The 54690-nt window shown below is 67.6% G+C and carries 57 protein-coding genes and 1 riboswitch (1 of these 58 only partly in view); of the genes, 28 read left to right on the top strand and 29 right to left on the bottom strand.

Annotation, left to right across the window (positions count from 1 at the left end; genetic code table 11):
* From scpC to C8N38_RS02970, 12 genes are all read right to left on the bottom strand, one after another.
* Positions 1-1050: the 5' portion of a succinyl-CoA:acetate CoA-transferase ScpC gene (scpC, locus tag C8N38_RS03025; RefSeq protein ID WP_108023828.1), read on the bottom strand. 483 nt of this gene lie to the left of the window's left edge; the window shows 1050 of its 1533 coding nt (coding positions 1-1050); the start codon lies at positions 1048-1050; its stop codon lies beyond the left edge, outside the window.
* Between the two features lie 509 nt (positions 1051-1559).
* Positions 1560-4640: an efflux RND transporter permease subunit gene (locus C8N38_RS03020; protein ID WP_108023826.1), complete on the bottom strand. Its 3081-nt coding sequence runs from the start codon at positions 4638-4640 to the stop codon at positions 1560-1562.
* Entirely contained in the window at positions 4637-5707 is a 1071-nt protein-coding gene (locus tag C8N38_RS03015; RefSeq protein WP_108023824.1) for an efflux RND transporter periplasmic adaptor subunit, read from the bottom strand. Before C8N38_RS03015 ends, C8N38_RS03020 begins: the two co-directional genes overlap by 4 nt.
* Positions 5704-6765, bottom strand: coding sequence for an efflux RND transporter periplasmic adaptor subunit (locus C8N38_RS03010; RefSeq protein WP_158272291.1), 1062 nt, complete (start codon positions 6763-6765; stop codon positions 5704-5706). The genes C8N38_RS03015 and C8N38_RS03010 overlap by 4 nt, the downstream gene beginning before the upstream one ends.
* 122 nt (positions 6766-6887) lie before the next feature.
* Positions 6888-8117 carry a TCR/Tet family MFS transporter gene (locus C8N38_RS03005; RefSeq protein ID WP_108023820.1) on the bottom strand — a complete coding sequence of 410 codons (1230 nt, stop codon included), beginning with the start codon at positions 8115-8117 and terminating at the stop codon, positions 6888-6890.
* Positions 8118-8172: 55 nt separating this feature from the next.
* A complete protein-coding gene (locus C8N38_RS03000) occupies positions 8173-9018 on the bottom strand; it encodes a 3-oxoadipate:acetyl-CoA acetyltransferase (RefSeq protein ID WP_108023818.1) in 846 nt (281 codons plus the stop codon).
* Entirely contained in the window at positions 9015-9722 is a 708-nt protein-coding gene (locus C8N38_RS02995) for an alpha/beta fold hydrolase (protein ID WP_108023816.1), read from the bottom strand. The genes C8N38_RS03000 and C8N38_RS02995 overlap by 4 nt, the downstream gene beginning before the upstream one ends.
* A 115-nt stretch (positions 9723-9837) precedes the next feature.
* Positions 9838-10632, bottom strand: coding sequence for a 3-oxoadipate enol-lactonase (pcaD, locus tag C8N38_RS02990; protein WP_108023814.1), 795 nt, complete (start codon positions 10630-10632; stop codon positions 9838-9840).
* A 59-nt stretch (positions 10633-10691) separates the two neighbouring features.
* Positions 10692-11873: an endonuclease/exonuclease/phosphatase family protein gene (locus tag C8N38_RS02985; RefSeq protein WP_108023812.1), complete on the bottom strand. Its 1182-nt coding sequence runs from the start codon at positions 11871-11873 to the stop codon at positions 10692-10694.
* Positions 11870-12850, bottom strand: coding sequence for a threonine ammonia-lyase (locus C8N38_RS02980; protein WP_108023810.1), 981 nt, complete (start codon positions 12848-12850; stop codon positions 11870-11872). Before C8N38_RS02980 ends, C8N38_RS02985 begins: the two co-directional genes overlap by 4 nt.
* The gene (locus C8N38_RS02975) at positions 12835-13683 is read right to left on the bottom strand and encodes an alpha/beta fold hydrolase (protein WP_108023808.1); all 849 of its coding nucleotides are present in this window, start codon (positions 13681-13683) and stop codon (positions 12835-12837) included. Before C8N38_RS02975 ends, C8N38_RS02980 begins: the two co-directional genes overlap by 16 nt.
* Positions 13680-14372 carry a haloacid dehalogenase type II gene (locus tag C8N38_RS02970; protein ID WP_108023806.1) on the bottom strand — a complete coding sequence of 231 codons (693 nt, stop codon included), beginning with the start codon at positions 14370-14372 and terminating at the stop codon, positions 13680-13682. The genes C8N38_RS02975 and C8N38_RS02970 overlap by 4 nt, the downstream gene beginning before the upstream one ends.
* Positions 14373-14487: 115 nt before the next feature.
* Here C8N38_RS02970 and C8N38_RS02965 point away from each other — a divergent pair, with 115 nt between their 5' ends.
* A complete protein-coding gene (locus tag C8N38_RS02965) occupies positions 14488-14868 on the top strand; it encodes a VOC family protein (protein WP_108023804.1) in 381 nt (126 codons plus the stop codon).
* 132 nt (positions 14869-15000) lie between these two features.
* The gene (locus C8N38_RS02960) at positions 15001-15429 is read left to right on the top strand and encodes an FKBP-type peptidyl-prolyl cis-trans isomerase (RefSeq protein WP_108023802.1); all 429 of its coding nucleotides are present in this window, start codon (positions 15001-15003) and stop codon (positions 15427-15429) included.
* 76 nt (positions 15430-15505) lie between these two features.
* Here the strand turns inward: C8N38_RS02960 and C8N38_RS02955 are convergent, their stop codons facing one another.
* Genes C8N38_RS02955 through fabA form a run of 3 tightly spaced genes read right to left on the bottom strand, consistent with a single transcriptional unit; the run spans position 15506 to position 18063 of the window.
* Positions 15506-16294: an enoyl-ACP reductase FabI gene (locus C8N38_RS02955; RefSeq protein WP_108023800.1), complete on the bottom strand. Its 789-nt coding sequence runs from the start codon at positions 16292-16294 to the stop codon at positions 15506-15508.
* A 6-nt stretch (positions 16295-16300) separates the two neighbouring features.
* Positions 16301-17530: a beta-ketoacyl-ACP synthase I gene (gene fabB, locus C8N38_RS02950; RefSeq protein WP_108023798.1), complete on the bottom strand. Its 1230-nt coding sequence runs from the start codon at positions 17528-17530 to the stop codon at positions 16301-16303.
* Positions 17531-17553: 23 nt separating this feature from the next.
* Positions 17554-18063: a bifunctional 3-hydroxydecanoyl-ACP dehydratase/trans-2-decenoyl-ACP isomerase gene (gene fabA / locus C8N38_RS02945; RefSeq protein WP_108023796.1), complete on the bottom strand. Its 510-nt coding sequence runs from the start codon at positions 18061-18063 to the stop codon at positions 17554-17556.
* Positions 18064-18221: 158 nt separating this feature from the next.
* On the opposite strand from fabA, the gene irr reads away from it, so the two are divergent.
* Positions 18222-18662: a Fur family transcriptional regulator Irr gene (gene irr, locus C8N38_RS02940; protein WP_108023795.1), complete on the top strand. Its 441-nt coding sequence runs from the start codon at positions 18222-18224 to the stop codon at positions 18660-18662.
* Between the two features lie 115 nt (positions 18663-18777).
* On the opposite strand, the gene C8N38_RS02935 is transcribed toward irr, so the two are convergent.
* Positions 18778-19650 carry a hypothetical protein gene (locus C8N38_RS02935; protein WP_245895493.1) on the bottom strand — a complete coding sequence of 291 codons (873 nt, stop codon included), beginning with the start codon at positions 19648-19650 and terminating at the stop codon, positions 18778-18780.
* Positions 19651-19798: 148 nt separating this feature from the next.
* Between C8N38_RS02935 and miaB the strand changes: the two genes are divergently transcribed.
* From miaB to trpB, 18 genes are all read left to right on the top strand, one after another.
* Positions 19799-21133, top strand: a complete 1335-nt coding sequence (gene miaB, locus C8N38_RS02930) for a tRNA (N6-isopentenyl adenosine(37)-C2)-methylthiotransferase MiaB (protein WP_108023793.1) — start codon at positions 19799-19801, stop codon at positions 21131-21133.
* Between the two features lie 245 nt (positions 21134-21378).
* A complete protein-coding gene (locus C8N38_RS02925) occupies positions 21379-22395 on the top strand; it encodes a PhoH family protein (RefSeq protein WP_425440009.1) in 1017 nt (338 codons plus the stop codon).
* A 54-nt stretch (positions 22396-22449) separates the two neighbouring features.
* Positions 22450-22950 carry an rRNA maturation RNase YbeY gene (gene ybeY, locus C8N38_RS02920; protein ID WP_108023789.1) on the top strand — a complete coding sequence of 167 codons (501 nt, stop codon included), beginning with the start codon at positions 22450-22452 and terminating at the stop codon, positions 22948-22950.
* 37 nt (positions 22951-22987) lie between these two features.
* Positions 22988-23893, top strand: a complete 906-nt coding sequence (locus tag C8N38_RS02915) for a hemolysin family protein (protein WP_108023786.1) — start codon at positions 22988-22990, stop codon at positions 23891-23893.
* 5 nt (positions 23894-23898) lie between these two features.
* Positions 23899-25407, top strand: a complete 1509-nt coding sequence (lnt, locus tag C8N38_RS02910; RefSeq protein WP_108023784.1) for an apolipoprotein N-acyltransferase — start codon at positions 23899-23901, stop codon at positions 25405-25407.
* 41 nt (positions 25408-25448) lie between these two features.
* Positions 25449-25498, top strand: a riboswitch (SAM-SAH riboswitch).
* Between the two features lie 7 nt (positions 25499-25505).
* Entirely contained in the window at positions 25506-26672 is a 1167-nt protein-coding gene (metK, locus tag C8N38_RS02905) for a methionine adenosyltransferase (protein WP_108023782.1), read from the top strand.
* Positions 26673-26812: 140 nt separating this feature from the next.
* Positions 26813-27562 (top strand): tRNA (guanosine(46)-N7)-methyltransferase TrmB, encoded by a 750-nt coding sequence (gene trmB, locus C8N38_RS02900; RefSeq protein WP_108024428.1) that lies wholly within the window; start codon positions 26813-26815, stop codon positions 27560-27562.
* 143 nt (positions 27563-27705) lie between these two features.
* Positions 27706-28764, top strand: a complete 1059-nt coding sequence (locus C8N38_RS02895) for an amidohydrolase family protein (protein ID WP_108023780.1) — start codon at positions 27706-27708, stop codon at positions 28762-28764.
* Between the two features lie 113 nt (positions 28765-28877).
* Positions 28878-30230, top strand: coding sequence for a 3-phosphoshikimate 1-carboxyvinyltransferase (gene aroA / locus C8N38_RS02890; RefSeq protein WP_108023778.1), 1353 nt, complete (start codon positions 28878-28880; stop codon positions 30228-30230).
* Positions 30227-30631, top strand: a complete 405-nt coding sequence (locus C8N38_RS02885) for a GFA family protein (protein ID WP_108023776.1) — start codon at positions 30227-30229, stop codon at positions 30629-30631. The genes aroA and C8N38_RS02885 overlap by 4 nt, the downstream gene beginning before the upstream one ends.
* On the top strand, positions 30628-31239 hold the full coding sequence (locus tag C8N38_RS02880; RefSeq protein ID WP_108023774.1) for a (d)CMP kinase: 612 nt from the start codon (positions 30628-30630) through the stop codon (positions 31237-31239). Before C8N38_RS02885 ends, C8N38_RS02880 begins: the two co-directional genes overlap by 4 nt.
* A gap of 412 nt (positions 31240-31651) precedes the next feature.
* Positions 31652-31885, top strand: a complete 234-nt coding sequence (locus C8N38_RS02875) for a hypothetical protein (protein WP_108023772.1) — start codon at positions 31652-31654, stop codon at positions 31883-31885.
* A 258-nt stretch (positions 31886-32143) separates the two neighbouring features.
* The gene (gene rpsA / locus C8N38_RS02870; RefSeq protein ID WP_108023770.1) at positions 32144-33826 is read left to right on the top strand and encodes a 30S ribosomal protein S1; all 1683 of its coding nucleotides are present in this window, start codon (positions 32144-32146) and stop codon (positions 33824-33826) included.
* Between the two features lie 283 nt (positions 33827-34109).
* On the top strand, positions 34110-34391 hold the full coding sequence (ihfB, locus tag C8N38_RS02865) for an integration host factor subunit beta (protein ID WP_075786777.1): 282 nt from the start codon (positions 34110-34112) through the stop codon (positions 34389-34391).
* A gap of 16 nt (positions 34392-34407) precedes the next feature.
* Positions 34408-34770, top strand: a complete 363-nt coding sequence (locus C8N38_RS02860; protein WP_108023769.1) for a lipopolysaccharide assembly protein LapA domain-containing protein — start codon at positions 34408-34410, stop codon at positions 34768-34770.
* 9 nt (positions 34771-34779) lie between these two features.
* Complete coding sequence (locus tag C8N38_RS02855) at positions 34780-35436, top strand: phosphoribosylanthranilate isomerase (RefSeq protein ID WP_108023767.1); 657 nt, start codon at positions 34780-34782, stop codon at positions 35434-35436.
* A complete protein-coding gene (locus C8N38_RS02850; RefSeq protein ID WP_108023765.1) occupies positions 35433-35795 on the top strand; it encodes a hypothetical protein in 363 nt (120 codons plus the stop codon). Before C8N38_RS02855 ends, C8N38_RS02850 begins: the two co-directional genes overlap by 4 nt.
* 62 nt (positions 35796-35857) lie before the next feature.
* A complete protein-coding gene (gene trpB / locus C8N38_RS02845; protein ID WP_108023762.1) occupies positions 35858-37087 on the top strand; it encodes a tryptophan synthase subunit beta in 1230 nt (409 codons plus the stop codon).
* 66 nt (positions 37088-37153) lie between these two features.
* Here trpB and C8N38_RS02840 read toward each other — a convergent pair whose 3' ends face one another.
* Genes C8N38_RS02840 through pth form a run of 3 tightly spaced genes read right to left on the bottom strand, consistent with a single transcriptional unit; the run spans position 37154 to position 39274 of the window.
* Positions 37154-37534: a DUF2237 family protein gene (locus C8N38_RS02840; protein WP_108023760.1), complete on the bottom strand. Its 381-nt coding sequence runs from the start codon at positions 37532-37534 to the stop codon at positions 37154-37156.
* The gene (locus tag C8N38_RS02835) at positions 37531-38586 is read right to left on the bottom strand and encodes a DUF2332 domain-containing protein (protein WP_108023758.1); all 1056 of its coding nucleotides are present in this window, start codon (positions 38584-38586) and stop codon (positions 37531-37533) included. Before C8N38_RS02835 ends, C8N38_RS02840 begins: the two co-directional genes overlap by 4 nt.
* A gap of 1 nt (position 38587) precedes the next feature.
* Positions 38588-39274, bottom strand: a complete 687-nt coding sequence (gene pth / locus C8N38_RS02830; protein WP_108023756.1) for an aminoacyl-tRNA hydrolase — start codon at positions 39272-39274, stop codon at positions 38588-38590.
* A 93-nt stretch (positions 39275-39367) separates the two neighbouring features.
* Here pth and hmuQ point away from each other — a divergent pair, with 93 nt between their 5' ends.
* Both hmuQ and C8N38_RS02820 read left to right on the top strand, forming a co-directional pair.
* The gene (gene hmuQ, locus C8N38_RS02825) at positions 39368-39679 is read left to right on the top strand and encodes a heme-degrading protein HmuQ (RefSeq protein ID WP_108023755.1); all 312 of its coding nucleotides are present in this window, start codon (positions 39368-39370) and stop codon (positions 39677-39679) included.
* 220 nt (positions 39680-39899) lie between these two features.
* Positions 39900-40433: a hypothetical protein gene (locus C8N38_RS02820; protein ID WP_108023753.1), complete on the top strand. Its 534-nt coding sequence runs from the start codon at positions 39900-39902 to the stop codon at positions 40431-40433.
* A gap of 72 nt (positions 40434-40505) precedes the next feature.
* Here the strand turns inward: C8N38_RS02820 and C8N38_RS02815 are convergent, their stop codons facing one another.
* From C8N38_RS02815 to C8N38_RS02800, 4 genes are all read right to left on the bottom strand, one after another.
* Positions 40506-41120 carry a 50S ribosomal protein L25/general stress protein Ctc gene (locus C8N38_RS02815; RefSeq protein WP_108023751.1) on the bottom strand — a complete coding sequence of 205 codons (615 nt, stop codon included), beginning with the start codon at positions 41118-41120 and terminating at the stop codon, positions 40506-40508.
* A 138-nt stretch (positions 41121-41258) separates the two neighbouring features.
* Positions 41259-42422 carry an alpha-hydroxy acid oxidase gene (locus C8N38_RS02810; protein ID WP_108023749.1) on the bottom strand — a complete coding sequence of 388 codons (1164 nt, stop codon included), beginning with the start codon at positions 42420-42422 and terminating at the stop codon, positions 41259-41261.
* A 70-nt stretch (positions 42423-42492) separates the two neighbouring features.
* Complete coding sequence (locus C8N38_RS02805) at positions 42493-43197, bottom strand: EI24 domain-containing protein (protein ID WP_108023747.1); 705 nt, start codon at positions 43195-43197, stop codon at positions 42493-42495.
* A complete protein-coding gene (locus C8N38_RS02800) occupies positions 43194-43772 on the bottom strand; it encodes a nitroreductase family protein (RefSeq protein ID WP_108023745.1) in 579 nt (192 codons plus the stop codon). Before C8N38_RS02800 ends, C8N38_RS02805 begins: the two co-directional genes overlap by 4 nt.
* A gap of 94 nt (positions 43773-43866) precedes the next feature.
* On the opposite strand from C8N38_RS02800, the gene C8N38_RS02795 reads away from it, so the two are divergent.
* Complete coding sequence (locus C8N38_RS02795; protein WP_108024427.1) at positions 43867-44115, top strand: DUF167 domain-containing protein; 249 nt, start codon at positions 43867-43869, stop codon at positions 44113-44115.
* Between the two features lie 268 nt (positions 44116-44383).
* Here the strand turns inward: C8N38_RS02795 and C8N38_RS02790 are convergent, their stop codons facing one another.
* Both C8N38_RS02790 and C8N38_RS02785 read right to left on the bottom strand, forming a co-directional pair.
* The gene (locus tag C8N38_RS02790; RefSeq protein ID WP_108023743.1) at positions 44384-45742 is read right to left on the bottom strand and encodes a methyl-accepting chemotaxis protein; all 1359 of its coding nucleotides are present in this window, start codon (positions 45740-45742) and stop codon (positions 44384-44386) included.
* A 234-nt stretch (positions 45743-45976) separates the two neighbouring features.
* The gene (locus C8N38_RS02785; protein ID WP_108023741.1) at positions 45977-46567 is read right to left on the bottom strand and encodes a hypothetical protein; all 591 of its coding nucleotides are present in this window, start codon (positions 46565-46567) and stop codon (positions 45977-45979) included.
* A gap of 351 nt (positions 46568-46918) precedes the next feature.
* On the opposite strand from C8N38_RS02785, the gene C8N38_RS02780 reads away from it, so the two are divergent.
* Together C8N38_RS02780 and C8N38_RS02775 are read left to right on the top strand one after the other, a co-directional pair.
* Positions 46919-48253: a putative bifunctional lysylphosphatidylglycerol flippase/synthetase gene (locus tag C8N38_RS02780; protein ID WP_146176216.1), complete on the top strand. Its 1335-nt coding sequence runs from the start codon at positions 46919-46921 to the stop codon at positions 48251-48253.
* A gap of 227 nt (positions 48254-48480) precedes the next feature.
* Entirely contained in the window at positions 48481-49083 is a 603-nt protein-coding gene (locus C8N38_RS02775; RefSeq protein WP_108023737.1) for a nitroreductase family protein, read from the top strand.
* An 83-nt stretch (positions 49084-49166) separates the two neighbouring features.
* Here the strand turns inward: C8N38_RS02775 and C8N38_RS02770 are convergent, their stop codons facing one another.
* Complete coding sequence (locus C8N38_RS02770) at positions 49167-49742, bottom strand: helix-turn-helix domain-containing protein (RefSeq protein WP_108023735.1); 576 nt, start codon at positions 49740-49742, stop codon at positions 49167-49169.
* Positions 49743-49849: 107 nt separating this feature from the next.
* Here C8N38_RS02770 and C8N38_RS02765 point away from each other — a divergent pair, with 107 nt between their 5' ends.
* Complete coding sequence (locus tag C8N38_RS02765) at positions 49850-51043, top strand: benzoate/H(+) symporter BenE family transporter (protein ID WP_108023733.1); 1194 nt, start codon at positions 49850-49852, stop codon at positions 51041-51043.
* An 8-nt stretch (positions 51044-51051) separates the two neighbouring features.
* Here C8N38_RS02765 and C8N38_RS02760 read toward each other — a convergent pair whose 3' ends face one another.
* Entirely contained in the window at positions 51052-52017 is a 966-nt protein-coding gene (locus C8N38_RS02760) for a pirin family protein (protein ID WP_108023731.1), read from the bottom strand.
* A 199-nt stretch (positions 52018-52216) separates the two neighbouring features.
* On the opposite strand from C8N38_RS02760, the gene C8N38_RS02755 reads away from it, so the two are divergent.
* The gene (locus C8N38_RS02755) at positions 52217-52411 is read left to right on the top strand and encodes a heavy-metal-associated domain-containing protein (RefSeq protein WP_108023729.1); all 195 of its coding nucleotides are present in this window, start codon (positions 52217-52219) and stop codon (positions 52409-52411) included.
* A gap of 18 nt (positions 52412-52429) precedes the next feature.
* On the opposite strand, the gene C8N38_RS02750 is transcribed toward C8N38_RS02755, so the two are convergent.
* Both C8N38_RS02750 and C8N38_RS22250 read right to left on the bottom strand, forming a co-directional pair.
* Positions 52430-53062 (bottom strand): Hint domain-containing protein, encoded by a 633-nt coding sequence (locus C8N38_RS02750; RefSeq protein WP_158272290.1) that lies wholly within the window; start codon positions 53060-53062, stop codon positions 52430-52432.
* 186 nt (positions 53063-53248) lie between these two features.
* The gene (locus tag C8N38_RS22250; protein ID WP_425440018.1) at positions 53249-53635 is read right to left on the bottom strand and encodes a calcium-binding protein; all 387 of its coding nucleotides are present in this window, start codon (positions 53633-53635) and stop codon (positions 53249-53251) included.
* Positions 53636-54690: the final 1055 nt, after the last annotated feature.

Below are 54690 nucleotides of genomic sequence, written 5' to 3'. Positions count from 1 at the left end.
GATTTCCTGCGGCCGCAGGATCAGCTTGTCGCGGAACCGGTAGGCATGGTCGTTGAACCATTCCGCAGCGGTGGGGCTCAGCGACAGCGAGGTGGCCGAGGCGCTGCGCAGCTTGCCCGCGTCGAGCAGTTCCAGCATGCCGTCCTGAATGACCTCGGTATAGGCAGTCATGTTCTCGAAGGGCGAATTCATCAGCCCGGTCAGCACCGCGTTGGCGACGTTGCCCACGCCCGACTGCAGCGGCAGAAGCTGCGGCGGCAGGCGGCCCTTCGAGACCTCGTGCAGGAAGAAGTCGAGCAGATGCCCGGCAATCGACTGCGCCACCTCGTCGGGGGCCTTGAAGGGCGCGTTGCGGTCCGGCGCGTCGGTTTCGACGATGGCGACGATCTTCTTCGGATCGCAGCGGAAATAGGGCTGGCCGATGCGGTCGTTGGGGCTCGACAGCGGGATCGGGCGGCGATGCGGCGGCAGCGCGGTGCCGTAGTAGATGTCATGCATCCCGCGCAGCGCTTCGCTTTGCCAGTGGTTGACCTCGAGGATGACCTTCTCGGCCTGGTCGAGCCAGGTCTTGTTGTTGCCGATCGACGAGGACGGAATGAGCTGGCCGTCCGAGGTGATGCCCGAAACCTCGACGATGGCGGTGTCGAGCTTGCCGAGGAACCCCTGCCACGCCATCGGCGCGACCTGGCTGAGATGCATGTCGAAATAGTTCATCTCGCCCGCGTTGATCTTTTCGCGGGCGATGGGGTCCGAGTTGTAGGGCAGGCGGAACTCGATCCCCCCGGCCTTGGCCAGAGCGCCGTCAAGCTCGGGTCCGGTCGAGGCGCCGGTCCAGACCTTGACCTGGAACGGGTTGCCGGCGGCATGTTCGGCTTCGATCCGGGCGGCCAGCGCCAGCGGCACCGACTTGGGGTAGCCCGACCCTGTGAAGCCACTCATCCCGATGGTCGATCCGGGCGCGATCAGGGCCGCGGCGTCCTCCGCGCTCATCACGCGGTTGCGCAGCGTCGGGTCGCCGATCCTCGATGCAATGGTCTGGGCGATGGTCATGGGCTCCTCCTCCTCGAGCTCCCCGTCCCGGACGTCCGGTGCGGAGCGGGGAAGTGCTGGCGTTCAGGCGGGAGTTCCGGCCCTGGGCGGTCGGAGGATCCCACGGTTCCGATCTCTTGGACAGACTGCCGCGCCCGACGGCAAGGGTGGATGCTGGCATGGCCGCCATGCGCTGAGTGCAATTCCCGTGTTTCGGATGTGTGATTTGCGGGATTTGTGCGCCTGCGGTATAAAATTGCCGTCAGGTGCGATTGTTATCCCGCACTGTAAAATTGTTTTCAGATGTTCCGGTCTGCTGCGGCAGAGGGGCGATTTGATGCGCCTTGGCCGGCCTGACGACATAGGCCGGATTGGTCCCGCCATCGATGCCAATCGGCCGTCCCGCAGCCGTTCCGGCGCAGCAGCGCGCTTCGTGGACGAGGGTATACCCACCGGAAAGCCCGGGTCTGGCGGTCTTCCGGTCCGTTGCGAATCATACGTGAGGGCGGTTTGCCCGGGCCGTCGCGAGCTCAGTCGCCGGTCCCGGCCTTCGGGGCAGAGGTGGTGGGGGCCGGCGGGCGAACCCGGAAGACCACGCAATACAGTGCCGGGGCGAACAGCAGGGTGATGCCGGTCCCGGCGATGATGCCGCCCATCATCGCGAAGGCCATCGGCCCCCAGAACACCTCGCGCGCGATCGGGATCAGCGCGAGGCTGGCCGCGGCGGCGGTCAGCAGGATCGGCCGGGCGCGGCTGTCCGAGGCGCCATAGACAGCCTCCCAGGGGCTTTGCCCGGCCCGGATCAGCACCTCTACCTCATGGATCAGGATCACCGCATTGCGGATCAGGATGCCGACGAGGGCCAGAACCCCCAGCAGCGCGACAAAGCCCAGCGGCGCGCCTGAGGGCAGAAGCGCCGCGACCACCCCGATCAGCCCCAGCGGGGCCACCGCCAGCACCACGAACAGCAGCCGGAAGCTTTGCATCTGGATCATGACCAGCGTCAGGATGCTCAGCACCATCACCGGCACCACATCGAGGATCGGGGCCTGGCTTTCGGCGCTGGATTCCTCGGACCCGCCCAGCGCGACGCGATACTCGGGCGGCAGGCCGTCCGCGAAGGCCGCGATCCGGGGCGTGAGGTCGGCCACGATGGTGGCGGGTTGCTCGGCGCCGCGGATCGCCGCGCCCACGGTGATCGTCGGCACCCGGTCGCGTTGATGGATCTCGGGCTGTTCGGTGGTCCATTCCAGGCGCGCGATCGACAAAAGCGGGATCGGGTCGCCCGCGGCATTGCCGAATTGCAGGGTCTCGAGCGCGGCGATGGTGGAGCGGTCGGCTGCCACGCCGCGTGCCAGCACATCGACCAGCTTACGGCCGTCGCGCAGTTCGGTCACGCCCGCGCCCTCGAACAGACCGTACAGCGTCTGGGCCACGTCGGACTGGGTCAGCCCGAGCTGGCGCAGCCGGGCCTGATCGAGGATCACCCGCACCACGCGGGCCGGTTCCGACCAGTTCAGGCTGATCGAGGTCAGTCGCGGATCAGCATCCAGCAGCGCCGCAAGATCGCGGGCCCGGTCGCGCAGGGGCTCGATCTCGGGGCCGGACAGGCGGTATTGCACCGGCTTGCCGACGGGCGGTCCCAGCGCGATCAGGCGGGTGTAGAAATCGGCCTCGGGATGGGCCCGGTCATAGGCCGCGATCTTGTCGCGCAGCCGGTCGCGGGCCTCGAGCCCCGGCGTCATCACCATCAACTGGCCGATATTCTCGCTGGCGGTCGGCTGGTCGAGGGTCAGCACGAAGCGCGGGACGCCGCGGCCGACATAGGCGGTCGAATAGCTCGCCTCGTCCTGCTGGCCGAGCCAGGCCTCGAATTCGGCCATTGCGGCATCTGTGGCGGCGAAGGCGCCGTTCTGGCGCAGCGTGACCTCGACGATGATCTCGGGCCGCTCGGAGGTTGGAAAGAACTGCTTTTCGACATGCCCGAGCCCGACGACCGAGGCCGCGAAAAGCGCTGAGGTCAGCAGGATCGTCGTCCAGCGGAACCGCATGGCCTTCAGCAGGACCTTGCGGAAGGCCCGGCGCACGCGGCCCGCCGCGCGATGGGCATGGCGCAGCTTCTTTGGCAGGAAGGTCACGCCTAGGATCGGCGCGAACAGAACGGCGACGATCCAGCTGAGCAAGAGCGAGATCGCGATGACGTAGAACAGCGACCGGGTGTATTCGCCCGCCTGGCTGGAATTGAAGGCGATGGGGATGAAGCCCGCGGCGGTGACCAGCGTGCCGGTCAGCATCGGAAAGGCGATCGAGGTCCAGGCATAGGAGGCGGCCTTCGTCAGGCTCTCGCCGATTTCGAGCCGCGAGATCATCGTCTCGATGGCGATCATCGCGTCATCGACCAGCAGACCCAGCGCGATGATCAGCGCGCCAAGCGACACCCGTTGCAGCGTGATGCCCATCACGTCGAGCAGCACGAAGGTCATGGCCAGCACCAGCGGGATCGACAGCGTCACCACCATCCCCGCCCGAAGCCCGAGCGAGATGAAGCTGACGGCCAGCACGATCAGCACCGCTTCGGCCAGTGCCCGGGTGAAATGGCCAACCGACTCCTCGACGACCTTGGGCTGGTCGGCGACCTTGTGAACCTCGATCCCGACCGGAAGCCGCTGGGCGACCCCGTCCATCAACGCTTCGAGCTCGGTGCCGAACTGCAGGATGTTGCCGCCCTCGCGCATGCCCACCAGAAGCGCGATGCCCTCGTGCCCGTTAAAGCGGAAAAGCTCGGTCGGCGGGTCGGCATAGCCCGCGGTCACGTCGGCGACATCGGCCAGCGAATAGAAGACATCGCCGGTCCTGAGCGGGGTCGCCGCCAGATCCTCGGCCGAGGCGTATTGGCCGGTGACCCGGATCAGGATCCGTTCGGCCTCGGTACGGATCGTGCCCGAGGGCACGATGGCGTTTTCCTGCGCCAGCGTGTCCAGCACCGCCTCGCGGTCGAGCCCGAGCGCGGCCAGGCGGCGGTTGGAAAACTCGATATGGATTTCGGGGGCGCGCACGCCCACCAGCTCGACCTTGCCGGTCTGGTCGAGCCGCAGGATCTCGGACCGGATGTCCTCGACCCGGTCTTCCAGCTCGCGGGGGGTGAAGCCGTCGGCGACGAAGGCATAGATGCTGCCGAACACGTCGCCGAAATCGTCGTTGAAGGAAAAGCCCGCGAATTCCGAGGGAAACTCGCCCCGGATGTCCGACATCATGTTGCGGACCCGGAGCCAGGTCGCATCGACCTCCTCGGCGCGGGTGGCGTCGCGCAGTTCGACATAGACGACAGACCGGCCGGGATAGGTGACCGAACGGGTGAACTTGAGCGCGTCGATTTCCTGCAGCTTCTTCTCGATCCGGTCGGTGACCTGGGTCACCGTTTCCTCGGCGGTGGCGCCGGGCAGGGCGGCCGAGACCACCATGACCTTGATCGCGAAGGACGGGTCCTCTTCGCGGCCCATCGACAGATAGGCCAGTGTGCCCGCAACCAGCGAGACCAGCATCAGGAACCAGACCAGCGAGCGGTGCCCGAGCGCCCAGTCCGACAGGTTGAAGCGCGGGCGCAGGCTCATGGCGCCACCCGGGGGCCGACGGCCAGCCCGTCCCGCAGGCAGGCCGCGCCCCTGATCACGATCTCGTCCCCGACCGACAGGCCTTCGGTGATCTCGATCCGGTCCGCAAGCCGCCGCCCGGTTTTGATGCCCACGCGTTCGACACGGCGGTCGGGGGGCAGCACGCGCCAGACGGCCGGGTCGGTCTCGGTCCCGGTCAGCGCGGTCGCGGGCAGGGTCATAACCGGCAAATCAAGGCGGGCCAGCGTGGCGGACACGAGGCTGCCGATGCGGAAATCGGAATCGCCTTCGGTGATCGTCAGGCGCAGCCGCCGGGTGCGAATATTGTCGCCGATGACCGGTTCGACCAGCCGCAGCCGTGCCTTGCGGGGATTGGCGAATTCGGCATGGACCACGACCTCGAACTGCGCATCTTGCGGCAGAACCTGCAGGAATTCGGTCGGCACGTCGATCACCGCCTCGCGGCCCTTCAGATCGGCAAGGGTAAGGATCGGGGTGCCGGCGGCGACCACCGTACCTTCCTCGACCTCGGTCGAGAGCACGATCCCGTCATTCGGGGCGACCAGCGTGCCATGGCCCAGCGCGTCGCGCGCCCGCGCCAGATCGGCCTGGGCGGCCTCGGCCTGGGCCTGGGTCGCATCGCGCGCGGCCTCGGCCTCTTCCAGCTGGGCGCGGGGCGCGATCCCGCGCTCGGCCAGGGTGTTCACGCGCTCGTAGCTTTGACGGGCAAAGGCGGCTTCGGCAAGGGCCGCGCTCAGTGCCGCGCGGGCCGAGGCGACGTCTTCCTGCAGGCTGACCCGATCCAGCGTCGCCAGCACGTCACCGCCCGCGACCCGGTCGCCGGGATCGACCTCGATCCGGGCGACGCGACCGATGGTCTGGAAGGCCAGATCGGTGCTGTGGGTGGCGGCGACGACACCGGCGAAGACCCGCTTTCGGGTCGGATCGGCGCTGACCGTCTCCGAGACCACAGGGCGCCCGGCGGCCGGATTGCCGCCGCAGGCCGGGCTGGCCGAGTGGGCGGTCGCGGGCAGCGTCGCCAGGGCAAGGGCAAGCAGGCGGATCATTCGTCCCCCCCAAGCGGGCGAACCTCGCGCCCGGGGAAAAGGTATTGGGACCCCGCGCCGACCACGGCGTCGCCCTCGGCCAGCCCCGCGGCAATGCGGATGCCGCGGTCGGTATAGGCGCCGATCTCGACCGGGGCGAGCCGGACCCGGCTGTCGGCGGCGTCGACGGTCCAGACGGCGGGGCCGTCGGCCGTCGCGGTCAGCGCCGTCCAGGGCACCGTGATCGCCGTCTGGCGGGCCAGGGTGACGATGCCCACGACAGGCTGGCCGATGGCAAAGAGGCGCGCGGCCTCGCCGTCGATGCGGACCTTGGTCTCGACCGTTCCATTGCTGCCCACGACCGGCGCAAGCTCGCTGACCGGGGCGCTGGTGCCGGGGCCGCCCTCCAGCGGGACCAGCCGCACGGGGCTGCCCAGAAAGGCGCCGAGTTCGGGGATGTCTGGGACCTGGAACACCGCCTCGCGCGGGCCGCGATTGGCCAGCGTCACCACCGCCTGCCCGGCGGCCATGACCTGACCCGGCTCGGCCGAGCGGTGGGTCACGATCGCGGGCTCGATGGCGCGCAGCACGGTGTCTTCGGCGGCGCGGGTCGCCACGGCGCGTCGGGCCCTGGCCGCGTCCCGGTCGGACCGGGCCGAAAGATAGTCCTGCACCGCGGCATCGAGGTCGGATTGCGTGGTATTGCCCTCGTCCAGCAGGCGCGTCGCCCGGTCGCGGGCCTGCCGGGCCTGCACCAGCGCCGCCTCGGCCGAACGCAGCGCCGCTGCGGCCGAACGCAGCCGGGCTTCGGCTGCAGTGGCGTCTACCCGCGCGATCACGTCGTTCCGGTCCAGCTCGTCGCCCGCTTCGACCGCCACTTCGACGATGCGTCCGCCATCCCGGAACGAGGCCGGGTAGTCGTCCACGGCCTCGATGGTGCCGGTAAGGGTGTAGGTGGTTTCGGCGGATTCAGCGCCGACGCGGAGGATCTCCACCGGCAGAGGCTGGTCGGCCCCGGCCGGAGCCGCGGCCAGAAGAAGGGCGCCCAGGGCGCAGATCCCTTGCCGAATTCGTCTCAAATTGCACTCCGGTCGCCGTCGGGCGCGTTTCTCCCGCCGGTCCGGGATACCTTTCGCATGGTTTCGACCCTGTCAATACGCGCAGACCCGACCCTGGACCGGGCCGTAGCGGAAGCGACGGGTCAGGCCTCGGCCCCGCGGGCGGCGCCGCGCCGTGCCGCGAAGACGATGGCGCAGACGATCATCACGCCGGCCGCCAGCACGAAGGGCGCGCCGGGCAGGTGCAGCGGCGCATCGGGGCGGCTGAACAGGAAGAAGGTCTGGGTCATGACAAGCGGCGAGGCGATCATCGAGACCGACCGGAGCGAACTGACCATGCCCTGCAATTCGCCCTGCTGGTTGTCGTCGGCCGCCTTCGACATCATCCCCAGCAGCGCGGGCGTCACCACCGCACCCAGCGCGATCATCGGGGTCAGGATCAGGACGGCGGTGCCGTTGCCGATCAGGCCGATCGCGAGGAAGGCCACGAAATTGTAGCCAAGCCCGTACCAGACCGCGATCCTCTCGCCCATCACGCGCAGCACGACGCGGATCAGGCCGCCCTGCACGATGGCAACCCCGATCCCGAACATCGCTAGCGAGATGCCGATGGTGCCCGCGCTCCAGCCAAAGCGGTACTGGGTGAAATAGGCCCAGATCGCGGGATAGATGAACATCGCGAATTCATAGAGGAAAAACAGCAGCAAAAGCGGCCGGACCCCGGGCAGGCGGCCGACGGCGCGGAAGGCTCCCAGCGGGTTGGCTCGGCGCCAGTCGAAGGGGCGGCGGATGCGGTCGGTGACGGTTTCGGGCAGCACCAGCGCGCCGAAGATCAGGTTCAGCGTGGCCAGCCCCGCCGCAGCCCAGAACGGCGCGCGCGGGCCCAGCTCGCCCAGGTACCCGCCAATGAGCGGGCCGATCACGAAGCCGATCCCGAAAGAAGCGCCGACCATGCCGAAGCGCGCGGCCTTCTCCTCGGGTTTCGAGATGTCGGCCAGAAAGGCGCTGGCGGTGGCCTGGGTCGAGGCGGTGACGCCGCCCACGACCCGCGCGGCCAGCAACAGCCAGATCGAGCCCGCGACTGCCATCACCACGTAGTCGAGCGCCATCGTCGCCAGCGAGATCAGCAGCACCGGGCGGCGTCCGAACCGGTCCGAGAGACTGCCGACGGTCGGGCCGCAGAGGAACTGCATGACCGCAAAGGCGGTGGACAGGACCCCGCCCCAGACCGCCGCCTGCCCGAGGCTCGTGGCGCCCTCGACGTCGCGGATCAGATCCGGCATCACCGGCAGGATCAGCCCGATCCCGATGGCGTCCAGCACCAGCGTCACCAGGATGAAGACGATCGGAAGACGAGGCGAGGGCTGGGTCATGGCGGGCCTTCCGCAGGACAGAACCCCCTTCGCATATCCCGGCCGCCGGTCCGGTTCAAACCCCGTTCGCGGGGGCGGGTGCCAGTGTGAGGATCGCGCGGGCTTCGGCGGGGCTGGCCACCGGGCGTTCGTACCGCGCGCAAAGCTCGGCCGCGCGCCGCACCAAGGCGGCGTTCGAGGGCGCCAGCCTGTCGCGGTCGAGCCGGACATTGTCCTCGAGCCCGGTGCGGGTATGGCCGCCGAGCGCCATGGACCACTCATTGACCTCGATCTGGTGCCGTCCGATCCCCGCGCCGCACCATTCGGCATCGGGGGCGATGCGCTTCAGCGTCTGGACATAGAATTCGAAACTCGGCCGGTCGGCGGGCATCGCGTTCTTCACGCCCATCACGAACTGTACGTAAAGCGGTGCCTTCAGGCGGCCGTCCCGGGCCATCGTCACCGCCTGAAAGATATGGCTGAGGTCGAAGGCCTCGATTTCGGGCTTCACATCGTATTTCTGCATTTCCGAGGCCAGCCAGTCGACCAGATCGGGCGGATTCTCGTAAACCCGTGTCGGAAAATTGTTGGACCCGACCGCCAGCGAAGCCATGTCGGGGCAGAGCGGCAGCATTCCGCCCCGGACCGCGCCGACGCCCGACCGGCCACCGGTCGAGACTTGTACGATCATGCCGGGACAGTGCTTGCGGATGCCCTCCATCAGGCGGGCGAATGTCTCGGGGTCGGCGCTTGGGCTCTGGTCGTCGTTCCGGACATGGCAATGGGCGATGGCGGCCCCGGCCTCGAAGCAGTCCTGCAGGCTTTCGACCTGCTCGGCCACGGTGATCGGCACCGCCGGATTGTCTTCCTTCCGCGCGACCGAGCCCGTGATCGCTGCGCAGAGGATACAGGGACGGGTCATCCGGCGGCGCGCAACAGAAGGCCCGCCAGAGCCTCGGGGGCCGCCAGGAAGGGCGAATGCGAACAGTCCAGCGTATCGATCCGGTCCGCAGGCCAGTCCGCGGTCATGGTCGCCTGATATTCGGCGGGAATGGCGCGGTCCTGCAGGCAACGGATATAGCGTTTGGGAACAGAGCGATAGCGGTTGCCAAGCGTGATTGGCGTGGCCTGGGGCAGGATCGGCTGAGGCCCGAGCCGGGCCTTGGCGAAGGCCACGGCCTCGTCCGAGCAATCGTGAAAGAGCTTGTCGCGCACCTTCTCTGGATCGAAGCTGAACGAAACCCCGTCCTTGGATTTGACGATAGCGTCGAGCAGCGGCTGACGCGGCGCGGCGCGGCGCATGTCGACCAGCGAGAGGCCCGCGACCGGGGCATAGGCGCAGACATAGACCAGCGCCCTGATCTTCCCGGGCGCCTTCTCGGCGGCGGCCGAAATCGGGAAACCCGCCATCGAATGGCCGACAAGGATCACCGGTTCGTCGATGGCACCAAGGATCGCTTCGGCATAAAGATCGAGCGTGACATCGGCCAGCGGCGTCGGGTCGGTGCCATGCGAGGGCAGGTCGATGGCCCGGGCCTTTGCCCCCGCATGGTGAAGCGCGGGCAGCACGTCGCGCCAGCACCAGGCCCCGTGGCAGGAGCCGTGGATCAGTAGAAACTCAGTCATGCGGGCCGGTCTGCGCCAGGTGTGCGAATTTGATACTTCCGGGCTCTCCAGGCGCGAGAATTTGGCCTGTTTCGAGTGCGCGAGGTTCGAATTTTACCATTGTTTCTGTGCCGATTCAGTCCGGAACATGGCCGATGTCTTTCAGGAAGGTGGTCAGGACATCGGCATAATCGCCGGGTTTATCGACGCAGGGCAGATGGCCTGCGCCGCGGATCAGATGAAACCGGGCGCCCTTGATCAGGGCTGCCGTTTCTCGCACCAGATCGGGCGGGGTCGAGCCGTCCTCGCTGCCGGCGATGGCAAGGGTCGGCAGGGTCAGGCTGGCCGTCGGCGTGTAGAAATCGGTGCCCGAGATTGCGGCGCAGCAGCCCAGATAGCCTTCGACCGGCTGGCGGGTCAGCATGTTGCGCCAGATCGCGCAGTCAGGGCTTTGGCGGAAGGGGCGCGAGAACCATCGCTCCATCGTGCCATCGGCCAGCGCCTCGATCCCGCCCGCGCGCACCGTCGCCATGCGGTCCTGCCAGATCGCGGGCGTCCCGATCTTGGCGGCGGTGTTCGACAGCACCATCGCGCGGACCAGATCGAGCCGCTTGACCGCCAGTCCCTGGGCAATCATCCCGCCGATCGACAGGCCGACGAAGACGCAATCGCGGACCCCCAGAAATTCGAGCAGCCGTTCGGCGTCGCGCACCAGGGCGCCCATCGCATAGGGGCCCGGCGGACAGGAGGACAGGCCGTGGCCGCGCATGTCGTAGCGGATCGCGCGCAGCCCGGGCGGCAGCAGCGCCACCACCGCGTCCCAGACCCGCAGGTCGCAGCCCAGCGGATTGGAAAAGACCACGGGCAGGCCGTCGGGATCGCCATCTTCGCGGAAATGCAGCGCCACGTCGCCCAGATCGGCGATCTTCATACGGGGTGTCCTCCCTGATCTTCGCGGCGCAGGATGGCCGAGCGCGCCAGACGCGTCAATCAGCGCAGCCGGATATGGGCCATCACCTGGCCATGGTCCGAAACGATGCGGGCGGCGGGCGACTGGGGGTCGGCGCCGTCGGTGATATGGTCGTTATAGGCGCCGAAATGGATCATCTCGCCAATCCGGTCGACCCGGTCCGGGTCGAAATGGCGCGACAGCAGGATCGCGTCGAGCGCCTGATAGACTCCGGCGAAGGAGGCGGTATAGACCATGTCACGCAGGCTCTGGCGCATGAAAAGCTGCGCCGCGGCCTGCAGGCGGACGCGGTCGATGGCCTCGCGGATCTGGTCGGACTCGGCTTTCGTATAGCGGTCGTCGGGGCCGTGCGGGTTTGGCCGTCGCATCCAGCTGTAATCGGGCAGGGGCCGTTCGCCGCAGATGATTTCATGGGTGGCCGACCGGTCGTCGTCGTTCAGATCGCCCATAACGATCACCGGCCGGTCGAGCGCAAGTTCGTCCAGCACGAGGCGCCGCAGCACCCAGGCCTCGGACATCCGCCGCAGACCCGAGCGGAGCGCGCCCATCGCCCGGCCCGCCGGGTCGTAGTTCAAGAGGTCGATTTCGGGCGAGAAGCGCGCGCCATGGGGGCGCACGAATTCCCCGAGCCGCGATTTCAGGTGGGCGTTGAAGACGGTTACGACATGATCGCCGACCGGGATGCGGGCCTTGAGGATCGGACGGGTCAGCCGCCGGATCTGATAGCTGCCCGCGTCGCCTCCGCCCAGATGATGGAACGGCACGTCGACGGGCGGATCGAGCAGCTGGATCGACTGCGGCTGGTCGGCAAAGCCGAAGCGCGACAGGATCGCGACGCCGGGCCGCCGTTCGCCGGGGCCGGAATCGGCGATGTTGGGGGCGAAGGCCAGCGCGGTCTCGCCGTAGCTGTCATAGCGCTCCTTGCGGTGGATCGCCTTCCGTCCCGGTGCGGCCCCCGGCTGCCCGGCCGCGTTCGACTGGTCTCCGCGCGCATCGGCCATTGCGATCACCTGTTGCAGCGGCTCGGGCTCGAAGATCTCCTGAAAGCCCACGATGTCGGGATTCATCCGGGTCAGCTGATCAGCCAGCCAGTCCTGCTTCCAGGCATGTTCGGCCGAACTGTATTTTTCAAAATGATAATATTCCCGGTCCGGGCCGATCAGGTTCTGGACGTTGAATGTTGCAATCGTGAAAGTCGTCATGGCGCATCCCCGTAGCGGTCGAGCGCCATGCGGAAGGTTTCTGCCGAGACATTGCCGCCCGAGGCGATGGCGATGACCGCGTCGCCCGCGACGTGCTCGGGATGATAGAGCGCGGCCGCCAGAGCCACCGCGCCGCCCGGTTCCAGCACGATCTTCAGCCGCTCGAAAGCGGCGGCCATCGCGCGCAGAGCCTCGTCCTCGCTGACGACGATCCCGGGGCCGCAAAGCCGGGACATTACGGGAAAGGTCAGGTCCCCCGGCGAGGGCGTCTGGATCGCGTCGCACAGCGAGCCCGCGCGGCGGGTGTTGGTCTCGATCCGTCCGGAGACCAGCGAGCGGGTGGCATCGTCGAAGCCCTCGGGCTCGACCGGGCGGACGCGCAGCCCCGGCGCCCGGGCCTCGAGCGCGAGCGCGACGCCCGAGGTCAGCCCGCCGCCACCGCAGGGCACCAGCACCTCGGCGGTGTCGATCCCGGCCTCGGCGGCCTGGGCCGCGATCTCGAGCCCGCAGGTGCCCTGGCCCGCGATCACCTGGGCGTCGTCGAAGGGGCGGACCAGCGTCAGGCCGCGTGCCTCTGCGATCTCGGCGCCGATGGCGTCGCGATCGCCCGTGGCGCGGTCATAGGTCACGACCTCGGCCCCGAGCGCGCGGGTATTGGCGATCTTGGGGCCGGGCGCGTCCGAAGGCATCACGATGACGGCGGCCGCGCCAAGCATCCGCGCGGCCAGCGCCACGCCCTGGGCATGGTTGCCCGAGGAAAAGGCGATCACGCCGCGCGCGCGGGCCTCTGGTGTCAGTGCCGAGAGCGCCGACCAGCCGCCCCGGAACTTGAAGCTGCCGGTGTGCTGCAGGCACTCGGCCTTGACCAGAACGCGCCGCCCCGCGAGGTCGTCGAGAAAGGGCGAGGACAGAAGCGGTGTCTGCCGCGCCCTGCCGGCCAGGCGGGCGGCTGCGGCGTCGATCAGGTCGATGGACATTTCGAAATGCGCTCCAGGAGGATCGCGATGGCGGCCACCGCGTCGGGTTCGTCAAGAAAGGGCGTATGCCCGCGGTCGGGGATCTCGGCATAGATCATGTCGGGGCGGCGGCGGCGCATCTCGGCTGCGGTCTCGGGCGACAGGATGTCGGAATGCACGCCGCGGATCAGCGCCAGCGGCAGGCCCTGAAGCGCGTCGAAGAGCGGCCAGAGATCTGGCAGCGCGTCGGTTGCCGATTGTTCCATCACCGCATGGCGGAGCGCTGGGTCGTAGCGCAGCGCCAGCCCGTGGTCGGATTGCCGCCAGAGCCGCCGGGCATAGCTCCGCCACTGGTTGCGGGTCACGCCGGGAAAGCGGTCGCTCATGCTGGCCTCAAGCCGCCGGGCGGCATCGTCATAGTCGGAATAGTCCGGCGGAATACCGAGATAGGTCATGATATGGGCCAGACCCCGCGGTTCGACCAGGGGGCCGATATCGTTCAGGCAGATGCCCGTCAGGCGGTCCTTGTGCCCGGCCGCCAGCATCATCGCGATCAGCCCGCCGCGCGAGGTGCCGAGGATCGCGGCCTTCGGCAGCCCCAGATGGTCCAGCAGGTTCAGCGCGTCGCGGCCCTCGCGGATCAGGTTGTAATTCATGAAATCCGGGTCGTGGTCGGACCCGCCGCGGCCGCGGGTGTCCAGCCGGATGACCCGGGCGCGGTCGGCGAAGGCGTCGACCACCGGTTCGAAATCGTCCATGTTGCGGGTGAGCCCCGCGAGGCAAAGCAGCGCGGTGCCTTTGCCGCAATCGTCATAGGCCAGCATTCGGCCGTCATCGGCCGCGAACCGGATCATGCCAGCATCTCCGCCAGATGCGGAATTCCGGCAAGATCGGTCAGCACATGGGCTGGACGCCAGGGCAGGCGGTCGACCGGGTCGCCCGCGCGGTTGACCCAGGCGGAGACGAAGCCGTAGCCCGCAGCTGCGCCCGCGTCCCAGCCGTTCGACGAGACAAACAGAACCTCGGAGCGGTCGCAGCCGAAGCGCCGGCCCACGAGGTCGTAGACCGAGGGATGGGGCTTGTAGACGCCGACGCTTTCGACAGAAAGCAGGTCGTCGAGCAGGGCGCCGATACCGGCCGCCTCGACCGCGTCGGTCAGCATGTCGGGCGAGCCGTTCGACAGAATCGCCGTCGCCTTGCCCGCGCGCTTGAGCGCCTCGAGCATGGCGGGGACCTCGGGATAGGCGTCAAGCTCGCGATACAGCGCCATCAGCCGGGCGCGCAGCCCCGCATCGCCCGCCAGCCCCTGCGCCTCGAGCGCCCAGTCGAGCGCCTCGCCGGTGACCTGCCCGAAATTGGCATGGGCCCCGGTGATTGCCCGGAGCCAGGTATATTGCAGCTGCCTGGCGCGCCAGGCGGCGGCCAGGGCCGGCCACCTCTCGGCCAGAGCGGCATGGTCGGGCTCTGCCGCGGCCCGGCGGGCGGCGGCGGCCACGTCGAAAAGCGTCCCGTAGGCGTCGAAAATACAGGTGGTGATCGGCATCTTGTCCTCCCTCGCGGGGCGAGATTGGCACAGCGATGTGACGGGTGGAAGGTTACGCCATGCCGCTGTTGCACGAATCCGGCTAGGTTGGGGGCGGCAGTCGCAGGAGGGGACGATGTCGCAAAATCACGGCAAGGTCTGGTGGACCGAATTGCTGACCCATGACGTTCCGGGCGCGCTGAAATACTACAAGGCGGTCTGCGGCTGGCATTTCCAGCCGATGCCGATGGGGGCGGGGGTCTACCATGTCGCCCATTGCGGCGCTAAGCCGGTGGCGGGGGTCATGGACATGGCTATGCTGCCGGGCATGGAGACCGCGCCCGCGGACTGGTTCAGCTATTTCGCGGTCGACCGTCTGGACAAGGCGCTGGAGGAAACCCGCAGCCGGGGCGGCTCGGTCCTGCGCGAACCTTTCGACGTGCCCGGGATCGGACGCATCGCCATCGTTCTGGACCCGACCGGCGCGGCGACCGGGCTGATCATGCCGACGCGCTGAGCCGGGAGGGGATTGTCCGGGCGACAGGGTTTACATCTGGGACCGAATGTCTAGGCTTATGCCACGTCGGGAGTACCCGCGCGATGCGCGCGGCCTCTGCAAATCCACCCGCCTCACTGAAAGGAACCGTGCATGACCCAGGTTCAAACGGGTGACAAGGTCCGTATCCATTACACCGGCACCCTGGCCGATGGTTCTACCTTTGACAGCTCCGAGGGCCGCGACCCTCTCGAATTCACCGTCGGATCGGGGCAGATCATCCCCGGCCTCGACGCCGCGCTGCCGGGCATGTCCGAGGGCGACAGGAAAACCGTCGAGATACCCTGCGCCGAGGCCTATGGCGCACATAATCCCGATGCCACCCAGGCGATCCCGCGCGCGCAGGTGCCGGACACGGTGCCGCTGGAGGTTGGCACCCGGCTGAACGTGCAGACCTCCGAGGGCGAGGTGCTGCCGGTGACCGTGGCCGAAGTGACCGAAGAGGCCGTGGTGCTGGACGGCAACCACCCGCTGGCGGGCAAGGACCTGACCTTCGAGATCGAACTGGTCTCGATCGGCTGAACGGCCCCTGAAAAGCGAAGACCCGGGCCTGGCCCGGGTCCGTGCCCCCGAAGGCGGGGGAGAGGGCTATGCGTCGTTAGATGTTCTCGAACCGCGGCATGCCGAGGACGTGATAGCCGCCGTCGACGGTGACGATCTCGCCGGTCGTGCAGGCCCCCATGTCCGAGGCCAGATAGACGGCGGTGCCGCCGATGCAGTCCAGCGTCGCGTTCCGGCCGAGCGGCGCGTTCATTTCGGTATGGCGGAAAGTCTTGCGCCCGCCCGAGATCGCGGCCCCGGCGAGGGTCTTCATCGGGCCCGGAGAGATCGCGTTCACGCGGATGCCTTCGGGGCCGAGGTCGTTGGCCAGATAGCGCACGGTCGATTCCAGCGCCGCCTTGGCGACGCCCATGACGTTGTAGAAGGGCGTGACCCGGTTCGAGCCCTGATAGGTCAGCGTCAGGATGGTGCCGCCCTCGGGCATCAGCGGCCGGGCGCGCCGCGCCACCTCGATCAGCGAATAGCAAGAGATCGTCAGCGAGTTCCTGAAGTTCTCGCGCGAGGTGTTGATGAACCGGCCGGTCAGCTCGGTCTTGTCGGAATAGGCGATGGCATGGACCAGAAAGTCGAGGCTGCCCCATTCCTCGGCGATCCGGCCGAAGGCGGCATCGAGCGAGGCGTCGTCGTTGACGTCGACATCGACCAGAAAGCTCGACCCCACGCTTTCGGCCAGCGGCTCGACCCGCTTGCCGAAAGCCTCGCCCTGATGCGAGAAGGCCAGTTCCGCCCCCTCGTCGGCCATCGCCTTGGCAATGCCCCAGGCAATCGACCGGTCATTGGCGACGCCCATGACGAGGCCGCGCTTTCCTTTCATCAACTCAGGCATTGAAGATCATCCGTGATATTTGCTCATCACCAGGGTCGCGTTGGTGCCGCCGAACCCGAAACTGTTCGACAGCACGCTGTCGATCTCGATACCGTCGCGCAGCTCGGTCACGATCTCGCCCGGCCGGATTTCGGGGTCGAGTTCGGTGACATTCGCCGAAGCCGCCATGAACCCTTTCTGCATCATGATCAGCGAATAGATCGCCTCATGGACGCCGGTCGCGCCCAGGCTGTGCCCGGTCAGCGACTTGGTCGAGCCGATAGGCGGCGCGCCGCTTTCGCCGAAGACCTCGCGCACGCCCTTGACCTCGACGATGTCGCCCGCGACGGTCGAGGTGCCGTGGGCGTTGATGTAGTCGATCCTGCGGCCTTCGGGCAGAGTTTCCAGGGCCAGCTTCATCGAGCGCACACCGCCCTCGCCCGAGGGGGCGACCATGTCGTAGCCGTCCGAGGTCGCGCCGTAGCCGGTCACTTCGGCATAGATCGTGGCGCCCCGGGCCTTGGCGTGTTCCAGCTCTTCCAGCACCACGACCCCGCCGCCGCCGGCGATCACGAAGCCGTCGCGGGTCGCGTCGAACGGGCGCGAGGCGGTTTCTGGGGTGTCGTTGTATTTCGACGACATCGCGTTCATCGCGTCGAAGAGGCAGGACAGCGTCCAGTCGACCTCTTCGCCGCCGCCCGCGAAGACCACGTCCTGCTTGCCCATCTGGATCAGCTCGGTGCCATTGCCGATGCAATGCGCCGAGGTCGAGCAGGCCGAGGTGATCGAGTAGTTCACGCCCTTGATCTTGAAGGGCGTGGCGAGACAGGCCGAGTTGGTAGAGGACATGCAGCGGGTGACCATGAACGGGCCCATCCGCTTGGGGCTGCCCTTTTCCTTGACGGTCTTGTGGGCCACGAAGAAATTCGCGGTCGACGGCCCGCCCGAGCCCATGATCAGCCCGGTGCGCGGGTTCGACACCTCGTCCGGTTCAAGCCCGGCATCGGCGATGGCCTGTTCCATGGCAAGGAAGTTGTAGGCCGCGCCCGCGCCCATGAAGCGCAACTGACGCTTGTCGACCGAGGCTTCCAGATCGATCTGCGGGATGCCCGCGACCTGGCTGCGGAAGCCGTTTTCGGCATAGACGGGTTCGAAGCGGATGCCAGAGCGGCCGGCGCGCAGGGACGCCTCGACCTCGGCGGTGGAATTGCCGATGGGCGAGATGATGCCCATGCCCGTGATGACGACGCGGCGCATGGCGGTCTCCTTTCTAAGATGGATCAGCTTTCAGACAGAGCGACCTTCATGTCCTTGACATGATAAATCGTTTCGCCATCGGCCTCGACCCTGCCATCGGCCACACCCATCGTCAGCCGACGGGTCTGGATGGCCTTTGTGAAATCGACGAAATAGCGGATCAGCTTGCGCTCGGGGCGGACCATGCCGGTCAGCTTGACCTCGCCCACGCCCAGCGCATAGCCGCGGCCTTTCCAGCCGCGCCAGCCGAGATTGAAGCCGGTCAGCTGCCAGAGCCCGTCGAGCCCGAGGCAGCCCGGCATGATCGGGTTGCCGGGGAAATGGCACGAAAAGAACCACAGGTCCGGATGGATATCGAACTCTGCCACGACATGCCCCTTGCCGTGCTCGCCGCCTTCGGCGCTGATGTCGGTGATGCGGTCCATCATCAGCATGGGCGGTTCCGGCAGCTGCGCGTTGCCGGGGCCGAACAGCTCTCCCCGCGCGCATTTCAGGAGCTCGTCCTTGTCGAAGCTCGTCGGAAAATCGGTCATACGGGACCCGTCCCCCCCTTTGGATTGGCCTGTTTCGCGTCCCGCCCCCTCTATCACCGCGCCTTGCGAAGTGGCAATAGTGCCCCGATGCCGCGCCAAAGCGTCGCTGCAGATCAGAATCATTTGAATTACAGGGTTGATCGCACCATATATCGCCCATGGCACAGCTGAATGAAAACCCCAATAATCCCGACGCCATCGAGCGCGGCAGCCGCTGGCTTTCCAAGGCCGGTCTGCGCCCGACCCGTCAGCGGGTGAGCCTTGCCTCGCTGCTGATCGGCGACGGCAACAACCGCCACGTCACGGCGGAAACGCTGTACGCGGCGTCCTGCGCGACCGGCGAGAAGGTGTCGCTGGCGACGGTTTACAACACGCTTCGGGCCTTCTGCGATGCAGGCCTGATGCAGGAAGTCATGGTCGACGGGACGAAAAGCTATTTCGATACCCGGGTCGACGACCATCCGCACTTCTTCTGGGAAGACGAGCACCGGCTGAGCGATGCCCCGGCGGGCGAGCTGGAAATCGCCAAGCTTCCCAAGGCCCCCGAAGGCGCCGAGATCTCGAAGATCGACGTCGTGATCCGGTTGCGGCGGATCTGACCCCGAAGCCGCTTCCGCAAGGGAGCGGCGACGAAAAGGACATATGGTGTCCGGGAAAGGGGTCTTTCCCGGGCTCTTTGTTTTGCGGCTGCCCGGGGGGCGCGCCCACCGGGTCTCAGAACCACTGCCCGGGTTCCATCAGCCCCAGATCCATCAGTTGCTGGGACTCCCAGCGAAACGCGTCCGACATCGGCCAGCGGAATCGCTCGATCTCGAACCGCGAGCCGGGATTGGTGCGCAGCGCCTTGGCGGCCCGGAACGAACAGATCGCTGCCGTCAGGTTGTTGTGCCAGGGGCAGGCATAGGTGTTCATCTCGGGCTCGCTCAGAAGATGCCCGTCAAGCAGCCGCAGCCCCGGCCGCGCGCGAAACAGGCCGATCCGGTCGATTCGCCGCCGGTCCTCTGGGATGTGTTCCTCGAACCGCCAGCGCAGCCCGCCGAAGAAGTCGAGTTGCCGCTCGAGCACCCGGCCGGTCGCAGGATCGGTCCGGGGCTGGGCGAAATAGCCCGTGCGGTCCAGCATGGCGCCGTCGCGCGAGACCCCGTTGGGGCACTGCTCGAGATCGGCGGCATAGAGATCGACCACATAGGTCAGCATCGCCTCGCGGCGCTCTTCGGTATGGAAGGCCAGCATCTCGCCGATGCTGCGGTTTTCGCAGAAGGGGAAGAACAGGTATTCGGCATTATAGCAGTAATGCAGCCAGGCCCCGGGTGCTGCGGCGATCACCGCATTGACTGCCCGGGGCAGGGCACCCTCGGCCAGGGTGTCGTAGGTCACGCGGTGCACCCGCTCTGCCGCACCGGGCGCCAGATCCAGCCCCGCGGGCGTGAACAGGATCAGCGTGCCGAAGCCCAGTGCATCGAGATGGTCGACGGTGCTTTCGACCTCGATCTCGTCCTCGACGAAGATCAGCGCGACCGGGCGCGGGCCGAGCGCGCCGCGCGCCCGTCCCAGGAACTGTGCCAGCCCCGCATATTGCCCCGCCATGGCGGTCCTCCTCGGCCTTGGGCGCAGGGTCGGGCAGGGCGCGCCCATATGCAAGCGGGATGCAAGCGTTGCGGCCCGAGCCCGGTTTCGTGTAGGACAGCGCGCAACCGACCCGGCAGACCGGTCCGCAGACCGGAAGGACGCGCGCATGACCTCCCCCACTCCTCCGACCCGCAAGCTGTTCATCCGGACCTATGGCTGTCAGATGAACGTCTATGACAGCGAACGGATGGCCGAGGCGCTGGGCCCGTCGGGATATGAACTGACGGACAGCGCCGAGGGCGCCGACCTGATCCTGCTGAACACCTGCCATATCCGCGAAAAGGCGGCCGAGAAGGTCTATTCCGAACTCGGGCGGCTTCGGGCGCTGAAGGCGGAAAACCCGGACCTGAAGATCGGCGTGGCGGGCTGCGTCGCCCAGGCCGAGGGCGAGGAGATCCTGCGCCGCCAGCCGCTGGTCGATCTGGTGGTGGGGCCGCAAAGCTATCACCGCCTGCCCGAGCTCGAGGCGCGGGCGCGCCAGGGGGCGAAGGCGCTCGACACCGATTTCCCCGAGGAGGACAAGTTCGTCCGGCTGGGCGGGCGGCCGAAGGCGCAGCGCGGCCCGACCGCCTTCCTGACCGTGCAGGAGGGCTGCGACAAGTTCTGCGCCTTCTGCGTGGTGCCGTACACGCGCGGCGCCGAGGCCTCGCGCCCGGCGGCGCAGGTGCTGGCCGAGGCCCGCGATCTGGCGGAACGGGGCGTGCGCGAGATCACCCTGCTGGGCCAGAACGTCAATGCCTATCACGGCGCCGGTCCCGACGGGGACTGGGGGCTGGCCCGGCTGATCCGCGAGCTGGCCGCGATCGACGGGATCGACCGCCTGCGCTATACCACCTCGCATCCGAACGACATGTCGGACGACCTGATCGCCGCCCATGGCGAGGTGCCCGAACTGATGCCCTATCTGCATCTGCCGGTGCAGTCGGGGTCCGACCGGATGCTGAAGGCGATGAACCGCAAGCACACGGCCGAGGACTACCTGCGCCTGGTCGAGCGCGTCCGCGCGGCCCGTCCCGACATCCTGATGTCGGGCGATTTCATCGTCGGTTTCCCGGGCGAGACCGAGGCCGATTTCGAGGACACGCTGGCGCTGGTGCGCGCGGTGAATTACGGCCAGTGCTATTCCTTCAAGTATTCGCCCCGCCCCGGCACCCCTGCGGCCGAGCGCGATCAGATCGACGAGGACGTCAAGACCGACCGGCTGCTGCGGCTGCAGGCGCTGTTGACCGACCAGCAGGTGGCGGCGCAGGCGGCGATGGTCGGGCGCCGGGTCGGCGTGCTGTTCGAAAAGACCGGGCGGATGCCGGGCCAGCTTGTCGGCAAGTCCGATCACCTGCAGGCGGTTCATGTCGAGGCGCCCGAGGCGCTTCTGGGCCGGATCGCCGAGGTGGCGATTACCGGAACCGCGCCGAACTCGCTGGCGGGCGTCCTGGCCGGGTGAGGCGCGCGAGGTCCGAGCACGCCGGAAAAGACCGCCGGGAACCGATCCGGCCAGTCGCCGGTTCAATCAGTGCGAAGCCAAGTCCGGGCAAGGCGCGCAGGCGCGTTCTGCACAAGCCCTGGTCGCCGCGCACGCGGGGTTAGGTCTTTTTTGTTTCAACGAGGTGAAACATCGCAGCTATCGCTTGCGCCATGACCGGGGCGTTGGCACCATATATGCACGGGATTCAACCGACGGAGTCTTTATTGGGCATCAGCGCTCTGACCCCCCCGCCGAAGGTCGAAGACGTCCACGAGACGTTTCTCGAGTTTCCGGACAACCGCCTTCTGATCGACCTTTGCGGTGAATTCGACCGCAATCTCGCGCAGATCGAGCACAAGCTCGGCGTTCATATCCTCCGACGGGGCAACCGGCTGGCGATCGTTGGCGAAGGCGCGGCGCGCGGGCAGGCGGCGATGGTGCTGCAACAGCTTTACGCCAGGCTCGAGGGCGGCAAGCCGCTTGAGGCGGGCGATATCGACGGGGCGCTCCGGCTGGGCGATTCCGCTGCGGGCACGGGTTCGCGGGCGGGCGACCAGCTTGAGATGTTCCATGGCGGGCGGACCGAGGTCCATACCCGCAAGAAGATGGTCGAGCCGCGGACCGAGGCGCAGAAGGCCTATGTGAAGGCGCTGTTCGAGAACGAGCTTTGCTTCGGGATCGGACCGGCCGGGACCGGCAAGACCTATATCGCGGTCGCGGTCGCGGTGAACATGTTCATCGGCGGCCATGTCGACCGCATCATCCTCAGCCGTCCCGCGGTCGAGGCGGGCGAGAGGCTGGGCTTTCTGCCCGGCGACATGAAGGAGAAGGTCGACCCCTACATGCAGCCGCTTTACGACGCGCTGCACGATTTCCTGCCGGGGCGCCAACTGGCCAAGCTGATCGAGGAGAAGCGGATCGAGATCGCGCCGCTTGCCTTCATGCGTGGCCGCACGCTGGCCAATGCCTTCGTGGTGCTCGACGAGGCGCAGAACGCGACCACCATGCAGATGAAGATGTTCCTGACCCGTCTGGGCGAGGGCAGCCGCATGGTCATCACCGGCGACCGCAGCCAGGTCGACCTGCCGCGGGGCGTGTCGAGCGGGCTCGCCGATGCGGAACGGCTGTTGAAGGACATCGACAACATCTCGTTCAATTATTTCACCGCAAAGGATGTGGTGCGGCATCCGCTGGTGGCCCGGATCATCGAAGCCTACGACGCCGACGACGCGAAAGCCTGATACGGTCGCGAACGCCCTGTAACGCCGCCCGGTTTCGCTGTAGACGACGCGTCCATGAGCATCGAGATTCTCTTCGAGGACGACCGCTGGGCCGCCGCCGGGCTGGCGCGACTGGCCGAGAGTGCCTGCCGCGAGACACTGACGCATCTGGGGTTCGATCCCGAGATCCACGAGATCAGCGTGCTGGCCTGCGACGATGCGCGCATCGCCACCCTGAACGCCGAGTTCCGCGACAAGTCCGCGCCGACCAACGTGCTGTCCTGGCCCGCCGAGGATCTGGCGGCCGAGGAGGACGGCGAGGCGCCGCTGCCGCCCGAGCCGGATCTTGAGGGCGAGCCTGTGGAGCTTGGCGATATCGCCATCGCCTGGGAGACCTGCGCCCGCGAGGCCCGCGAGCAGGGCAAGGCGTTTCATGATCATGTAACGCATCTGATGGTACACGGATGCCTGCATCTGTTGGGATACGACCACATCCGTCCGCGGGATGCCGCCCGGATGGAGGGGATCGAGGTGGAAATACTTGCCAAACTCGGTCTGGCGGACCCATATGATTGAGGCGGGCCAAAATGCCCGGGAGTTTCGGTAAGGATTGATGGGCGACGAGACGGACGGGTCGTCTAGGGCCGCGCAAGGCGCGCTAGACACCGACAATCTGGACAGCCGGGGCCTTCTGGGCCGGCTGGTGGCGGCGATCCTGCCTGCAGGCGCCGAAGAGTCCGAAGAGGGCGCAGACCACGCCGTGGCCAACGGGACCGCGCGACCGGCCTTGACCCATGGCATCGGCAACCTCGCCAAGATGCGGGTCGAGGACGTGGCGATTCCCAAGGCCGAGATCGACGCCGTGCCGCTCGACATCTCGATGGAGGATCTCGTGCAGGTCTTCCGCGAGTCCGGGCTGACCCGGCTGCCGGTCTATGACGGCACGCTGGATTCGCCCATCGGCATGGTACACCTCAAGGATTTCGCCCTGCGCCACGGGTTCAACGGCAAGGACACGCCCTTCGTTCTGAAGGACATGATCCGCCCGCTGCTGTATGCGCCGCCCTCTATGCCGATCGGGGTGCTCTTGCAGAAGATGCAGAGCCAGCGGATGCACATGGCGCTGGTGATCGACGAATATGGCGGGGTCGACGGTCTGGTGACCATCGAGGATCTGATCGAGCAGGTCGTCGGCGAGATCGAGGACGAGCACGACATCGACGAAGGCACGCTCTGGACCGTCGAGAAGCCCGGGATCTATCTGGTGCAGGCCCGCGCGCCGCTCGATGCCTTCGAGGACGAGATCGGCCTGCGGCTGCTCGATGCCGAGGAAGAGGAAGAGGTCGATTCGCTGGGGGGGCTGATCTTCATGATGATCGGCCGGGTGCCGACGCGCGGCGAGGTAATCCGCCATGCCTCGGGCGCCGAGTTCGAGGTGGTCGATGCCGATCCGCGCCGGATCAAGCGGCTGCGGGTGCGTCTGCCTGCGGTGACCGCCGCCGCCGCGGCTTCTGCCTGACCCGAATGCGGGCCGGTCCGTTCCGCCGGGTGCTGGCCCGGCCTGCCTGGGCGGCCTTCGGGCTGGGGTTGGGCCTTGCTCTGGGCCAGGCGCCCTGGTCGCTTTGGCCGCTCGCGCTTTGCGCGCTGGCTGCGCTGATCTGGCTGGTGGCCCGTGCGGAAACGCCCGGCCGTGCGGCGCGGATCGCCTGGGCGGGCGGTGCGGGCCAGTTCGCGCTGGCACTGTCCTGGATCGTCGATCCCTTCCTTGTCGATATCCGCCATGACGGCTGGATGGCGCCCTTTGCGCTGATCTTGATGGCCGGGGGGCTCGCGCTCTTCTGGGGCGCGGCCGGGGCTTTTGCCGGATGGGCGGGGCGCGGCACGCGCGGCCGGGCGATGGCTTTGGTGCTTGCGCTGTCGGCGGCGGAACTGGCGCGCGGCTATGTGCTGACCGGCTTTCCCTGGGCGCTTCCCGGCCATGTCTGGATCGGGGCGCCGCAGATGCAGCTGGCAGCACTCACCGGGCAATACGGGCTGACCCTCGTCACGCTTTTCATCGCGGCCCTGCCGGTCCTGCTGCCGGTCGGGCCGGGCCGGAGCCTGGGCGCAGGGCTCGCCGTGGCAGCGGTGGCGGGGCTCGGGCTGTGGGGCGCGGCGCGCGAGGCGGCGCCGGTGCCGACAGAGGCCGATCCGCCGCAGGTGCGGCTGATCCAGCCCAATGCGGCGCAGCATCTGAAGTGGCGCCGCGACATGATCCCGGTCTTCTGGGAGCGCCAGCTGGCCTATACTGCCGAACCGGGCGACCCGCCGCCCGATCTGATCGTCTGGCCCGAAACCGCCGTGCCTTTCTGGCTCGAGACCGCCGGGGACGGACTGGAGACCATCGCAGAGGCGTCGGGCGGCGTGCCGGTCGCGGCGGGCATCCAGCGGGCAGACGGGCCACGGGCCTATAACAGCCTCGCGGTGATCGGCGCGGGCGGCCGGCTTCTTGGGCTTTACGACAAGCATCATCTGGTGCCCTTCGGCGAATACATCCCCGGAGCGGCTTTGCTCGGACGGTTCGGTATCCGCGGCCTCGCGGCGAACGATGTCTACGGCTATGCGCCGGGGCCCGGGCCGCGGCTGCTCGATCTGGGCGCGCGGCTGGGGAAGGCGCTGCCGCTGATCTGCTACGAGGCGGTGTTTCCGCAGGATCTGCGCGGGACCGCGCGGCCGCGCTGGCTGTTGCAGATCACCAATGACGCCTGGTTCGGCACCAGCACCGGCCCCTATCAGCATCTGGCCTTGGCGCGGCTGCGGGCGGTCGAGACCGGGCTGCCGTTCCTGCGCGCGGCCAATACCGGGGTCTCGGCAGTGATCGACGGGCGAGGGCGGGTCTTGGCCAGCCTGCCGTTGGGTCAGCAGGGCCAGATCACCGCGCCGCTGCCCCCGGCGCTGGCCGAAACGCCCTATGCGCGCACCGGCGACTGGCCGGTCTTTCTGGTGCTTTGTCTGGGTCTGGCCGCTTTCGTCGCAACCCGCGCCCTGAAATAGACATTGATTCCTGACAGGTGGCGGCGTAAGCCCGACCGGTCGAACCGTCACAACGGCTTCCTGGCGTGGCGGGGATAGCATCAACGGAGCGCCTTTCCATGACACGTCAAAACTACGTCTTCACCTCCGAATCCGTTTCGGAAGGACACCCCGACAAGGTCTGCGACCGCATTTCCGACGCGGTTCTGGATGCCTTCCTCGCCGAGGAACCCAATGCCCGCGTCGCCTGCGAAACCTTCGCGACCTCGTCGCTTGTGGTGATCGGCGGTGAGGTCGGGCTTTCGGACAAGACCCGCCTGAAACAGCTGATGGGCTCGATCGGCGAAATCGCCCGCGAGTGCATTCGGGATATCGGCTACGAGCAGGACAAGTTCCACTGGAACACCTGCCATGTGCTGAACTTCCTGCACGAGCAGTCCGCCCATATCGCGCAAGGCGTGGACAAGGATGGCGCCGGCGACCAGGGGATCATGTTCGGTTACGCCACCGACGAGACGCCCGAACTGATGCCCGCGCCGATCCAGTACGCCCATGCGATCCTGCGGCGTCTGACCGAGGCGCGGAAATCGGGCGCCGAGCCGACGCTTCGTCCCGACGCCAAGTCGCAGCTGACCGTGCGCTACGAGCATGGCCGCCCGGTCGCGGTCGACTCGATCGTGCTCTCGACCCAGCATGCGAGCGCGGATCAGACCTCGGACGACATCCGCTCCATCGTCGAGCCTTATATCCGCGAGGTTCTGCCCGAGGGCTGGCTCCATGAGGGCACCGAATGGTGGGTCAACCCCACCGGGACCTTCGTGATCGGCGGTCCCGACGGCGATGCCGGGCTGACCGGCCGCAAGATCATCGTCGACACCTATGGCGGGGCGGCCCCCCATGGGGGCGGCGCCTTCTCGGGCAAGGACCCGACCAAGGTCGACCGCTCGGCCGCCTATGCGGCGCGCTATCTGGCGAAGAACGTGGTCGCGGCGGGGCTCGCGTCGAAATGCACGCTGCAGCTGTCCTACGCCATCGGCGTGGCCAAGCCGCTGTCGATCTATGTCGACGCCCATGGCACCGGCAAGGTGCCGGAGGCCGAGATCGAGAAGGCGGTCGGGCAGGTGATGGATCTGACCCCGCGCGGCATCCGCGAGCATCTGGGGCTGAACCGTCCGATCTATGCCCGCACCTCGGCCTATGGCCATTTCGGCCGCATGCCCGAGGAGGATGGCGGCTTCTCCTGGGAGCGCACCGATCTGGCCGAGGCGCTGAAGAAGGCGTTCTGAGGCGGGACCGCGCCGGGCCTTGCCCGGCCGCTGGATCCAGTTTTGCGGGGGGGGCGCGTGCCAGATGGTGCGCGCCCCTCTCGCATGACCGTTTCGCTCAGAGCTTGACCGCCGCGCGGGCGCGGCCTATGGCGCGGCCGATGAGCGACGACACCCGCAAAAGCCCCGACCAGACCTCCGGCCCCACCGAGGGCGCGCCCGCGCGCGCCTGGCGCAATTTCTACGGTCGCCGCCATGGCAAGACCCTGCGGCAGACCCAGAAGGGCTATCTCGACAGCGATCTGGCGGCGTTGGCGCCGGGGGCGGTTGGCTGGGACGAGAACCCCGACCGCGAGCCGCTGGATCTTCAGGCGCGCTTCGGCGACCGCGAGGTCTGGCTGGAAGTGGGCTTTGGCGGCGGCGAGCACATGGTGCATCAGGCTGCGACCCATCCCGAGGCGGCGATCATCGGCTGCGAGCCCTTCATCAATGGCGTCGCGATGCTTCTGGGCAAGATCCGCGAGGCCGGGGTCGACAATCTGGCGGTGCATCCGGGCGATGCACGCGATCTCTTCGACGTGCTGCCCGAGGCCAGCATCTCGCGCGCCTTTCTGCTGTATCCCGACCCCTGGCCGAAGGCGCGCCATCACCGGCGGCGCTTTGTTACACCGGAATTCCTGGAGCCGCTGGCTCGGGTGCTGAAACCGGGCAGCGCGTTCCGGGTCGCAACCGACATTCCGGATTATGTGCGCCAGACGCTGGTCGAGGTCCCGAAGGCGGGGTTCGAGTGGCTGGCCGAGTGCCCAGAGGACTGGCGCGCGCCCTGGGACGACTGGATTTCGACCCGCTACGAACAGAAGGCGCTGCGCGAGGGGCGGGTGCCGCATTACCTGACCTTCCGCCGGCGCTGAGCCGTTGCGCCCCCGCCCCGGGCGCCGCGCGCCGGGGCAGGGTCGCGTCAGGGTATTTGGACCAAGAAGAAGCCCGCAAGCGATCCGGGCAGGGGCCGCCGGCAGGGGCCGGAGCGCCGTCGCCGGACGCGGAAGGGGACGTCATGTCCGATATCCGGATCACCAACTGCCACATCCACACCTTCACCGCCGCCCATGCGCCGCTTTACTATCCGGCGCCGCCGGTCGCCGCGATCCGGGCCTGGCCGGGGCTGTTGCACGGGTTGCGCCAGGCGGCACGGTTGCAGCCCTGGGAAGGGGCCCATGAGGCGGTCCTGCAGCTTGATCATTTCCGCAAGACCGGTTGTCGCGAAAGCCAGCGCGCCGTGTTTCTCGAGGCGCTGCGGCACTATCCGGCCAGCGCGCGCTTCGTCGTTCTGCCGATGGATCTGGAATATTGCGGTCACGGGCCGGTGCCGGTCGGGCTGGAGGCCCAGCATCGCGAGCTTTACGACCTGAGCCGCGACCCCGAGCTGGGGCATCGGGTCATTCCCTTCGCCACCCTCCATCCCGATCGGCCGGGCGCGGTCGCCGAGCTTCGGCGCTGTCTGGACGAGTATGGCTTCCGGGGGGTGAAGATCTACCCCCGGCTCGGTTATGCCCCGAGCCACGAGATCCTGATGCGCGAGGTCTATCCGCTGTGCGTCGAGCGCGGGCTGCCAGTCGTCTCGCATTGTTCGCGCGGGGGCGTGCGGCACCGGCGCTGGACCCCGGCCCGGGCGGATGCGGTGACCGATCCGGCGGCGCATGTGCCCGTGCTGCGCGCCTTTCCCGAGCTCAGGCTGTGCCTGGCGCATTTCGGCGGCGATACGGACTGGCTGTCTTATCTGGCCGAAGGGCTCGACCCGCTCGATCCAGAGGCGCGGCGGCGGAACTGGGTCACGCAGATCGCCGACATGATCGAGGGCGGGGCCTATCCCAATCTCTACACCGACGTTTCCTACACGGTCTTCAAGGTCCCCGCCTGCATGCCGCTGCTGACGCTGTTCATGGAGAACGAGCAACTGGCCTCGCGCATCCTCTTCGGGTCGGATTTCTACATGCCGCGGCCGGAGGATCTGTCCGAGAAGGCGGTCTCGATCCGGCTGCGCGCGGCGCTGGGCGAGGCGCGGTTCCGCCGGATCGCCGAGACCAATCCCGAAACCTGGCTGGGCGAGCGGTAGAGGCGGGGCGGTACGGGCGGGCGACAGGGGCGGGGCGACAGGGGCGGGCGGAGGCTGGACGGCTCGGCGCGCATTGGGTAAGCCGCAGGAACCCAATCCGAGGAGCCTTCCGCATGTCCGCCCATGGCGATCCGATCCCGATGACCGCGCGCAGGTCCGGCCCGCTGAGGGGCGCGGCCGTGGTGCCCGGCGACAAGTCGATCAGCCACCGCGCGCTGATCCTGGGCGCGCTGGCGGTGGGCGAGACCCGCATTTCGGGCCTGCTCGAGGGCCAGGACGTGCTGGATACCGCGAAGGCGATGCGGGCCTTCGGCGCCGAGGTCACACATGAGGGACCCGGCGACTGGACCGTGCAGGGCGTGGGCGTGGGCGGCTTTGCCGAGCCCGCCGACGTGATCGACTGCGGCAATTCCGGCACCGGGGTGCGGCTGATCATGGGGGCGATGGCGACCTCGCCGCTGACCGCGACCTTTACTGGCGACGCCTCGCTGCGGAAACGGCCGATGGGGCGGGTGACCGAGCCCCTGGCGCTGTTCGGCACCCGCGCCGTCGGGCGGCAGGGCGGGCGGCTGCCGATGACGCTGATCGGCGCGGACGATCCGGTGCCGGTGCGCTATGTCGTGCCGGTGCCCTCGGCGCAGGTGAAATCGGCCGTGTTGCTGGCCGGGCTGAATGCGCCGGGCGAAACCGTGGTGATCGAGCGCGAGGCGACGCGGGATCATACCGAGCGGATGCTGGCGGGCTTCGGCGCGACGCTCCGGACCGAGGAGGTGCCGGAGGGCCGGGCCATCGTGCTGACCGGTCAGCCCGAGCTGGTGCCCCAGACCATCGCCGTGCCGCGCGACCCGAGTTCGGCGGCGTTCCCTGTGGCGGCGGCGCTGATCGTCGAGGGCTCGGACGTTTTGGTGCCGGGGATCGGGCTGAACCCGACCCGGGCCGGGCTGTTCGCGACGCTGCGCGAGATGGGGGCCGATCTGGTCTATGAAAACGAACGCGAGGAGGGCGGCGAGCCGGTCGCCGATCTGCGCGCGCGGTTCTCGCCCGCGATGACCGGGATCGAGGTGCCGCCCGAGCGCGCGCCCTCGATGATCGACGAATACCCGATCCTGGCGGTGGTGGCTTCCTTTGCCAGCGGCCCGACGATGATGCGCGGGATCGGCGAATTGCGGGTCAAGGAAAGCGACCGAATCGCGGCGATGGCCGCCGGGCTTCGGGCCTGCGGTGCCGAGGTCGAGGAGGGCGAGGACTGGATGATCGTCCATGGCCTGGGTGCGGGCGGGCTGCCCGGGGGGGCGGTCTGTGCCACCCATCTCGATCACCGGATCGCGATGTCCTTCCTCTGCGCGGGGCTCGCGGCGCAAAAGCCGGTCTCGGTCGACGATGCCGGGCCGATCGCGACCTCTTTCCCGATCTTCGAGGGCCTCATGGCGGCCCTGGGTGCCGAATTCGACAGGGGCGACGCATGAGCGTGACGGGCGGGTGCCTGTGCGGCGCGGTCCGCTACCGGATCGACGGGCCTCTCAGCCCGGTCGTTGCCTGCCATTGCAGCCAGTGCCGCAAGGCAAGCGGCCACCATGTCGCCTCGGCCTCGGCGCCGCGCGACAGCATCGCCGTCGCGGGCGAGCTGCGCTGGTTCGCCTCCTCGGCCCTGGCGCGGCGGGGCTTCTGCCCGGTCTGCGGGTCGAACCTGTTCTGGGACGGGCAGGGCCCCGACATGGCGATCCATGCGGGCAGCTTCGACGGCGATCCGGGGGTCCGGCTGGTCGCCCATATCTTCTGCGCCGACAAGGGTGCCTATTACGAGATCGCGGACGGGCTGCCGCAGGCCCCGGCGGGGCGGTCCGGTCTGCCGGAGGACATCACATGAGCTTTACGGTCGCCATCGACGGTCCGGCGGCAGCGGGCAAGGGCACGATCAGCCGGGCGGTTGCCGCGCATTTCGGCTTTGCCCATCTCGATACCGGGCTGCTCTACCGGGCGGTGGGGGCGCGGATGCTGGACGGGCTCGACCCGGTCGAGGCGGCACGGACGCTCGACCCCGAGGCGCTGGAACGCAGCGACCTGCGTGCACCCGAGGTGGCCCAGGCCGCCAGCAAGGTCGCGGCGATCCCGGATGTGCGGGCGGCGCTGGTCGATTTCCAGCGCGCCTTCGCGATGCGGGCTGGTGGCGCGGTGCTGGACGGGCGCGACATCGGCACGGTGATCTGCCCCGAGGCGCCCGCCAAGCTGTTCGTCACCGCCTCGGATACCGTCCGGGCCGAAAGGCGGTTTCGCGAACTGACGGACAAGGGCGTCGAGACCAGCCTCGAGGAGGTCCTGACCGAGATGCGCGAACGCGATGCCCGCGACAGCGCGCGTGCCGCGGCCCCGCTGCGTCCTGCGCAAGATGCGGTGATCCTCGATACCTCGCGGCTGTCCATCGACGACGCGGTGGCGGCCGCGATCGAGACCATCCGGACCCGGCAGCAGGGCTGAACCTGGCTGGGCCGACCTGAGCCGGGCCATGCCAGTCTGGGGGCGTTTGCGGAAACCTGTGGCGGATCGGCCGCAGGGCGCGCGACGCCTTGCAAGGCAGATTGCCGAATCGGCCGATCCGTGGCATGGAGCCCGCGTCCGAAACACGCAAACATGAGGGGGCGTGACATGCAGTTCACCTATCGCGCATCCCTCTGGCGATTCGGCACCTTTGCCGGCACCGGCGTATCGCAGCGAACTTATTCGCGCCGATGATCCGGTCGGCCTGATCCGTCAGGCCTGAGCCCGCACCCCTCCGACCATCCACCGTCCGGATCCCGGCCGCCCTGCGCGTTCCTTCGTCCGGACTCCCTTTTCATCACGACACCATTCAATGGGCGTCCCCGCAGGGGGAGGCCTGCGGAGACAAATCATGAACATCCTCGCAGACCGGCGGGCGGGCCGGATCGAACCGCCGATACCCATCGCGATCGTCATCGAGCAGCACGGCGCCTGGAGCGTGCTGTTCGCGGCGATCGCGGCCCTCTTCGACGGGCGCGGCCGTCCGGGCGATGCCCGGCTGGGACAGCTCGACAACCACCTGCGGCGCGACATCGGTCTGCCGCCGCTGCCGCCCCGCCGGTCCGAACCGCCGCGCTGGATGTGAGGACGGGATCGGGGCGACCAACCGCGGGCCCCCGCCCGGATGGCGTCGGGCGGGGGCTGCCCCCTTGCGGGATGGGCGAAAACCCTATATTAGGACGCCCGTCGAAAAAGGCGAAAACGCCGGTGGCGAAGGCGAGCAGGGGTCGGACGTTCTCCGGCCCTCTTTGTTATACGGAACGGCGCCCGCACTGACCAATCCAAGACCGGCGGAGACAACCGCCCGGCCAGAAAACAGATCGTAAAGGAAACCTGAGACCACATGGCTCAAAGCGCATCCATGGAGGACTTCGAAGCCCTCCTCAACGAAAGCTTCGAAATCGACACGCCGTCCGAAGGCAGCGTTGTCCGCGGCAAGATCATCGCCATCGAGGCGGGTCAGGCCATCATCGACGTCGGCTACAAGATGGAAGGCCGCGTCGATCTGAAGGAATTCTCCAATCCGGGCGAGGCCCCCGAAGTCACCGTCGGCGACGAGGTCGAGGTCTACCTGGATCGTGTCGAAAACGCCCGGGGCGAAGCCGTCATCAGCCGTGACAAGGCCCGTCGCGAAGAAGCCTGGGACCGTCTGGAAAAAGCCTATGCCGAGGATTCCCGCGTCGAAGGCGCGATCTTCGGCCGCGTCAAGGGCGGCTTCACGGTCGACCTGGGCGGCGCCGTGGCGTTCCTGCCCGGCAGCCAGGTCGATGTACGTCCGGTGCGCGATGCCGGCCCGCTGATGGGCCTGAAACAGCCGTTCCAGATCCTCAAGATGGACCGCCGCCGCGGCAATATCGTGGTCTCGCGCCGCGCGATCCTCGAAGAGTCCCGTGCCGAGCAGCGCGCCGAAATCATCGGCAAGCTCAACGAGGGCGATGCCGTTGACGGTGTGGTCAAGAACATCACCGAATACGGCGCCTTCGTGGATCTGGGCGGTGTCGACGGGCTGCTGCACGTCACCGACATGGCCTGGCGCCGCGTCAACCATCCGTCGGAAATCCTGTCGATCGGCGAGACCGTCAAGGTTCAGGTCATCAAGATCAACAAGGAAACCCATCGTATCAGCCTCGGCATGAAACAGCTGCAGGCCGACCCGTGGGATTCGGTCGAGCGGAAATTCCCGCTGGGCACCGTCCACAAGGGCCGCGTGACCAACATCACCGACTACGGCGCCTTCGTCGAGCTGGAGCCTGGTGTCGAGGGTCTGGTCCACGTCTCGGAAATGTCCTGGACCAAGAAGAACGTCCATCCCGGCAAGATCGTCTCGACCTCTCAGGAAGTCGACGTCATGGTGCTGGAGATCGACACCGCCAAGCGCCGCGTGTCGCTGGGCCTGAAACAGACCATGCGCAACCCGTGGGAGGTCTTCTCGGAGACCCACCCGATCGGCACCGAGGTCGAGGGCGAGGTCAAGAACATCACCGAATTCGGTCTGTTCATCGGTCTCGACAACGACATCGACGGCATGGTTCACCTCTCCGACCTCAGCTGGGAACAGCGCGGCGAAGAGGCGATCCAGGAGTACCGCAAGGGCGACATGGTGCGTGCCGTGGTCACCGAGGTGGATACCGACAAGGAACGCATCTCGCTGTCGGTCAAGGCGCTTGAAGGCGACCCCTTTGCCGAAGCCGTTGGCGGCGTGAAACGCGGCTCGATCATCACCGTCACCGTGACGGCGATCGAGGATGGCGGCATCGAGGTGGAATACGAAGGCATGAAATCCTTCATCCGCCGCTCGGATCTGTCGCGTGACCGGTCCGAACAGCGCCCCGAGCGCTTCCAGGTGGGCGACCATGTCGACGTCCGCGTGACCAACATCGACACCAAGACCCGCCGTCTGGGCCTGTCGATCAAGGCGCGCGAGATCGCCGAAGAGAAGGAAGCCGTCGAACAGTATGGCAGCTCGGATTCGGGTGCCTCGCTGGGCGACATTCTGGGCGCCGCGCTGAAAGGCGAAGATCGCTGATCGCGACCCTGTGCTGAACGGGAACGGCTCCGCAACCTTTGCGGAGCCGTTCTTTTTTGCGAATCGCAGGCGCCGAGTCGCGGCTTTTGCCCGGGCGTCATCCGTGCTTGGCGAAGTCAATTCCGGATTGGCAGCCCCCGCTTTGCAACCTTGAGGTGTTTCAGGGGCTTTCACCCGTCTTTTCAATGGGTTTCTGTTTCGCAGCCGCGCATTTCGCGGCTATAGTCCGCAAGCCTCAGCTGCGCATAATCGGCAATGGCCTTGACCTAGGGACAGACATCAAATGATCCGTTCGGAATTGATCCAGAAAATTGCAGAAGAGAACCCGCATCTTTATCAGCGGGATGTCGAGAGAATTGTGAATACCATCTTCGAAGAGATCATCTCGGCCATGGCGCGGGGCGATCGGGTGGAGTTGCGCGGTTTCGGCGCGTTCTCGGTCAAGCAGCGCGACTCGCGCACCGGGCGCAATCCGCGCACCGGCGAGTCGGTGCAGGTCGACGAGAAATGCGTGCCTTTCTTCAAGACCGGCAAGCTGCTACGTGATCGGCTGAACGGAAAATAACAACCGAGTCTCCGCTATGCGCCTGATCCGCTACCTGTTTCTCGTCCTTCTCGCCATCTGCCTCGTGGTTGTGGCGACCGCCAATCTCGACCCGGTCTCGGTGACCCTGTTGCCCGGCGAACTGGCGACCTATTCCGGTTTCCAGTTCACCGCCGAGGTGCCGCTTTATGTCGTGGGCTTTGGCGGCATGCTGCTGGGCCTGCTGATCGGCTTTTTCTGGGAGTGGCTGCGCGAAAGCAAGCACCGCTCGGTTGCGTCGCGGCAGCGGCGCGAGACGGCGCGGATGCAGCGCGAGCTTGACCGGCTTCAGGCCGAAAAGCGCCGCAACGACGGGCATGACGACGTGCTGGCACTGATCGAGAAGGGCGGCACCCGCTAGGGGCCGGCCATGTCAGACAGTATCCGGGTCAAGATCTGCGGGCTGACCTCGCCCGCCGCCGTCGAGGCTGCGGCGCAGCTGGGCGCGTCCTATCTGGGCTTCGTCTTCTTCCCCAGATCCCCCCGCCATCTGGAGATCGAGACGGCGCGCACGCTGGCCATGGCGGTACCGCCGGGTCTTGCCAAGGTCGCGCTGACCGTCGACGCGGACGACGCGGCGCTCGAGGCGCTGCTCGACCGCGTGCCGATCGACATGCTGCAACTGCACGGGCACGAGAGCCCCGACCGCGTGGCCGAGCTGCGCGCCCGGTTCGGGCTGCCGGTGATGAAGGCGGTCGGCGTGGCGGACGAGGCCGATCTGCCCGCCCTGGCGGATCATGCCCGGGTCGCCGATCAGATCCTGGTCGATGCCAAGCCGCCGAAGGATGCGGCGTTGCCCGGCGGCAACGGGCTGGCCTTCGACTGGCGGCTGATCGCCGGGCGGCGCTGGCCGGTGCCGTGGATGCTGGCGGGTGGGCTCACGCCCGGCAATGTCGCCGAGGCCATCGCGCTGACCGGCGCGCGGCAGGTCGACGTGTCGTCGGGGGTCGAATCGGCCCCCGGGGTCAAGGACGAGGCCCTGATGGGCCGGTTCATCGCCGCCGCGGGCGGCAAGGAGAGAACATGAAGGGACTTCTGGGACTGATCGCGTTGCTGGCGGTGGCCGGGCTGGCTCTGGCCTTTACCAAGCCGACCGAGGCCGATTTCGAGGCCGCGCTCGAGACGCAGCTGCTGGACCGGATCGACCGTGCCGAGCCCGATACGCAAAGCAACCCGGCCAGCGCCGTTCTGCTGGCGACCTGCAAGCTTGGCCGCACCCAGTGTGCCGAGCTGATCCGGTCGATGATCTCGCTCGACTATCAGGACAAGGTGCTGTTCGCCATGGCCGACGTGTCGCTGGGCGGGCGCGAGGGCGGGGTCTGTTACGGCGCCGCGACGCGGATCTTCTGCCGCGAGACCGGAAACGGGGCCGCAAACGGGCGCTGACCCCTTGCCGCGCGCGGTCCGCGCCAGTAGGCAAGGGCGACTGACCCGCGCGGGAGGCTCCCATGCCCGATGACATCCTGAATTCCTACAAGACCGGTCCCGACGAGAACGGCCGGTTCGGCATCTTCGGCGGCCGCTTCGTCTCCGAGACGCTGATGCCGCTGATCCTGGAGCTCGAGGCGCAATACGAGCACGCCAAGACCGATGACAGCTTCTGGGCCGAGATGGACTTCCTGTGGAAGCACTATGTCGGCCGCCCCTCGCCCCTCTACTTCGCCGAGCGGCTGACCGAACGGCTGGGCGGGGCCAAGGTCTATTTCAAGCGCGACGAGCTGAACCATACCGGCGCGCACAAGATCAACAACGTGCTAGGCCAGATCATCCTCGCCCGCCGCATGGGCAAGACCCGGATCATCGCCGAGACGGGGGCCGGGCAACATGGGGTCGCGACCGCGACGGTCTGCGCGAAGTTCGGCCTGAAATGTGTCGTCTACATGGGCGCGACCGATGTCGAGCGGCAAAAGCCCAACGTCTTTCGCATGCGCCTGCTGGGGGCCGAGGTGGTGCCGGTCACCTCGGGCCGCGGCACACTGAAGGACGCGATGAACGACGCGCTCCGGGATTGGGTGACCAATGTCCGCGACACCTTCTATTGCATCGGCACGGTCGCGGGTCCGCACCCCTATCCGGCGATGGTGCGCGACTTCCAGTCCATCATCGGCACCGAGGCCAAGGCCCAGATGCTGGAGGCCGAGGGCCGTCTGCCCGACACCATCATCGCGGCCATCGGCGGCGGGTCGAACGCCATGGGGCTGTTCTATCCCTTCCTCGACGATGCCTCGGTCCGGATCATCGGAGTCGAGGCCGGCGGGCATGGCGTTGACGACCGGATGGAACATTGCGCCTCGCTGACCGGCGGGCGTCCGGGCGTGCTGCATGGCAACCGCACCTATCTGTTGCAGGACGAGGACGGGCAGATCCTGGAGGGGCACTCGATCTCGGCCGGGCTCGACTATCCGGGCATCGGGCCGGAACATGCCTGGCTGCACGATATCGGGCGGGCCGAATATGTTTCGGTCACCGACCGCGAGGCGCTGGCCGCGTTCCAGCTGTCCTGCGAGACCGAGGGCATCATTCCCGCGCTGGAGCCGAGCCACGCGCTGGCCCATGTGATCAAGATCGCGCCCGGGCTGCCGGCCGATCACCTGATCTGCATGAACATGTGCGGCCGGGGCGACAAGGACATCTTTGCCGTGGCGCGCTATCTGGGCTTCGGCATGGACGAGGCCTGAGGGCCGATCCGAGTGCGGGGCGCGAGCACGCGCCCTGCCGGGATCGGGGCAGGCGGGGCGCGGACCTCAGCCGTCGTCGGCGTGCAGCGTCAGCACCTCGAGCGGCACCACCTCCAGCGCGGCGCGATGGGTGGCGGTCAGCTTGACCCGCGGCGCGCAGCCCTCGTCATGGGCCTGCAGGAAGCGCGCGGCGCACAGGCACCAGCAGTCGCCCGGGGTCAGGCCCGAAAAGCCGAATTCGGGGCGCGGCGTGGTCAGGTCGTTGCCGACATATTTGGAATAGGCGAGGAATTCGGCGGTCATCACCGCGCAGACCGTATGGCTGCCGGTATCCTCGGGGCCGGTGTCGCAACAGCCGTTGCGATAGAACCCGGTCAGCGGCGCGGTCGAACAGGGGTCGAGCCGACCGCCCATGACGTTCAGCGAGGGAGCCTTGCGGTCTGTCATGTCCGTCCTTCCTCGTTTCCGGTTGTCTCCGCCGCAGTCCAGCGGACCCAGCGGCCGTGGAAATCGGCGCGGCCGACGACGCGCGGCGAGCCGCCGGGCCAGAGCGTGATCCGAAGCGCCGCGCCGTGGCCGCCATCGGCCTCCATCTCGACCCGGGCCAGCGGCGCGGTCTCGGTGGCCCGGGCGCCGGCTTCGGCGATCAGCCGGTCGCCTTCGGTCCGTGCCGCTTCGGGCAGGTACTGCCAGGCCACGGTGTGAAAGATCATGTGCAGCGCGCCGGGGGCCGGATCTGCCAGCCGCCGGGCCAGCCAGGGCAGGGCGTCCTCCCGGTCGACCGGGGCAGGGGGCTCGGCCAGGGCCGCATCCGTCAGGCGCCGCCGGTCGGGCTGGTCGGGCCAGAGATAGGCCCGGAGCCGCAGCGCGCCCTCGGGCGTGCTGCCCTCGATCGGGTTCAGATCGACGCCGCGCCGGTCGATCACCCGGGGGGTGGCCCTCGGCGGGGCGGGGCCCTGCCAGTCGGGGGCGAGGCGCAGCCGGGCATCGACCGGCCCATAGGACCCCTCGGGCAGATCCAGCGCGTAGTGGTCCCAGTTCAGGTTCAGCCCGGCGCTCGCGCCGATCTCGGACAGCACCAGCGGCAGCCCCGTTGTCGCCGTCAGCCACTGACCCGCTGCGATCAGCACCGCCGAGCGGCGCACCTCGTTGGTCTGGGGCGGGCTGTCGAGCCAGCGCATCAGTTGGGCCTCATGGGTCGTCAAGGCGGCCTCGATCTCGGCCCAGAGGCCGTCCGGGTCGGGATCGACGGGCGGGTAAAGCGCGGCCAGACCGGGCGCCGCGCCCGACAGCACCAGCCCGTGCAGGGCGCCCGCGAGCCTCAGTGGCACCGATTGCCCGCCCGCGCCCAGCGTACCCTCCCAGCCCAGCAGCCGGTCCGCGACCGCGCAGCCGGGCTGCAGCCGCTCGGCCGCAAGCCGCAGAAGCCCTGCGGTGAAGGGCGATCCCAGCCGCGCGCAGGCGGCGGCCTGATCGGTGCAGGCGGCCCGCAGGTTCATTCTAGCGGAACCGGTCGGCAAGTTTTTGCAGGGCCGAGCGCGGGTCCTCGGACGGCTCGGGCGGCGGGGCGGCGGGTTTCGGCGCCGGTGCGTGTGCCCCGGCCGAGGCCCCGTTTCGCGCAGGCGCGATCCGCAGCGCCACAGCATTCAGAAACCTGGCGCCATCGCCCCGTGCCAGATCGGCGGCGCCGTCCGAGATACCGCGCAGCAGATCGTCCAGCCAGTCGCGGTCGGCCTTGGCGAAATCGGACAGCACATAGCCCGAAACCCGGTCCTTGTGCCCCGGGTGGCCGATGCCCAGCCGCACGCGCTCGTAATCCGGCCCCAGATGCTGGTGGATCGAGCGCAGCCCGTTATGGCCCGCATGCCCGCCGCCCGATTTCAGCCGGCACTTGCCGGGCGCGAGGTCCAGTTCGTCATGAAACACGGTCACATCGGCGGGGGTGAGCTTGTAGAACTGCACCGCCGCCTGCACCGCGTCGCCCGACAGGTTCATGTAGGTTTCGGGCTTCAGCAGGACCACCTTCTCGGGGCCCAGCCGCCCTTCGGCGGTCTGGCCCTTGAACTTCGCCCGCCAGGGCGAAAAGTGATGGTCTTCGGCGATCCGGTCGACCGCCATGAAGCCAATATTGTGCCGGTTGCCCGCATATTGCGCGCCCGGATTCCCGAGGCCCACGAAGAGACGCATTCGTGATCTCCTGCCGCTTGCTCTTTCGTCCTTGATGCCCTGAACTGCGGCAAAAGGCCAGAACCGGCCGGATCGGGAACGAGGAGGCGACCCATGTATCTGACGATGAACCGTTTCAAGGTGAAGCCGGGATCAGAGGAGGCGTTCGAGGAGGTCTGGAAGACCCGCGACAGCCATCTGAAGACGGTGCCGGGGTTCGTCGGGTTTCACCTGCTGAAGGGTCCCGACAAGGAGACCTACCGGCTTTACGCCTCGCATACCTTCTGGGAGAGCGAGGCCGCCTTTACGGCCTGGACGAAATCCGAGGCCTTCCGCGCGGCGCATAAGGGCGCCAAGGGGCCGTCCGACATGTATCTGGAACCGCCCGAGCTGGAAATCTTCGAATCGGTGCAGGCCCTGAGCTGAACCGGTCGCCTCGGGACCACACAGTGTTGCGGGGGGCTCCGAACTTCTCGAATAGCCTTCGGACTCAGTCTTGTAGAAAGGGCGCTGGCGTTGCCGACGCGCCCCGAACTGCGCGCGTTGCTCCGGGGCCGAGGGGGAGAAACCCTTTGGCAACGCCCCCGTGCCTACCCTGTCTGTCAAGCCCCATGGCTGGGGTCGATCCAGACGGCGAGGCATTCCCATGCGTGACCCGGTCCGAGTTCTCTTCCTGTGGTTTCCCCTGCACGGCCTGATCGCACTGATGACGGTCCTTGGCGGGGCCGGCGATGCGCGAGCCGTGCCGCTTGCGATGGACCCGCAGTTCGAGGCTGCCGTGACGGGTGATTGGGGCGCCGATCCTGCCACGCTGTCGGATGGGGTGGCGACGGCGCGGCTGCAGGCGGGCATCCTTTGTGCGGCCTGGGCGCGCGACATGATCGGCCAGCACTGGCGCCGCCTCGATCATGAGGATGGCCCAGGCACCTGGTCGGCAGATCGTCAGACGCTGTGGTTCCAACTGGGCTGGATCGCGGAATTCGAACGGCGCTATCTTCGGCCCCGGATCGACGCCGAAAGCCAGGAGGCGCTGCAGGCGGCCTGGTGGCCCGAGGGTGTCTCGACCCAGGCAGGCAGTTCCGAGGCGGCGCAGATCCACCGGTTCTGCCTGCGGCTGCCGGGGCTGTTCGGATCGATCGATCCCGATGCCCCGCCGCGCGACCCTGCGATGCTGCGCTAGCCGCCAAAGCAAAACGGGACCCCGAGGGCCCCGTTCGTTGAAAGCTTGCGGCGATGCGCCAGCAGCAGCCGATTACTCCTCGGCAGCCTCTTCCTCGTCTTCGGCCGAGCGCAGGCCCGACGGCGCCGAGATGTTGGCGATCACGAAGTCGCGGCCGGTGATGGTCGGCGTGGTGCCTTCGGGCAGCGCGATGTCCGAGATGTGGACGATGTCGCCGATGTTCAGCGCCGAGACGTCGACCGTCAGTTTCTCCGGGATGTCGCCGGCGGTGACCACCAGTTCGACCTCGGGCCGGACCACGGTCAGAACGCCGCCGCGCTTGAGGCCCGGGGATTTCTCTTCGCCCACGAATTCGACCGGGATGTAGAGGTTGATCCGCGAGGTGCGGCGCAACCGCATCAGGTCCACATGGGTCGGCAGGTCCTTGACCACGTCGCGCTGAACGCCGCGGCAGATCACCCGCACGTCTTCCTGACCGTCAACTTTCAGGTTGAACAGCGTCGACAGGAAGCGGCCGGCTTTCAGGCGCTTCAGCAGCTCGTTGTACTTGAGGTTGATCGGAAGCGGTTCGGCGCCGCCGCCATAGACGATACCGGGGACAAGGTTCTCACGGCGTGCTTGACGAGCGGCCCCCTTGCCTGTCCCCGTCCGTACCGTGGCGTTAAGATCAGGGATCTCACCAGCCATTGGTCTATTCTCCTAAGGTTGTGGGCATCCTCCAAGGGTGTATGCCCGATGAAGCCGTGCCCATAGCCGAGCCGGGGCCGGATTGGAAGGGGGAAAATGGGCCGCTGAAGCCCGGATCAGACAAGGTTCAGGCCCGGTTCAGACCCAGTCGCCCTCGAAATCCTTCGGCACCAGCAGGATGTCGCGGTCGAGCCCGGCGATATTCTTGCGCCCGCACAGCGCCATGGTGGTGTCGAGCTCCTTGTGGATCACCTCCAGCGCCCGGGTCACGCCCGGCTCGCCCATCGCGCCCAGCCCGTAGATGAAGGCGCGGCCGATATAGGTGCCCTTGGCCCCCAGTGCGACCGCCTTCAGCACGTCCTGCCCGGACCGGATGCCGCCGTCGACATGCACCTCGATCTGGTCGCCCACGGCGCGCAGGATCGAGGGCAGGGCGCGGATCGAACTGAGCGCTCCGTCGAGCTGCCGCCCGCCATGGTTCGACACGACAATGGCATCGGCCCCGACATCAAGCGCGCGCTTCGCGTCCTCGGCATCGAGAATGCCCTTGAGGATCAGCTTGCCGCCCCAATCCTCCTTCAGCTTCTTCACCTGCGACCAGTCGAGCCGCGGATCGAAATTGCCGGCCGTCCAGTCGACCAGCGACGAGGCGTCGGTGACGCCCTTGGCGTGTCCGATGATGTTGCCGAAAAAGCGGCGTTTCGTTTGCAGCATCTCGAGCCCCCAGCCCCATTTGGTGGCCAGGTTGGCCATGGTCGGGAGGGTCATCTTGGGCGGGGCCGACAGCCCGTTCTTGAGATCCTTGTGCCGCTGGCCGAGGATCTGCAGATCGAGCGTCAGCACCAGCGCCGAACAGCGGGCGTCCTTGGCCCGCTGGATCAGGTTCGCGAGGTACTCCTGGTCGCGCATCACGTAAAGCTGGAACCAGAACGGCTTTTCGGTATGGGCCGCGACATCCTCGATGGAACAGATCGACATGGTGGACAGCGTGAAGGGCACGCCGAACTTCTCGGCGGCGCGGGCGGCCTTGATCTCGCCATCGGCGGCCTGCATGCCGGTCAGCCCGACGGGCGCCAGCGCGACCGGCATCGCGACATCCTGTCCGACCATCTGCGTGGCGGTCGAGCGGCCCTCCATGTCGACCGCGACCCGCTGGCGCAGCCGGATCCTTGCGAAATCCGAACTGTTGTCGCGGAACGTCTGTTCGGTCCAGCTGCCCGTCTCGCAGTAGTCGTAGAACATCTTGGGCACGCGGCGCTTGTAGATCCGGTGCAGGTCTTCGATCGTGGTGATGACGGGCATGGCCTTCCCTCGCTTTGGTAAGGTGCCATTACCAATCGCCGGGGGCCGCCGCAACGGCGAAGGGTGGCGCTCAGGCCGTTGCAGGGCGCGCGACGATCAGGCGGTTCACCAGATGGGTGAAGACCGCCGCGCCCAGGATCGGGATGACGAGGTTCACCAGCGGCAGGCTCAGCGGCACCGCCATCAGCAGCCCGGCCACAAAGATCGTCGCGCCATGGCGGCGGCGCAGGTTCCGCGCGCCCTGCCGGCCAAGCCGCCGCATCGCCGCCATCTGAAAATACTCGCGCCCCAGAAGGAAGCCGTTCACCGCCCAGAACAGGAACGGCGCGAACGGCCCGACGAAGAAGTACAGCACCAGAGCCACCAGGTTGACCGCCAGCACGACGCCGAGAAATCCAAGGCTGTCGCGGATCTGGTCGAAGACCGGGATCGGGGCGACTGGGGGCAGGGTCGGATAGTGGCGTGCCTCGACCGCCTCGGCCACGTCGTCAAGGAAGATGCCCGTGAAGGCCGAGGCCACCGGCACCATCAGGAACACCGACATCACGATCATCAGCAGGAATGAGGCACCCGACAGGATCTCGTCGACCCAGTGGATTTCGCCGATCCAGGGCAGGGTAAAGCTGTCGGGGACCAGCCAGCCGATCAGGACGAAGATCACGGCATAGATCGCCGCCAGCAGCAGCACCGACAGGCCGACGCCCAGAAACAGCACCCGGCGGAACGCGCGGTCGCCGATCTGGCCCAGCGTCTTGAGAAAGGCGGTCAGGATCATTCGGACACCCATTCGGTGATTGCAGCAATGTCGGGGCGCGGCCGCTCGGGCGGAGCCGCCGTTTCGGTGCCGATATGGACGATGCCCACCACGGTTTCGGTGTCGGCGAGCCCCAGCCCCTCGGCCAGGAAGCCGCGGTCATGGGCGGGCCAGCCGGTCAGCCAGTTGGCGCCCCAGCCCGAGGCAAGTGCCGCGTTCAGAAGCGCCAGGCACACGGCGCCGGCGGAATGGATCTGTTCGATTTCGGGCACCTTGGCCGAGGGCTTCGGCGCCGAGACGACGACGACCGCCAAGGGGCTTTGCGCATAGGCCGAGGCGGCCTTGGCAATGGCCTCCTCGGGCTGGCCAAGGGCGGCGCCCCGGGTCCGGACCAGCGCCTCGAGCCGGGTCAGCGCGGGCTTTTCCAGCACGATGAAGCGCCAGGGTTCGAGCTTGCCGTGATCGGGGCTGCGGGCCGCGGCGGTCAGGATCGGGATCAGCGCGTCCCGGGTCGGACCCGGCGAGGCCAGGGTCTTGGCGGGGCGCGACCGGCGGGTCAGCAGGAAGTCGAGCACCTCGGGGCGCGGGTCTGGCATGGGCCACCTCCTCTTTGCGCCTATATGGCGGCGGTCGGGGGCGGGGTTCAAGCCCGGCTTGACGCGCCGCCGTGGCCGGGGCAGCAAGGCGGGCATGACAGATCTGACCCATCTGGCGGTGCCCGGCACCGAGATCGCGGTGCGGGTGACGCCCCGCGCCTCGCGCGACCGGATTCTGGCCGAGGAGGGGCAGATAAGGGTCTACGTCACCGTGGTCCCCGAGGATGGCAAGGCCAATGCGGCGGTGACGAAGCTTCTGGCCAAGGCGCTGGGCGTTCCGAAGTCCCGGCTGGACCTCGTGCGCGGCCAAACCGCCCGCGACAAGGTTTTCCGGGTTCTCTAGCGGCGGGGGCCGCGCCCGATCCTTCCGGAATCGTCCCGATCGGCTTGTCGCGCTTTGGCCGACGGGCTGGACCTGCAGGCGTCGTCGGGGCCGGTCTCTTGGGCGCAGACGCGTGAGGGGCCGCCATCCCGGTCAGGACAGACTTCGTGCATAGGGTGCGAGACGATGCCGGGGCCGCAGAAGCGAGGCACATCAGGCGGGCAAGGCCCGCCCCCCAACCCGACGCGATCCCGGCAGGCCCGCCGCCGGGATCTTTCGCTTCTTGATCTCAGGCGGCGTTCGACGCGCGGAACGGCACCACCGAGCCTGCCGCCGGATAGCCGTCATTGGCGGTGCGGAAGATCGACACCTGCGCCGCAAGCTCGCGTGCCTCCGACGCCAGGCCCTGGCTGGCGGCGGTCGCCTGTTCTACCATCGCCGCGTTCTGCTGGGTCACGGTGTCGAGTTGACCGACGCCGGTGTTGATCTCGTTCAGCGTGATCGCCTGTTCCGAAGCGCCCGACGCGATCTGCGAGATATGTTCGCGCATGCCGGACACAGCCTCGATGATCCGGGTCAGCTCGCTGCCGGCATTGTTCACCAGCCCGACCCCAAGCTTGACGTTTTGGGTGCTTTCCTGAACCAGCGCGCTGATTTCCCCCGAGGCCTCGCCCGAGCGCTGGGCCAGGGCCCGCACCTCGGAGGCGACCACGGCGAAGCCGCGCCCGGCTTCGCCCGCGCGGGCGGCCTCGACCCCGGCGTTGAGCGCCAGAAGGTTCGTCTGGAAAGCGATGTCCTTCATGACCGAGAGGATCTGCGAGATCTTCTTGGACGAGGTATCGATCCGTGCCATCGCCTCGACCGCGTCTCCGACGACCCGGCCACCGCTTTCGGCCGTGGCCATGGCGCGGTCGGCCGACTGCTCGACATCCTTGATGGCGCTGGCCGCGCCCCGAACCGTCGCCGTCAGTTCATCGATGGCGGCGGCGGTTTCTTCCAGCGTGGCGGCCTGGGTTTCGGTCCGCCGCGACAGGTCGGACGAGGCCTGGCCGACTTCCTGAGCGGTCCGTTCGACGATGCTGGAGACGTCCTTCACCGTTGCAATGGTGGTCGAAAGCTGGCCGACGGCGCTGTTATAGGCATCGGCCAGCGCGGCGATATCCGGCAGGCCCGATCCCGGCACGCGGTGCGAAAGATCGCCGGACTGAAGCCGTTGCAGCCCCTTCGCGATCTCTTCGATGCCACTGTGCCGTTCGGTGATGTCGGTCGCGATTTTGATCACCCGGGTGGTGTGGCCGTTCTCATCGAGGCAGGGGGCATAGGTCGCCTGGATCCAGATGATCGAGCCGTTTTTTCGGATCCGCGGAAACTGGTCGGTGAAGGATTGACCGCTGCCCAGACCTTCCCAGAACGCCTTGTAGGCAGGGGTCTTGACGTAGTCGGGGTCCACGAACATCGAATGGTGCCGCCCGGCGATCTCGGCCTCGGTATAGCCGAGGGCTTTGAGGAAGTTCGCATTGGCGGTGATGATCGTGCCGTCCGGCCTGAACTGGATCGTCGCCTGCGTGCGGTCGATCACCGCGAAGAACGCCTGCGCCAGATCGGCTTTATCCTTCGCCGCGCTGTTTCGCTGAGACCGGCCGAACATCATGAACTCCTCCAAACGCATAGGTTGACAGAGGGGGTAGATCGGAAGCGTTACTTTTTCTATAATAATTATAGTTTGTAGTTAAATGGTTTATGGAAAGTCCCTTTGAATTCAGGGACATGTCTCGGGGGGTCGGCGCTGTCTTGGCTGAAGGCCGTCGCACCGGCGCGCAACCGGACCACGTGGCCGGCGACGCTTGGGCTGCGCCCGGTGGACAGTGGGCAGGCCGGCGGCCTAGCCGCGGCCGCGCCAGAACAACTCGCGCCCGAACGAGTAGAGAACGCCCGAGCTGAAAAGCACCAGCAGCACGCCCAGGACCTTCAGCAATCCGGCGATCCAGGACAGGACCGGCCAGGCCGGCAGGGTGTAGCCCACGATTGCCAGCCCGAGGCCCGCGAGGCCCAGCACGGCGAAGTCGCGCGCCATCGCGGCGGGTGTTTCCCAGCCCAGCGTATCGAGCATGGTCCGTCTTTTCGGCCGCTCGGCCTCGCGGTCGAGGGCGGGGTCGCGGAGCGCGGGCAGCTGGACCGGCCGGTCCGAGAGTTCGGTTGCGGACGAGGGGACGACCGGGGCGGGCTCGGCGGCGGGCTCGGCGGCGGGCGCGGTCTCGCGACGGGTCCGGCGCGGCAGGGCGCTCATCCAGCGATCCGCGCGGTCCGGGTTGCGCAGGTACAGCGCGCAGCCCCCGACCACGGCCAGCACCAGAATACAGACCGCCGTGAAGGTCGGGCCGATCAGCAGCCCGCACAGCACGACAAGATAGAGCGCCAGCAAAAAGAGCGCGATCCGGCCTCCCTGGCCGATGAGCTTCCGTAGGGACGGCATGTTGCACCTCTCTGACTGATAGCGGGGGTTTCGGACTGGATATGGGGCGATGCAAGAGGAAATGTCAGTGGCGGTTTGCCGCGTGCTGGTCCAGCCCGAAAATTCACGGGAACAAAGCCGCCCGCCGGGACGGGCGCGGGGGCGGGGAGAGGCCGTGCCCGGTCAGGGGGTGTTTTTCCTTTCGCCATCACCCGGGAATGACGCAACAGGGGTTGAGACGCCCCGAAACCGGTGCATGTCATAGTGCGCCGCAGACAGCCTTGCCGCGACCGGTCCGGCCTTCGGTCCGGGGGCGAAAAGGGATGGGCCCGGCCGCTCTGAGGCCAGTGAGACGAGAACGAGGGAGCGCGGGTGACAGAGCGCATGACAAGCCGGCCCGATCCGGCCCCGCGCGGGAAACTGGCGCGCGCGGGCCGCCTGCTGCTGACCGCGGCCTTCATCGGTATCGCGGTCTGGCTGCTGCGCGATGCCACGCACCAGATCGAGTTTTCCGAGATCACCGATGGCTTGCAGGCCGTGACGCGGACGCAGATCGCGCTTGCGGTGCTGGGAACGCTCGTCAGTTTCGTCTTTATCGGGGCGCTCGATCTGCTGTGCCTGAAAGAGATCGCGCCGGGTCGGGTGCCGGGGCGGGTGTCGGTGGCCACCGGGGCGGCGGCGACGGCGGTCTCGAACCTTCTGGGCGCCGCCTATGTGACCGGCGTCGGGGTCCGCTACCGGGCCTATTCGGTCTTCGGGCTGGGCGCCTCGCAGGTGGCGGTGCTGTTTGCCCATAACAGCCTTGCTTATTCGCTTGGGGCGCTGGTGCTTTATGGCGCGGTCCTTGCCGTGCATCCGGCCAGTATCGAGGGCGTTCTGCCGCTTTCGCCGCTGCTGCAGACCGTGATCGGTCTGTCGCTCCTGGCCCTGACGGCGCTGATTTGGGGGGCGATCCGCCTGCGCGCAGGCCGCCCGGTCCAGGTCTTCGGGCGGCGCATTCCGATGCCCGGTTTCGGCACGGCGGTGGCGCTGACGGGTGCGGTGGTGTTCGATCTGGTCGCGTCGGGGCTGGTGCTGCACGTGCTTTACCCGTCCGACCTATCGATCGGCTTTCTCGAATTCCTGGCGGTCTTCGGCATTGCCATCAGTCTGGGGATTCTCAGCCATTCGCCGGGCGGCCTTGGTGTTTTCGAGGCCACGATCCTGACCGCGACCGGGGCGCATGGCCGGGCCGATGCGCTGGCCGCGCTGATCCTCTATCGCGCGGTCTATACGCTTTTTCCGTTCCTGGCGGCCCTTGTCGCGGCCGGGGTGTTCGAGTTGCGCACCAACCGCGCCGTGCTCGCCCGGACCGCGCGGCGGGTCGGCGCGCGCCTGCGGCCCGCCGCTCCCGCCATCGTGGCGGGTCTTGTCGTAGCGGCGGGCGGCGGTCTGCTGCTGTCGGGCCTTCTGGGCCCCCTCGGACCCGAGATCGCCGTGCCGCCGGAACTGAGGGCGATGGCGCGGCCGCTGGCCATGGCCCTCGGTCTGGTGGCGCTGGCGCTGGCCGGGGCGCTGGCGCTGCGGTGGCGCAGGGCCCCGACGCTGACCCTGGCGGCACTGGCCGCTGGTGGCATGGCGCTCCTGGCCGAGGGACGTCCGACCGAGGCGGCACTGCTGCTTGGCCTTGTCGCCGGGCCGGTCTGGCTGCTGCGTCGGCTGCTTTAGGCCATCAGGCGGACCCTGTCGGACACGCGTAACGGGCCCCGAGGCGACCGCCAGTCCGCAGAGTTCCGGGCAGGGAGAGGCGATGTCGCCTGTCAAGAGCCCCGCGCCGGTCTTCCCGCCCGGTAAAGCACGCCCTCTGTGCGCAATGGAACAGCGGTTGCCATTGAAGCAGGTTTGCGTTCGCGAATACATAGGCTCGAACCCATTCCCCCCTCAGGAGATCCCCCATGTCCAACAAGACGCTCGACCTGCTGTCCAAACGCCGAACCCAATATGCTCTTGGCAAGACCCTCCCGATCCCGACCGATGCAGTCGAAGAGTTGATCAAGGCGGCGATCCGTCACGCGCCCTCCTCGTTCAACTCGCAAAGTTCGCGGGCGGTCATCCTGTTCGGCGCTGAAAGCGAGAAGGTCTGGTCGCTGATCGAGGCCGAGCTGCGCAAGATCGTTCCCGAGGACGCCTTCGCGCCGACCGCCGCCAAGATGGCCGGATTTGCCGCCGGCGCGGGCACGGTGCTGTTCTACGAGGATCAGGACACGATCCGCGGCCTGCAGGAGCAGTTCCCGCTTTATGCCGATGCGTTCCCGGGGTTTGCGAACCATTCCGCCGGGATGGCGCAGCTGGCGGTCTGGACCGCTCTGGCCGAAGAAGGCATCGGCGCGAGCCTTCAGCACTACAACCCGGTGGCCGATGCTGCGCTGGCCGAGGCCTTTGGCGTGCCCTCCAGCTGGAAGCTGATCGCCCAGATGCCCTTCGGGTCCCATGCGGGCGAAATCGGTCCCAAGACCTTCATCGAGGATGACACCCGCTTCATCACTCTCGGCAAGTAATCCGGCAGGTCGATCCTGTCAGGCACGATGCGGCGGCCCCGAAAAGGGGCCGCCGTTTTGGCGTCAGGCGCCGCGCCCTTCAGTCAGGCGTCTTCGGGCGGTCCGAACAGCGCGGTTCTGGGATAGTGCAGGGTATTGTGGAATGCGGCCGGGCTTTCGGCCGGATTGCGGTAGCCATGCGCCCGGTCGGCCGGAAAGCGCAGCCCGTCGCCTGCCCGGCAGGGCTTCCAGAGGTCGTCCAGCAGCACTTCGACCGCGCCTTCCGTGACAAAGATATCCTCGACCACGCCGGTATCATGCGCGGCCGACAGGTGGACCTGGCCGGGGTCGAGCGTCACCAGAAAGGTCTCTGACCCGAAGACGGGGTCGAAGGGAAAGATCGTGCGCATGGCGATGCTGCCCTCGAAGCGCATGGGCCGGGCCGCGGCGGGCGTGAAGGTGCCCGTGGTCTGCGCCAGATCCTCGATCAGCGCGGTCAGGGGCAGCTGGAAGCCGCGCGCCAGCTTCCAGAGCGTGGCGATGGTGGGGCTCGATTCGCCGCGTTCGATCTGACCCAGCATGGCCTTGCTGACCCCGGTCAGCTCGGCGGCCTGCGCAAGGCTCAGCCCCGCCCGGGCGCGGGCGGCCCTGAGATGGATCCGGATCGTCGTCTCTGTCATCCCTGTCGCGGCTCTTGTGCGTTATAGCGTCCGGCCGTTATAACCGCCGAACCCGGGCCTCTTCCGTCACAGTCCTAGCCCCGGGGCACAGGAAAGGCACGAGCGGAATGATTTTCGGGCTGAAACTCTCGCATCTGGTCGCGGGCTTCATCGCGGTCCTCTTGGGCTATACCAGCAGCGTCGCGATCATCTTTCAGGCCATCGACGTGCTGGGCGCCAGCCAGGCGCAGGCCAACAGCTGGATGCTGGCGCTGGGGCTCGGGATGGGGATCAGCGGCCTGATCCTGTCGCTGCGCTACCGGATGCCGATCCTGACCGCCTGGTCGACGCCGGGCGCGGCGCTTCTGGTGATCAGCCTCGACGGCGTGCCGGTGAACGAGGCCATCGGCGCCTTCGTCTTCTGCGGGCTCTTGCTGACGCTGACCGGGCTGACCGGCTGGTTCGAGAAGCTGTCGCATCTTATCCCCGACGCCATCGGCAATGCGATGCTGGCGGGCATCCTCTTCCAGTTCGGGCTGGGCATCTTCGCCTCGACCGAGGACAACCTGCCGCTGGTTGCGGTCATGGGCGCGGTTTATCTGGCCGGGCGGCGTCTTTTGCCGCGCTTTGCGATCCCGGCGGTCTTGCTGGCGGGCTGCCTCTTCTGTGCCGTGACCGGCGCCTTCGACAGCGGCGCGGCGGTCGATCTGTCGCTGGCGCGCCCGGTCTTCGTGATGCCCGCGCTGTCGCTGCCGGTGCTGATCGGGGTGGGCCTGCCGCTCTTCATCGTCACCATGGCCTCGCAGAACACCCCCGGCATCGTGACGCTGAGGGCGGCGGGCTACGTGCCGCCGGTTTCGGCCTGCGTGACGGTGACCGGGGTGACGACGCTGCTGCTGGCGCCCTTCGGGGGCTATGCGTTCAACCTGGCGGCCATCACTGCGGCGATCTGCGCCGGGCCCGAGGCGGACGACGACCCCGACACCCGCTACCGGGCGGTGGTGGTCGCGGGGCTTCTCTACTGCTTCGTCGGACTGATGGGGGCGGCGGTGATCAGTCTCTTCCTGATCGCGCCGAAGGCGCTGGTGGTCACCGTGGCCGGGCTGGCCCTGCTGAACACCATCGGCACCAGCCTGCATGCGGCGCTGGCGGCGCCCGAGCGGCGCGAGGCGGCGCTGGTGACCTTCATGACCACGGTGTCGGGGATCGGCTTTCTGGGCATCGGCGCGCCGTTCTGGGCGCTCTTGCTGGGCATCGGCACCGGGGCGGTGCTGGCGCCGCGCCGCGCCCGGGCGCCAGCGCCGGATCGGCGCCCGGCCTGAGCGCGCATTTATTTCCAGTCGCGCGGGCGGGTCCGGTCCAGTTCGGGCGGGATCGGGATGAATTCGGCCTCGTCCCCCGGGGGCAGGTGGAACGGGCCATTGGCCCAGTCGGCGGCCTGCCAGTCGGCCCGGGCCTGGGCGATGCGGTCCTTCGAGGACGAGACGAAGTTCCACCAGATATAGCGCGGCCCCTTCAGCGTCGCGCCGCCCAGCGCCATCAGCCGCGCGCCCTCTGGCCCGGCTGTCACGGAAATCGCGTCGCCGGGGCGGAAGATCATCATGCGCCCGGCCTCGAACCAATCGCCCGCCACCTCGATCGCGCCCTCGGCGACATGAATGCCGCGATCCTCGTGATCGTCGGGCAGAGGAAAGCGCGCGCCGGGGGCCAGCACGACGTCGAGATAGAAGGTTTCCGACGGCAGCGTCACCGGGCTCTCGGCGCCATAGGCCCGGCCGAGGATCAGCCGCGCCTCGGCGCCGCCCGCCTCGATCACCGGCAGCGCGTCCTTGCCGTGATGTTCGAAAGACGGCTCGGTCTCTTCGCGATCCTCGGGCAGGGCGATCCAGGTCTGGATGCCGAACAGGCTGTGCCGGGTGCCGCGCGTGGCTGCGCTCGTCCGTTCGGAATGGGTCACGCCGCGGCCCGCGACCATCCAGTTCACCTCGCCCGGATAGATCATCTGATGGCTGCCGATGCTGTCGCGGTGTTCGAATTCGCCGCGATACAGATAGGTCACGGTCCCAAGCCCGATATGCGGGTGCGGGCGCACGTCGATCCCGCCCGCGGTGAGGAATTCGGCAGGGCCCATCTGGTCGAAGAAGATGAACGGGCCGACCATCTGCCGCTTTGGCGAGGGCAGTGCGCGGCGCACCTCGAAGCCGCCGATGTCGCGGGCGCGCGGAATGATGAGGGTTTCCAGCGCGGCGCAGCCGGTCGCGCCGCTTTCGGGGTCCTGGGTCGGGTTCCAGCTCATGTCGGGTCTCCTGACGGTCCTGCAAGTGGCGCAAGGCGTCCCGCGGCCGCCTTGATCAAAATGTGGCCGACCGCCGCGATGTCCAGTCCCGGCGGCAGGGGCCGGGCGCGATCCGCGTCAGGGTCAATTCGGGGCTTGACCTTCCTGCGGCTGGAAGCTGCATGACGGGGGAAATTCCGGATCTCAGGAGGATTCTCAGATGAAATTCAGCGTGCCCGACATGACCTGCGGCCATTGCACCGCCGCCATCGAGAAGGCCATTCTTCAGCGCGACCCGTCGGCCGAGATTTCCTGCGATCTGGGAGCCCATACGGTCGAGACCAAAACCGCGCTGCCCGAGGCCGAGATCGCGGCCGCGATCGAAGGCGCGGGCTATTCAGCCGCCACGATCTGACCGGCCGTTGAGCCGCCCTCAGCCGGGCGACGCTTGACGATCATGGCCCGCAACAGGCGGCCTCGGGTCTTGCCCCGCCTCAGATCGGTCGCAGGGGGTCACGGCATCGGCGCGGCGCAGATCGGCCCGGGGCAGAAGCGGCCGGACCCGCGCCGAGCAGGGCGCGACCAGTCCCTTTGCCCCGAGCCTGCGCGCGAGGCCGGGCATCCGCAGCATCTCGGGACCGGCATGGAAGCTCTCGCTCCAGACGCCATCGACCTGCACCAGGGCATGGGGGGCCATCAGAAGGTGGATATAGTGCAGCGGGTTGGGGCGCCGGTTCTGGATACGGGCCAGGCCCAGTTCTTCGGCCAGATGGCGGGCGTGGACCAGAACCTCCCGCCCGTCGGCCTGCATCAGCACCCAAGGCTGGGGCGACAGGTGCATCCGGCGGTCGGGTCGTCCGGGTCCAAGCGCCGAGGGATCCACCACGACCGGGCGCAGTTCCGGCCGCCGCGCCAGCGTCGCGTGGTCGAGATCGGTCGTCAGCACGTCCCTGACCGGGCACGGACCCCGATCGAGGGTCAGGACCAGATCGCCGGGCCTCAGTTCGGTCAGGGGCTGCGGGCCCTCGGGGGGCGCGATCCGCGAACCGGCCGTAAAGCACGCCACGCTGAGATCCTCCGGGGCGGTATACGTGCCGCTGCCAAGCGCGGGCCCGAAGGTCGGCGGCGGTGATGGCGTCGCTCCAGCGATAGGTCAAGTCCAGCACCATCTTGTCGGCGGGGTCGCCGCCCGCGATGGTCACCTCCCAGATCTTCGGGTCTGCCGTGGCGGTAAAGACCAGATCGTCGGGGCTCATGTCGCCCAGATACAGATAGTCGATATCCGGGTTGAAATCCTGCACGTGGTTGGTGCCCGCGCCATGGCCGTAGGCGATGTACTTCGCCGAGCCCGAATAGCCGCCAGAAAGATCTGGTCGTCTCCCGCGCCCGCATCGACGAACGCGCCGCCATACTGGGCATGGATCGTATCGTTGCCGTCGCCGCCGAAGATGGTGGCGTTGTCCGAGGTCGAGGCGATGTAGTCGTCGCCCTCGCCACCATAAAGCAGATCGTCCTGCGACCCGCCGATCAGCCGGTCATTGCCCGCGCCGTCGAAGATCGTGTCTTCATAGGCACCGCCCTCGATGGTGTCGTTGCCATCGTCGCCGTAAAGCAGGTCGGCAAAGGCGTCGGCGGTGATGCTGTCACCGCCTGCCCCGCCATAGGCGGTGCCGGTGGAAGTAATGGCTTAGAATGACCCAGTCCTTAGCGGCTTGTGTGTACTCGCTGATTCCTTCGAGCCGGAAGGAGGGGATGCCAAGGCTGGATGGTTGTGAATTCGGCGTCGAGCGGTCCCCCAGTTCAGCTTAAAGGATCGCTTACTGGCATCGGTTGTAAGGAGGTCGGCTGACAGCCAGTCTCTCAGCGCACCTTCGAGTGCCCGGAGTTCTTTTTGGGTCGGTAAATCACCCACCGCCCGGCCATACCGGCGGGACCGGTTGTAGTGAGTGTGGCAGTAGGTGGATGCCCCATCGCGGCGCTGGTCGCACCCGTGGACGCCACAAGGTTGATCGGAGTTGACCGCCTTGAAGGCTTCGAGTTCATAGCGACGTTGAGCGCGATTGGCTGCCGACCGATGATGCCGAGGCACCTTCGGAAGAGGGTCAGCCATCTTTGCCAACCCTATCGTCGCTTTGCTCCCCTAGCGTGACCTTCCGACGCTTGGCTCCCTTGCGGAAGGTGGAGAGGGCGAATTGCGGGCATCTTGGTACCCGCTTTCCTCGCTTCGGATGGTCATACCAACCTCGGCTAGAGCTTTCCTGGCCTCAGAATTGTGCGGGTATAGAAAGGCTCGCGCATATTTGCGCCAATCGGCGTGCGAGATGCATAATTCTGCGCGGACATCGGAAAGACGGTATTCACCTTTGTCTGCGCTCTCAAATAAATGAATGACGCAGATGGTAATGTATTTTACTTGCGTGGTTTCTTAATCAAAAAGGTGCTGCCAGTTGGCCTCAAGTCAACCCAAAGTGAAACCAAAGAAATAACTGGCGGAGCGAATTGGCGTTTTACTGAGGAACTCAGTCATGTCAGACGCCCTCACGGGTGTCGTAGAGGTGCGAAAGGGGCGCTGTTGCGCAAATCAGCTGACGACCGCAGTTCCCCTTTCCCCGGACACACTTATCCCATGGCCACGGTGAGCGGGATGCCGAGCGCCGTGAAGCGGTTGAGGACCGCCGCCCGGATCTGGACTTC

The sequence above is a fragment of the Rhodovulum kholense genome, assembly GCF_003053725.1.
Taxonomy (GTDB): domain Bacteria; phylum Pseudomonadota; class Alphaproteobacteria; order Rhodobacterales; family Rhodobacteraceae; genus Rhodovulum; species Rhodovulum kholense.
The sequence above is the reverse complement of the archived record's forward strand: the minus strand, read 5'-3'. Positions and strand labels throughout refer to the sequence as shown.

What these genes read in the sequence shown, in the direction of transcription:
- C8N38_RS03020 (WP_108023826.1), bottom strand. Translation starts at nt 4,640, where the DNA reads ATGAGCCTGCGCCCGCGCTTCAACCTGTCGGACTGGGCGCTCGGGCAC.
- C8N38_RS03015 (WP_108023824.1), bottom strand. Translation starts at nt 5,707, where the DNA reads ATGATCCGCCTGCTTGCCCTTGCCCTGGCGACGCTGCCCGCGACCGCC.
- C8N38_RS03005 (WP_108023820.1), bottom strand. Translation starts at nt 8,117, where the DNA reads ATGACCCAGCCCTCGCCTCGTCTTCCGATCGTCTTCATCCTGGTGACG.
- C8N38_RS03000 (WP_108023818.1), bottom strand. Translation starts at nt 9,018, where the DNA reads ATGACCCGTCCCTGTATCCTCTGCGCAGCGATCACGGGCTCGGTCGCG.
- C8N38_RS02995 (WP_108023816.1), bottom strand. Translation starts at nt 9,722, where the DNA reads ATGACTGAGTTTCTACTGATCCACGGCTCCTGCCACGGGGCCTGGTGC.
- pcaD (WP_108023814.1), bottom strand. Translation starts at nt 10,632, where the DNA reads ATGAAGATCGCCGATCTGGGCGACGTGGCGCTGCATTTCCGCGAAGAT.
- C8N38_RS02985 (WP_108023812.1), bottom strand. Translation starts at nt 11,873, where the DNA reads ATGACGACTTTCACGATTGCAACATTCAACGTCCAGAACCTGATCGGC.
- C8N38_RS02980 (WP_108023810.1), bottom strand. Translation starts at nt 12,850, where the DNA reads ATGTCCATCGACCTGATCGACGCCGCAGCCGCCCGCCTGGCCGGCAGG.
- C8N38_RS02975 (WP_108023808.1), bottom strand. Translation starts at nt 13,683, where the DNA reads ATGATCCGGTTCGCGGCCGATGACGGCCGAATGCTGGCCTATGACGAT.
- C8N38_RS02970 (WP_108023806.1), bottom strand. Translation starts at nt 14,372, where the DNA reads ATGCCGATCACCACCTGTATTTTCGACGCCTACGGGACGCTTTTCGAC.
- C8N38_RS02965 (WP_108023804.1), top strand. Translation starts at nt 14,488, where the DNA reads ATGTCGCAAAATCACGGCAAGGTCTGGTGGACCGAATTGCTGACCCAT.
- C8N38_RS02960 (WP_108023802.1), top strand. Translation starts at nt 15,001, where the DNA reads ATGACCCAGGTTCAAACGGGTGACAAGGTCCGTATCCATTACACCGGC.
- C8N38_RS02955 (WP_108023800.1), bottom strand. Translation starts at nt 16,294, where the DNA reads ATGCCTGAGTTGATGAAAGGAAAGCGCGGCCTCGTCATGGGCGTCGCC.
- fabB (WP_108023798.1), bottom strand. Translation starts at nt 17,530, where the DNA reads ATGCGCCGCGTCGTCATCACGGGCATGGGCATCATCTCGCCCATCGGC.
- fabA (WP_108023796.1), bottom strand. Translation starts at nt 18,063, where the DNA reads ATGACCGATTTTCCGACGAGCTTCGACAAGGACGAGCTCCTGAAATGC.
- irr (WP_108023795.1), top strand. Translation starts at nt 18,222, where the DNA reads ATGGCACAGCTGAATGAAAACCCCAATAATCCCGACGCCATCGAGCGC.
- C8N38_RS02935 (WP_245895493.1), bottom strand. Translation starts at nt 19,650, where the DNA reads ATGGCGGGGCAATATGCGGGGCTGGCACAGTTCCTGGGACGGGCGCGC.
- miaB (WP_108023793.1), top strand. Translation starts at nt 19,799, where the DNA reads ATGACCTCCCCCACTCCTCCGACCCGCAAGCTGTTCATCCGGACCTAT.
- ybeY (WP_108023789.1), top strand. Translation starts at nt 22,450, where the DNA reads ATGAGCATCGAGATTCTCTTCGAGGACGACCGCTGGGCCGCCGCCGGG.
- C8N38_RS02915 (WP_108023786.1), top strand. Translation starts at nt 22,988, where the DNA reads ATGGGCGACGAGACGGACGGGTCGTCTAGGGCCGCGCAAGGCGCGCTA.
- lnt (WP_108023784.1), top strand. Translation starts at nt 23,899, where the DNA reads ATGCGGGCCGGTCCGTTCCGCCGGGTGCTGGCCCGGCCTGCCTGGGCG.
- metK (WP_108023782.1), top strand. Translation starts at nt 25,506, where the DNA reads ATGACACGTCAAAACTACGTCTTCACCTCCGAATCCGTTTCGGAAGGA.
- trmB (WP_108024428.1), top strand. Translation starts at nt 26,813, where the DNA reads ATGAGCGACGACACCCGCAAAAGCCCCGACCAGACCTCCGGCCCCACC.
- C8N38_RS02895 (WP_108023780.1), top strand. Translation starts at nt 27,706, where the DNA reads ATGTCCGATATCCGGATCACCAACTGCCACATCCACACCTTCACCGCC.
- aroA (WP_108023778.1), top strand. Translation starts at nt 28,878, where the DNA reads ATGTCCGCCCATGGCGATCCGATCCCGATGACCGCGCGCAGGTCCGGC.
- C8N38_RS02885 (WP_108023776.1), top strand. Translation starts at nt 30,227, where the DNA reads ATGAGCGTGACGGGCGGGTGCCTGTGCGGCGCGGTCCGCTACCGGATC.
- C8N38_RS02880 (WP_108023774.1), top strand. Translation starts at nt 30,628, where the DNA reads ATGAGCTTTACGGTCGCCATCGACGGTCCGGCGGCAGCGGGCAAGGGC.
- C8N38_RS02875 (WP_108023772.1), top strand. Translation starts at nt 31,652, where the DNA reads ATGAACATCCTCGCAGACCGGCGGGCGGGCCGGATCGAACCGCCGATA.
- rpsA (WP_108023770.1), top strand. Translation starts at nt 32,144, where the DNA reads ATGGCTCAAAGCGCATCCATGGAGGACTTCGAAGCCCTCCTCAACGAA.
- ihfB (WP_075786777.1), top strand. Translation starts at nt 34,110, where the DNA reads ATGATCCGTTCGGAATTGATCCAGAAAATTGCAGAAGAGAACCCGCAT.
- C8N38_RS02860 (WP_108023769.1), top strand. Translation starts at nt 34,408, where the DNA reads ATGCGCCTGATCCGCTACCTGTTTCTCGTCCTTCTCGCCATCTGCCTC.
- C8N38_RS02855 (WP_108023767.1), top strand. Translation starts at nt 34,780, where the DNA reads ATGTCAGACAGTATCCGGGTCAAGATCTGCGGGCTGACCTCGCCCGCC.
- C8N38_RS02850 (WP_108023765.1), top strand. Translation starts at nt 35,433, where the DNA reads ATGAAGGGACTTCTGGGACTGATCGCGTTGCTGGCGGTGGCCGGGCTG.
- trpB (WP_108023762.1), top strand. Translation starts at nt 35,858, where the DNA reads ATGCCCGATGACATCCTGAATTCCTACAAGACCGGTCCCGACGAGAAC.
- C8N38_RS02840 (WP_108023760.1), bottom strand. Translation starts at nt 37,534, where the DNA reads ATGACAGACCGCAAGGCTCCCTCGCTGAACGTCATGGGCGGTCGGCTC.
- C8N38_RS02835 (WP_108023758.1), bottom strand. Translation starts at nt 38,586, where the DNA reads ATGAACCTGCGGGCCGCCTGCACCGATCAGGCCGCCGCCTGCGCGCGG.
- pth (WP_108023756.1), bottom strand. Translation starts at nt 39,274, where the DNA reads ATGCGTCTCTTCGTGGGCCTCGGGAATCCGGGCGCGCAATATGCGGGC.
- hmuQ (WP_108023755.1), top strand. Translation starts at nt 39,368, where the DNA reads ATGTATCTGACGATGAACCGTTTCAAGGTGAAGCCGGGATCAGAGGAG.
- C8N38_RS02820 (WP_108023753.1), top strand. Translation starts at nt 39,900, where the DNA reads ATGCGTGACCCGGTCCGAGTTCTCTTCCTGTGGTTTCCCCTGCACGGC.
- C8N38_RS02815 (WP_108023751.1), bottom strand. Translation starts at nt 41,120, where the DNA reads ATGGCTGGTGAGATCCCTGATCTTAACGCCACGGTACGGACGGGGACA.
- C8N38_RS02810 (WP_108023749.1), bottom strand. Translation starts at nt 42,422, where the DNA reads ATGCCCGTCATCACCACGATCGAAGACCTGCACCGGATCTACAAGCGC.
- C8N38_RS02805 (WP_108023747.1), bottom strand. Translation starts at nt 43,197, where the DNA reads ATGATCCTGACCGCCTTTCTCAAGACGCTGGGCCAGATCGGCGACCGC.
- C8N38_RS02800 (WP_108023745.1), bottom strand. Translation starts at nt 43,772, where the DNA reads ATGCCAGACCCGCGCCCCGAGGTGCTCGACTTCCTGCTGACCCGCCGG.
- C8N38_RS02795 (WP_108024427.1), top strand. Translation starts at nt 43,867, where the DNA reads ATGACAGATCTGACCCATCTGGCGGTGCCCGGCACCGAGATCGCGGTG.
- C8N38_RS02790 (WP_108023743.1), bottom strand. Translation starts at nt 45,742, where the DNA reads ATGTTCGGCCGGTCTCAGCGAAACAGCGCGGCGAAGGATAAAGCCGAT.
- C8N38_RS02785 (WP_108023741.1), bottom strand. Translation starts at nt 46,567, where the DNA reads ATGCCGTCCCTACGGAAGCTCATCGGCCAGGGAGGCCGGATCGCGCTC.
- C8N38_RS02775 (WP_108023737.1), top strand. Translation starts at nt 48,481, where the DNA reads ATGTCCAACAAGACGCTCGACCTGCTGTCCAAACGCCGAACCCAATAT.
- C8N38_RS02770 (WP_108023735.1), bottom strand. Translation starts at nt 49,742, where the DNA reads ATGACAGAGACGACGATCCGGATCCATCTCAGGGCCGCCCGCGCCCGG.
- C8N38_RS02765 (WP_108023733.1), top strand. Translation starts at nt 49,850, where the DNA reads ATGATTTTCGGGCTGAAACTCTCGCATCTGGTCGCGGGCTTCATCGCG.
- C8N38_RS02760 (WP_108023731.1), bottom strand. Translation starts at nt 52,017, where the DNA reads ATGAGCTGGAACCCGACCCAGGACCCCGAAAGCGGCGCGACCGGCTGC.
- C8N38_RS02755 (WP_108023729.1), top strand. Translation starts at nt 52,217, where the DNA reads ATGAAATTCAGCGTGCCCGACATGACCTGCGGCCATTGCACCGCCGCC.